The sequence below is a fragment of the Psychrobacter sp. Pi2-52 genome (assembly GCF_904846705.1).
In the GTDB taxonomy this organism is placed as follows: domain Bacteria; phylum Pseudomonadota; class Gammaproteobacteria; order Pseudomonadales; family Moraxellaceae; genus Psychrobacter.
Genome location: NZ_CAJHBS010000018.1, coordinates 1 through 57,671 on the forward strand (window position 1 = coordinate 1; position 57,671 = coordinate 57,671).

Below are 57,671 nucleotides of genomic sequence, written 5' to 3' on the forward strand. Positions count from 1 at the left end.
AGTTAACTGGGTTATCAATGTGTAATCTACACACTAGCTACTTCCAGCTCGTCTTGATGAGGTGCGTATTATAGACGGTTTAACTTTTGTGTCAACCCGTTTTATTAATGTTTTTGAACTTATTTTAGTAAGATAAAGAAATCTGTATTTCTTTCAATGGGTTATGATTTAATCAATTTTAATAGGTGTAGAAACTGATTATAAATGTGCTATTTACTGTACTTTCTAACATTAAAAACGCTTATCTTTGTTAGATAAATACCTTCTACTATCTTTGAGCTTTATCTTCAATTAGTGCAACCATTTCTCTATTTCCATTTTATAACTTACCCATTTTTTCGAAAAATGCTTTATACGCAGCGACTTTCTTATCCAACGATAGTGGATAAGCACGTGAGGTTGACGGCAATCTGTATAAGGTTAGATTATTCACATCAGCTTTCTGGTCGTCTGTACTCTGCCATTGATAAGGATAATCCATACTTTGATTGGTTTTTGGATGCTTTGATTTGGCAATTGGCTCGTCTAATAACCCAAGCAGTACTTCGGTCGCTTTGCCTCCTGTCGTAAACAATGACTTTACCTTCGGCACTTGTGGCAAGATAACATCTAAATCAACAGGTGTGACTACCGTTAGATTTTTATCCGAAGCATTACCCGTCTCACGGATGGCCTGCTTTACTGTCGGACAAGACGCAATGCCACGTTCAAACATAAAATCTCGAATGCGCTCAGGGTCAAAGCGCTTCTCATCGCCTATTCTAAAGTAGTCAGCATCATCAAAAAATACTCGACCATATATCCGCCACATATCATTATAAAAATTAGGATAATGAAAGCTCATCGCCCATTTATCAGCAGTCGGTGGAAACGTACCCATCATCATGACCGTTGCATTGGGTGGTAAGACAGGCTCAAAAGGATGGGTTTCGAGCTCTGTGGCTTTGTCATTAGACAATTTCGATTCAGTATCAGTGGTTTTTTGAGTGCTTGGTGTTTTTATAGTCATGATATTCTTCATCAGAAAAGCGGTTTTTTTGGTATCATAGCAAGTCTAAACACTACCTCACTTATAATCACGCTATATAGCCAAACTTAGTCGGTTCAATCAGTTGACTTAAATAGCGCGATATCTTTTTACTTGGCCTGAATTGCTTAGGCTTTGATGGCAGCTGTGAACGCAAATATTGTCATTGCGATAAATGAGCACTGTCGTAAAGTAGTTAATTAGCTTGATTGTGAAGGATTTAACTTTACTATTTATGAGCTAAAGATATGGTTAAAGTGCGGTAAGTGTTTGTATCTTTTATACTAATAGCAACCGCAGTAACTGCGCAAGCATCAGACAAGAAACCAAGAGAGTACTTATGAGTGACTTAAACAGCGATTTAAAAATTACGGTAATCGATCATCCACTAGTCCGTCATAAACTCAGCCTTATGCGCGAAAAAGACTGTAGTACTTATAAATTTCGTACATTGACCAAAGAGCTTGCGCGCTTGATGGCTTATGAAGCGAGCCGTGATTTTGAAATTGAAACTTTTCCAATGGAAGGCTGGTGTGGCGAGATCACTGGTGAGCAAATCATCGGTAAGACGGCGACGATCGTACCGATTTTGCGCGCAGGTATTGGCATGCTTGATGGTGTGCTCGATCTAATCCCTACCGCTAAGATTTCTGTGGTCGGTCTACAACGTGATGAAGAAACGTTGCAGCCAGTCCCTTTCTTTGAAAAATTTGTGAGCCACATGGACAAGCGTCCTGCGCTAATCATTGATCCAATGCTAGCCACGGGCGGCTCAATGGTTGCGACCATCGAGATGCTAAAGAAAAATGGCTGTACTAATATTAAAGCATTGGTATTAGTGGCTGCACCTGAAGGCGTACGTTTGGTAAATGAAGCGCATCCTGACGTGACTATCTACACTGCTGCGCTAGACAGCCATTTAGATGAGCACGGTTACATTATCCCAGGTCTAGGCGATGCTGGTGATAAGATTTTTGGTAAGCAGTTATCGAATAGATAATTCGCATTAGGGTAAATAAAGCCATCATCAAAGTTATGATAAAAGCAGACAACATCAATAATAAGGATAGATCATGAACGTATTGATTACAGGAGCGAGCGCGGGTTTTGGTAAAGCGTTGGCAGAGCGTTTGGTTGCTAACGGCCATCGCGTGATTGGTTGCGCCAGACGCCTTGATAAACTGAATGCTTTGGCAGAGACTTTAGGTGAGACTTTTTTACCCGTAGTTATGGATGTGAGTGATACAGCTTCTATCCCGAAAATCATTGCTGACTTGCCTGATGATTTGAAACAAATCGATGTCTTAGTCAATAATGCAGGATTGGCACTGGGTACAGAGCCTGCTCACAAAGCCAGTCTTGATGACTGGATGCGTATGACTGATACTAATATTAAAGGCTTGATGGCGTTGACTCATGCGGTCTTGCCAGCGATGGTTGAGCGTGACAGTGGCTATGTCATCAATGTCGGTTCGATTGCTGGTAGCTGGCCTTACTTCGGTGGTAATGTTTACGGCGCAACTAAAGCGTTCGTAAAACAGTTCAGCTTAAACTTGCGAGCGGATCTGATTGGTACCCAAGTACGTGTGACCAATCTTGAACCTGGTAATGTGGCTGGCACTGAGTTTTCAAACGTGCGCTATCATGGTGACAATGACAAAGCTGCCAAGGTGTATGATGGCTTTAAAACCATGACAGGTGAAGATATTGGCGATATTTTGTTATGGCTAATTGAGTCACCTGCTCATATTAACGTCAACCGCCTAGAAGTAATGCCAGTCGCCCAGACCTATAATGGACTGACGATTACCAAGCAAGATTGATATTAACTGCTCGGCTAGTTATAGTATCAATGCTGATTATCAATATATCACTTATCAATACCGAACCTGTTAGCGTATCTCATAAGATCGAAGCAATATAGAGTCATCTATATTGCTTTTTTTTATGTCTTCAATAGCTTGCTCATTGACCAAACGCAAATCCTGAAAGTCCAAAATCAGCACTTCGTTACGCAGACGTTCGCTAGTGCGTTTATTATGACGTATCGCAAACCCTAAAACTTGCTTACCAGTGATAGTTATCTGATTAATAATTAACTTTGAAGTATTCACGGTCAGCTTTTGTGCCAGATTCTCAGACATTGTCTGAGCATTTATTATTGCCGTTGCCGGATTCACCGTAGTGGTTAACGTCTTAGTCTGTCGTACACTTTTGGGCATATCTCCTGCAAAAAACAATACCTGATTGAGCGGTAAATACTGCGCATGCCGTACTAATTCTTGACGGAACAATGCAGGCATATCTGTATTAAAACTGTCTTCTGTCTGCTGATAAAATGCGGTAAAGTTACGATGAAGATAACGCCCAAACACCGTGGTATTAATCCATTCTTGATAAACATCGTCTGCCAATAACTGCTTGGTGAAAACACTGGCATCAATTGTTACCTCCCTACTCAAAGTAGCAGACAACATCGATAGCAAAAGCGCCTTCGGACTGGTAAATGTCTGCTGCTGCCATACTTGTGGATATAGACTACTATCGAGTAACGGCAATGTTGATTTGCTCATGTGCTTATATCCTCAACGATCATTTTCAGCCCCTACATAGCACTGGTATAGTCTCACTGTTGACTTTTACCCTTAGCCAAATTCTATGCTATGGTCAGGCGACAGCTTTAATACAGCAGTCTTTTATTCGCGGTATAACTATTTTGTAGCGGTGTACTCTACCGCCATACTTTCTTAGCTAAATTGACCGAGAAAGCTTAAAAATCAAAGAGATATCATTCTATGAAAAAAGACCTCATACCCTTTCCTACTCCTTACCAGCTAAAAACCATTACTGTCCAAACAGCTGATGGAACTCTGCTGCCCGTCTCTGTCATTGGCAAAGGTAAACCTGTCCTATTAATGCACGCTTTTGGTATGGATGCGAGGCAATTTTTGCCATTTATTTTACCGCTCATTCAGGATTACTGTTTTTACTTGCCGCATTTTAGAGGGTTTGGTTTGGCCAGTCATCTAACGTTGCCAACGTTTGATTTTATTGAGCAATATGCACAAAATACCCAAGATGTGTTTGAATACGTGAGCAAAGAAACTGGCTTTGAGGCTTTCCCTGTTGCCGCGATATCGATGGGAGCATTGGTCATGTGGGCATATTTTCAGCGCTTTGGTACTCAGCGCGTGAGCCATTATCTGAACATTGATCAAGCACCGATTATTCATAATCAGCCAGACTGGCAAGGTGGCGGTGTATTTGGCACACGACAAACCGAATTGTTTGCGCAATTTACACAGCTAATTACCGACACTACTCCTTATCTACAAGCCGAGCAAATGGTTGACTTCCGTCACCTGCCCTATCGATTAAAAGTAAATTTATTAGACATGGAGCGCTCTTTTTCTCTGCTCTCTGTCAGTAGCAAACCTTCTCAATTATTGGTAAAAGCCCTCAGTTATCGGGCACCGCACAAAATCTCATTAATGGAACACGCGACTTGGCAACATAAACTGCGCTGCCTATCAGCTTATGTTGCGCTGCCCTACGATTACCGCGAGGTTTTGCCCACTATCAATATTCCGACTACTTTACTAATTGGCGCGCGCTCGCAATTATATAGTGCAGAGTGGCAACAGCGTTTGACCACTCTGCTGCCCAATGCGCACAGTATTATTTTGCCAACATCGGGCCATGCTGTACCGATGGATGCACCAGTTAGTTTTTATAAAGTATTGAAAGAGTTTCTGAGCGCTTAATTGTAAGTTTGCGCTAAATTCAATCTAAATTATTGGCTAAGTATTAATCATTTAATGGTTTAATCAATTCAAATCGCGGAATTTCTTTACCATTAACCGTGACCGTCTCAGCGAACATCGCAAGCGGGCGTACCCACACGCCATACTCACCGTAAAGACAGCGATAGACTACTAGTGACTCTTCGGTCTCTGAATGCTGTGCGGTATGCATCACTTGATAAAGACTGCCTTTGTAATGGCGGTAAATGCCTTGGGCTACCGTGTTTTGACTTTGTTGAGACATAAACCACTCATTTATATTAATAGTTAAAAGATTAATAAATGCTTTGTACTTTCGCTACAAGCTTGGGTTTTATATCTACCCATTCAGAGCTAACGACGCTGTACATGACTGTATCTGAAATAACGCCGTCACGGCGTACTCGATTGCCACGAATCACACCGTCTTTTTTAGCACCTAAGCGCTCGATGGCTTGTTGCGAGCGATGATTGTCAATATCTGTACGCCATCCTACGGTCTGATATTCTAGCGTTTCAAATATATAAGTGAGCAGCATCAGTTTACAAGTCGTGTTGACGTGCGTGCGCCAGTAAGATTTGGCATACCAAGTATAGCCAATCTCTAATCTTTTGGTAGTCGGCAAAATGTCATGGAAGCTTGTTGACCCAATCGCTTTGCCAGTATGCTCATCAATGACGGCAAAAGCTTGTCTATCAAGCATTGAATCTGCGACATTGATATAGTCAATGACCTTGTCTGGCTCAGGTACAGATGTCACGTTTATTTTCCACAATTCACCATTTTGGCAAGCTTTAATCAAGTCAGTGGCATGAGCGAGCGTTAATGGCTCAAGGGTAATATCATTACTCGATAAGGTAACCTGTTCTAGCATTTATCTCTCCTCAAGCCATTATTGATGTGAGCAAGCGCTTAAGCAACCGTCACTTTCGCATAAGCCTTTTTGCCTGCTTGAATTACGACCGTTTGACCTGAGTTTAGACTAAAACCACCATCAACGACTTCGCCATCTACTTTGACCGCGCCACGTTTTACCATGTCTTTGGCAGCTGAGTTGTTTTTAGCGAGCTTAGCTTGGTTCAAGATCTGGGTGATAAATAACGCATCTTGCCCTTCTAGATCCAACATGATTTCTGGCAAGTCAACCGGTAGCTCGCCATCTGCTAAGACGTTACCAGCAGATTTGTGCGCATTAGCAGCGGCATCAGCATCATGGAAGCGCTCGATTAACTCTTCGGCTAAGATACGTTTGATTTCTTGTGGGTTACGGCCACCTTCCATGTCTGCCATCAAGCTTTCCACTTCTTCCATTGGCTTAAAGCTTAAAAACTCAAAGTAGCGATGGATCAGTGTGTCCGGCATCGACAGGATTTTTTGATACATGGTGCCCGGCGCATCATAGATAGCGACATAGTTACCCAGTGATTTGGACATTTTATTGACACCATCTAGCCCTTCTAAGATTGGCACAGTGATACAAACTTGCGGCTCTTGACCATAGCGTCCTTGCAACGTGCGACCCATTAGCAAGTTAAAAGTTTGATCGGTACCACCAAGCTCAACGTCTGCTTTTAGGGCGATAGAGTCGTAGCCTTGTACTAACGGATAAAGAAACTCATGGATCGAGATGGGCGTTTGTGATGCATAGCGTTTTGAGAAGTCATCACGCTCTAGCATACGCGAGACGGTTTGCTGACTGGCTAGCTGAATCATATCAGCGGCGCTCATGTCGTTGAACCACTCAGAGTTGAAGACCACGCGGGTTTTTTCTTTGTCCAATATTTTGAATACTTGCTCAGCATAAGTCGTTGCGTTGGCTTTGATTTGCTCATCAGTCAACGGTGGACGCGTGCTGTTTTTGCCAGAAGGGTCACCAATCTTGGCGGTATAATCGCCGATTAGAAAATAAATCTCATGACCCAAATCTTGAAAATGCTTAAGCTTATTAATCAGCACGGTATGACCTAAATGCAGGTCAGGTGCGGTAGGATCAAAGCCTGCCTTGATACGTAATGGGCGACTGAGCTTTAGCTTAGCCACTAAGTCATCTTCAGATAGTATCTCTTGCGTACCGCGCTGAATAAGGGCCAGTTGTTCTTCTAGGGTGTAAGTTTGATTGGTCATGATGCTCTCTATATATCACTTTAATTGGGATTTTTATGAATGACGGTTACTGGCTCAACACCTTAGGAAGTTTAGAACCTCAAAAGGTCAGAAAAAATGCTAGAATTTGACGGATATACTAGCGTTTTTTAAGGTAAATTGCCATGACCAACCCCGCATCGATTGCTGATACTGACCATAATGCCCTCGCAGACTTGATTATGAATAATGGTTTGGATAACAGTACAGACGATATTGATGATTTGACCTCTGATAATTCGAACTATGCCACCCTAACGGATGCACTTGAGCAAACGGTGTTTGAAAGCTTCGATGATGGCTTATATATCGGCATGATGTCTGGCACCAGTTTGGATGGTATGGATGCGGCCCTCTGTCAGTTTAATCCTGAGATAAGCAACGAAGGTGGCACCCAACCGCCAATGCGACTGCTTGCGACCTATAGCCAAGACTTTCCGCCACGTCTGCGTGAGGTGTTATTGGCACTGTGTCAGCCGAATGGTGTAAAAAACCTCAAACCCGCAGCTGAAAAATCAAAAACCGAACCGAATAGCGAACTATATAGTGAGCTGGACTGGTTCGGTTGGGCAAGTCGCACGTATGCTGAGTTCGCGAGTGAAGTGGTCAATACTTTATTGCAGCAATCAAATACCGATCCTGAGTCAGTGCTAGCGATTGGCTGTCATGGACAAACCGTACGCCATCGCCCGCAGATGGGATTCACGTTGCAACTGGTCGATGCCAATATCATCGCTGAGCGCACAGGCATCAGCGTGGTCAATGATTTCCGACGTCGTGATATGGCCGTTGGTGGTCAAGGCGCGCCTTTAGTACCTGCATTTCATCAGGCATTATTTGCCAATCCTGATAGTACCCGTGTGCTATTAAACTTAGGTGGTATTGCCAATATAACCGTCTTGCCAGCCAATGAAAAAGACCAAGTTGTTGGCTACGATACGGGTCCTGCCAACTTATTATTGGATGCGTGGATATCTTTGCATACCGACAATGCTTATGATGCAGGTGGCGCTTGGGCGCAGTCTGGAACCCTCATTGAGCCATTATTACAGCAACTTTTGGCACATCCGTTTTTTGCTCAGTCTCATCCAAAAAGTACAGGCCGTGAGGACTTTAACTTAACTTGGTTGCAAAATGAGCTACAGGCTTTTGAGCAAGCCAATGCTAATATCAGTTATTCAGCAGCCGATGTGCAAGCAACCTTGACTGAGCTAACGGCCATCAGTGCCAGTACGCAAATCAATATGTTTGTCAGCCCGGCCAAAAACAGCTCGGTTTATGTTTGCGGCGGCGGCGCTTTGAATGACTATTTAATGACACGCTTGCAAGCACATCTACCCCATTGCACAGTAAAAACCACTGAATATTTAGGACTTGCGCCAACGTGGGTCGAGGCCGTTGCTTTTGCATGGTTGGCTAGACAAACATTGATGGGTGAAACTGGTAATTTACCAGCGGTAACTGGTGCAAATAAAGGCGTGGTATTGGGTCAAGTATGTTTTTCCTGACCAGTTAAATTTTAGTTTACATACGTGCACCTATGTGTTTTATAATGACTTTTGAAACGCCATTCTCTTAGGACCTGTAAGTATAGGATATATCGCATGAGCCAGAATAGTAGTTCACCTATCGACCAAGCCACCACTGATGACACAAATAATATGACTGCAGCACCTGTACATAAATCGCGTCAAAAACCACCTCACTACGAGCGTTCTGATGATACGCGTGTGGTAGTCACAGGTATGGGCGCCATTACGCCGCTCGGTCTAGACGTCGATAGCTCATGGACCAAATTGCTCAATGGCGAGAGTGGTATCTCACCGATTACGCATTTCGATGCCACCGGCTACCGTGCGCAAATCGCAGGCGTGATCAAAGACTTCGATGCCAAGCAATATATGAATGCCAAAGATGCGCGTCGCTATGATGAGTTTATGCATTATGGGGTTGCCGCTTCTGCCATGGCCCTAAAGCACGCTGGTTTTATCGAGGAAGTCAGTGCTGCTGATGCGCCTGTGCAAGGCGTTGACCAAGATCGCTTTGGTATTATTTTAGGTTCAGGTATTGGCGGTATCCAAACGATTGAAAACAGCCGTGATACCTTACACGAAAAAGGCGCAGGCAAAGTCTCACCTTTTATTATCCCAGGCTCTATCGTTAATATGGCCGCTGGACTAGTAGCAATTAAGCATAAGTTAAAAGGCCCAAACCTTGCGACATCGACGGCTTGTACCACGGCGACTCATGCTATGGGTCTTGCTGCTCGTTTGATTGCTTATGGTGATGCTGACGTTATGTTGGCAGGCGGTAGTGAAAAAGGCTCTAGTCCACTTGGTATAGCTGGCTTCAGTGCTATGCATGCACTCTCTACGCGCAACGATGAACCAACCAAAGCCTCACGTCCGTTTGATAAAGGTCGTGACGGATTTGTCCTTGGTGATGGTGCTGGCGTGGTGGTATTAGAAAGCCTTGCCCATGCCAAAGCGCGCGGTGCAACGATATTGGCAGAGCTAGTCGGTTTTGGTATGAGCGATGACGCCAGTCATATTACTGCGCCACCAGAAGACGGTAGCGGTGCAGCAAGAGCGATGCAAAATGCACTAAACGATGCTGGTATCGAGTCATCAAGCGTCGGTTATGTCAACGCTCATGGTACTAGTACCCCTGCGGGTGATGTGGCTGAGTCTATTGCTATCGAAACTGTTTTTTCTCCTGTAAAAGACAGCATCTTAGTTAGCTCAACCAAATCGATGACTGGTCATTTACTTGGTGCTGCTGGCGGAGTTGAAGCTATCTTTACAGTATTAGCGCTACAGCATCAGCATGTGCCGCCTACGATCAATCTAGATGATGTCGAGGACAACTGTAACCTTGATTATGTGGCTAATCAATCACGCAAAGTTGATAACTTGCAGTATGCAGTATCCAACAGCTTTGGCTTTGGTGGTACCAATGGCTCATTGGTATTTGCTCGCTGGCCTATCAGTCAATAATAGCTACCCATCTACATCACAGCGCATGGTAATGAGTGCGTTGTAACGTTGGTGTCAGATTTGCTACGTTTGTCCACTTGCAGCCCCTTGTCGTACTTGCGTATGATAAGGGGTAATTTTTGGAACATTTATGGAAGATACCATGTCAAGCTACTCATTTTCCCATCAGTTTTATCAACGCTGGACGTGTGCACCTGAGCCAGTACGCGCAGCGATTACCCAAGAACTAAAAGACATCACTACCCTGCTGCAATCTGACACCTCATTTGAAGACTTTACTTTTAATACTCATGATTTAGATGCGCATGTAGACGAGCAATACGACAACTACAATGCAGAGCAAGCCATTGCTAAAGCAATCACGGACAAACAAGAGCAAGAAGACGCGGCCGCTGCAAAACAAAAACTAGAAGACGAGCAGAAGAAAAAAGAAACAGAAGAAGCGACTCGAAAAGAACAAGAAAAAAATACGCAGTCAGCGTTAAAGACAGACAAAGACAAAGACAAAGACAAAGAACAGGCTGCTACCGACGTAGCTAAATCAAACACAGATAAAGTCGTGACAGATAGCGCCGTTACTGACGATTTTGTTACTGAAAATTCTAACGCAAAGATTGAAAAAGTGGCATCAGAAGTCGTAAATACTGAAAGCAATGCTAGCGATAATAAAAATGCTGATGACAAAACCATTGGCGAACAGGCACATACGCTTAGCGATAACCACATTAAAAATATTAATAATAAAGCCAGTGTAGCGATTAATTTGGCATTAAAAGACGCGAAGCTAGATGCAACACATCAACAGCTAATCCGCGAGCTAGAAACACAGGTCGATGACTATTTAAGCGAGCAAATGATGCTAATGTCTGAAAACCTAAAGTCTTGGCTCCGTGCTGAGGTAACCCAACACTTCAGTGAACAGAATGACTCAACTACTAATAATGAAGCTGCTAAGAAAAGCATCCACTAACAGTGCGTATTTTTCAGTGTTAGACGTATATTTAGCAACAGTCGCTTAGTAGTAATTATTAGATAACAAACACTAAAAAGCCCCGTAAATAATTTACGGGGCTTTTTAGTACTTTTAGTTAATGTTTTGAGCTTGGTATTAAATGGCTTTGGTACGTTCAGTCAACCATTCAAGCGCTGACCCTTCAACACGATCTTTTAGCTCTGCGAAGACTTGGCTATGATAGTCATTTAGCCAATCAATCTCGGTTTGATCCAACAGTGACGGCTCAATCAAACGCGTGTCAATTGGGCAGTAAGTGATGGTCTCAAAGTTCAAGAAATCACCAAACTCTGTCTCAGTAGGCTTAGCAACTGGCGTATTTACTACCAAGTTCTCGATACGAATACCCCATTTGCCTTCGCGGTATAGACCTGGCTCATTACTTGAAATCATACCGACTTTCATCGCACGCTCTTTTGGTGTGCTAGCGCTATAGGCGATGACTTGTGGGCCTTCATGTACGTTTAAGAAATAACCAACGCCGTGACCCGTACCATGACCATAGTCCATCTGTGCTTGCCACAATGGCGCACGGCAAATAGCATCGATCAACGGTGAGGCGATACCATCAGGGAAATGAGCGCGAGCTAGCGCAATGTGGGCTTTTAACACAATAGTAAAGTCACGTTTATGCTCAGCAGTGACTTGTCCAATACCGACTACGCGGGTGATATCAGTCGTACCATTTTGATATTGTGCGCCTGAGTCAATCAGTAGCAATCCGCCTTCGCCCTCGGCCACATCAAGGTAGCTGAATTTTTCTGGCGTTGCGCGGTAATGTGGCAACGCGCCATTTTCGTTAAAGCCTGCGATGGTAGGGAAGCTTGGCGAGACATAATGCGGCTGACGACTGCGCACATCTATCAGCATGCTATCAACATCTAGTTCACTTAAACGCTCGCCTGCTGCTAGACGCTGCTCGAACGTAGCAAAAAATTCAGCCAAAGCAGCGCCATCTTGACGCATCGCTTCACGCACATGATCGATATCTGCATCTGACTTTACAGATTTAAGTAATGTGCTAGGTGCCATTTGCTCAATAAAGCCAACATCATCTGCCATTTTTGAGAGTGTACCTACTGCGACTTTGCTCGGATCTAACAGTAATAAATCGTCTGGCGTTAATGCACTCAAAGCCTCTTGCACAGCAGAATAGTCAGCCAATGTGATACCACTGTCTTTTAGACTCTGTGCAATATCTTCATTTACTTTATCAGTATCAACAAACAACGTTGCTTTGTCTGCATCAATCAACATGTGCGACAAGAATACCGGATTATAATCAACATCAGCGCCGCGCAAGTTCGTCAACCAAGCGATATCGTCTAAGCTTGAAAGTAAATGATGGGTCGCACCTGCTTCTGCCATGCCTTCGCGTACTGCTGCAAGCTTTGAGGTGGCAGACTGAGCAAGGAACTGCTCATCATGAGTATATAATTTGGCCGCTGGTAGTGCTGGGCGATCTGTCCAAATCTCTGTCAGCACATCACGCTCAGTAATCAAAGTAATGTCATTGGCATCAAAAGCATTTAGCAGGCGATCTTGCTCGGCGATAGATAGTACGTTGCCGTCTACTGCTACGCTATCCCCTTCTTGCAAATGATCGGCTAGCCAGTCGATATGATTTGGCTGACCTGGCGCAAGCTTTTCTAAAGTAATACCTGTGCCTTCTAACTGGTCGGCAGCATGTACCCAATAACGGCTATCCGTCCATAGACCTGCAAAGTCAGCAGTCACTACCAGCGTACCGACAGAACCGGTAAATCCTGACAGCCATAAGCGTGCTTGCCAGTACTCTGGTAGATATTCAGATAAATGGGGATCAGCAGAGGGTACGATGATTGCGGTGAGATCTTGCGCGGCTAAGGTGCTACGTAAGTTAGCAATACGTTCGTGAATGGCTTGTTTATTCATTGAATGTGTCCTTATAGAAATTATAAAAATATGATGATGGAGCGATTATTTAGAATCGTCTTGTTCTAATAGTCATCTTGTTTGAGTTGTTAATACCGCTTTAGTTTTAATAAGACATTTATTATCGATAGCAATTATTCAAGCAAACAGTCTACTTATTTAGCTATCTAACTGTGTTTTCGTTGATAACTGCATCCGCTTATTGAGAGTAGAAAATTGAAATTAATATTGCGTCACCGGGGTTTACGGTGCCCTATCATTAGATGTTTGGGCGGATAATAAGCTTTCAATAGCTTGTGCTAAATATCCCACCAACTAAAACAATAAAACGTGCTACCAGTAATGGTAACACGTCTCATCATGTGTCACTTGTGCTGTTGTTAATCACAAATGTACATCAGATTATCTTATTGCTTGGCCAATTGTTTCTCATGCTCGCTTTCTTTAAGCATCTTATTAATAGGTTTTGCTAGTATCAATAGTAGTACAGCGGTAACTACCAAGAAGATGGTCATGGTGGTAAATAGACCTGGTAAGCCTTCGATTTTATCAGCAGATACGTGCCCACCAAAGAAAGCAGCAACCAAGTTACCCATAGCGATAGAAGCAAAAAACAGGCCCATCATTTGACCTTGCATACCTTCTGGCGCCAGCTTAGTCATGGCAGACAAACCAACTGGGCTTAATGCTAACTCACCTAGCGTCAATAATAATAAACTACCAACCAACCATAGTGGCGATGCCAAGCCAGCACCAGGCGCTAAAATACTTTTTGAGGCAAAAATCATCAAGGCGAAACCTGCGGCTGCCAGTAGCATACCGAGTGCAAACTTAGCCATACTGCTAGGCTCAAGACCGCGGTTACCAAGCTTGACCCAGATAATACTAACGATAGGTGCCAATATTAAAATAAATAGCGGGTTCAATGACTGGAACCAAATACTTGGTATCTCAAACCCTAAAACGTTCAGGTCGGTATAACGATCGGCAAATAAGTTAAAAGACGTTGGCTGCTGCTCAAAACTTGACCAAAACAGCGTCGAGCCAATGATTAAGACAAAACAAATTAATAAGCGTAGTTTGTCCGTCTTATCCAATCGCGGTGAGATAAACATAATAGCGAAATATAAGATAACCACCGCAGCAATGATGTACGTCATATACTCTGCAACCATCTCAGGATTAAACGATATCATGCCAGTAGACACTAGTAGCACTGCGGCTACTAGCAACGCAACGAAACCACCAACCCAGCGACCGATGTTTTTGTAATGGTCGTTAGATTTTTCCCACTCAGCAGAAATACCTTTGACGCGTGCATAACGCGTTAAGTTCTTTTGCGCGACAAAACGATAAATCAGTAATGAGACCAACATACCCAAACCACCAACGCCAAAGCCGACATGCCACATGCCTTTTTCTTTGAATACGCCGACGATAAGTGCCGCTAATAACGCACCGATATTGATCCCCATATAAAATAAGGTGAAACCGCCATCACGGCGAGAGTCGCCTTTCGGGTACAAGGCACCAACCATCACTGAGATACAGGTCTTAAATAACCCTGAGCCCAAGACAATACAGATTAAACCAACGAAGAAAAGCGTCATACCAAACATCGCTGAAAGCGCGATACACAAGTGACCAAGGGCAATAATGATACTACCCCACCACAGCGCACGCTCTTGACCTAGCCAGTTATCTGCTAACCAGCCACCTGGTACTGCTGCTAAGTATAACGAACCAGCGAAAATACCATAAATAGCAGAAGCGGTGACTTCACTAAAGCCAAAACCGCCACTGCTCACTGTTGCCACCATAAATAAAACCAATAGTGGACGAATACTATAATAGGAGAACCGCTCCCACATTTCGGTAAAAAACAATGAGCGTAAGGGCGCAGGATGTCCCATAAAGCCATTGTCTAGAGCTTCTAACTCTGCTGCACTAGCCCCCGAATTTGTTTCTGTGCCCATAACTTTATTCCTTTAAAGATCATATTTGTAATGACCAAACCCCTGATTATCCAGATGGACGGTCATATAGGCGGAACATTGTTTCACTTGGTTATAATCAAGTAAAGAAAAAGTTGGTCAAAAATTACACAAATACTCATAAAAAAAGCCCGCTCTCAATGGTTGAGAACGGGCTCTTTTTATGACTATTTAGAACTGTATCATTATGCTTATAGCACTATTGATAGAGACTTCATAATAAGACTCATTTTATAATTAAGTAGCACTATTTTAGATCATTTACACAGTCATACTACAGCTTACTGTGCTGCGGTCTCTTCAGTAGCGTCGCCAGCATTCCCAGCCTCTAAGTCACCATCCGCTTGCTCAGCTGTCAAATCAGCATCAGCAACAGCGGCTTGGTTTACAGTGCCAGAGGCAGTCGCTGTACCTGCTTCCGCAGTAACGACTGCACTATCTGCATCTGCCGCTGGTGTTACGGTTGCATCTGCTGCAGTATCAGGCGCTGTAGCATCTGACGCTTCTTCTGTTGTTGCAGCTTCTGCATCGGCTGGAGCCGCCTCTTCTTCAGTAGCAGTAGCTTCTGCTTCATCTGCCGCAGCTGATGCTTCAGTTGTCTCAGCAGTGATATGCTCGCCTGCTGGACGCAAAAATGCAGAAACACCAATAAGTAAGACAATACCTAGGAACATGGCAATGCCACCTAAAGCGAATAACAGCTCTTTTTTTGGATTGTTATTGACGATACCTTCTGACATACCTTATCCACCTTGCACAAAATATTTGAAATATTGACCTATTATATCGCAATTTATACTGATTTGTGAAAACCCTTAAGTATTTAAAGGGTTTATTATCCACAATTTTAACATCTGTTTTTGGCACTTGTGACAGCTAACCACTTAATCAGTTATCTATTATTCGCTATCGACACATCTTACTTAATAATACTACTTAACCAAACGTACTGGAGACTTAGTACGTTTACCCAAATAGCTGAGTATCAGCAACAGTGCCATGATAAACAACATAGGATATTGACCAAAACGCATGAATGGCGTGTTGCCAACTCGTGCCTGAATATCGCCGCGCAATACAGTACGCTCAAACTGCGGTGCACGCTCTACGATACGACCTTTATGGTCGATAATAGCTGTCACACCTGTGTTGGTCGCACGCATAAACCAGCGACCATTTTCTAACGCACGCATCTGTACCATTTGTAGATGCTGTAGCGGGCCTGCCGACGTACCAAACCACGCATCGTTTGAAATGGTTAATAGGAAATCTGTGCCAATCGCGTTTTTACGCGTGGTATCTGGGTACGCTACTTCGTAGCAGATGGCTGCACCTAGGTTGTGCCCTCGAACACGCAGCGGCGACTGCTGATCACTGCCGCGACTATAGCTCATGATATCTTGGCTACCTGCTAGATTTGGCAGAATATCAAGCACGCCTTGGAATGGAATATATTCCCCAAATGGCACCAGACGTTGCTTTTTATAAAGCCCTTCTGCCTGTGCTCCTAGCGCTACCACACTATTGTAGAACGGAGGATATTTATCTGTACTGGCATCAAACGCCGCTTCATCCTTATAGGGAATACCTGTCACCCATGTCGTGTCAGTCTCTTTGGCCATCGCAACCATTTCACTGATAAAACCCACAGCCTCTGTCTGAAACATAGGAATCGACGATTCAGGCCACAGCACGATGTCACGCCCCCACTCGTCACGGGTCAACGTTGCATAGATTTTTAGCGTCTCAATCTGATACTCGGTGAGCCATTTTAGATCTTGCGGGATATTACCCTGAATCAAAGATACTGATAAATCAGGGGTTCCTTTTGGTTTGGTCCATTGCGGATTGATCAACCATAGCGTGCTACTAATAATTAGCAAGGCTATCGATGGAATCATATAGCCACCGCGGCGACGCAATAGCTCAACGATACTGGCAGCCAGTAGTACCGCCACGAAAGAAACCGCAAAGACACCAGCCACAGGCGCGAGCGACGACAACCAGTACTGCTCAGTAAACGCATAACCAACGAATAGCCAAGGAAAGCCAGTAAATAGCCACGTTTTCATCCACTCTTGGAGTATCCACAGGGCAGCAAAAGATAAAGGCTGCTTGCCAACTACACGATTAAAGATTAGCGCCAAAAAGCCATGGAACAAGCCCATGCCTAGACCCATGAGCGCAATCATAATCAAAGCAAGCCATGCGGGTGTATCACCATAAACGTGTATCGAGGTGTATAGCCAAAATGCGCCAACACACCACAGCCCTGTACCGTACGCTTGACCAATTAGAAAGGCGCGGCGACCTGTCATCGCTGGTACCAATAACGCATATAAGATGGCAGGTGATACTAAGGCAACTGGCCAAATACCATAAGGCGCGAGCGCGAGTATAAAAGCTGCCCCTGCCAGCCAAGCTATTAGTACCGTCAACCCCATATGTAAACCTTTTGGCTTATCGGGGTTCAGACGTTTTTGCAAATCAACAGTAGACAGACGCATAGCAGTTATCCAAAACCATATTTACTAAAATTTCTCAGCTAAGCGATGAGATAACACTCACGCAAAACCTGACTGCACAATGCTTTATGCAGGGCCACAAATAAAACCCACCCATGATACCAGTCAAAACCTACAAATGGGTAAATTTGCGTAGCCAAAACCTCATTCTAGAGTTCAAAAGGCAGAAAGCAAAAAACACGATTTTTCATCGTGTTTTTTATTGATTTTGCTGACAAGTTTTATTCATTGACCAATTATCGTGACACTATAATCAAGCTAGTGGCTGCCTATTAATATCTGTTGCTCGGCATTGGTTTTGGTCAGCTCTAGATTTTGGATAAATCGACCTTCTACATCGGTAATGGTAATTTTCCAATCATCTATCACGACGCTCTCGCCTTCTAGATCACCAACGAAGCCAAGTGCTTGCATGACCAGACCGCCCATCGTATCGACATCAGTATCGTCAAAACGGCTACCCAGCTCATCATTACAGTCTTCAATCACCGTAGACGCTTGGACACGCCATGTGTTTGGCTTTTCTGGATCAGGAACGATGTTGTTGATATCGCTGTCTTCATCAAAGTCATCATGCTCATCGACGATGTCGCCAACGATCTCTTCCAACAAATCTTCCATGGTGACCACACCACCGAAGTTACCAAACTCATCAACGACAATCGCCATATGTACTTGGGTACGCTGCAATGAGCGTAGCAAGGTATCAGAACGAGCCGTCTCACTGATATATAACGGCTGACGCACCAAGTCTCTAAGACGTTTACTGTCAATTTTGTCTTCTTGGTTGCGAACCATATGTACCAAAATCGGAATTAAGTCTTTTGCCAATAAGATACCGATGACGGCATCATCATCTTGACTGTCAAAAACAGGATAGCGCGAGTGAGTGGTCTCAAGAATGATGTCCATCACTTCGGCAAGACTGGTGCTCTCGTGCAGGCCAATCACTTGCGGACGCGGTGTCATGATTTCGCGGACTTGTGTCGCAGGCAAATCTAGCACGCCTTCTAACATATCGACCGTATCAGGCTCTAAAAACTGGCGCGAGTCTTGTACCAGACGAATCAATTCATCACGGGTTTCGGGGGCGGTCGATAGCCAGCGTTTTAAGCCGCGCATCGACCAACTACTCGGGCTGGGAGTGTCGTCAGACATGGTGGTGTGATTTAACCTCTTTAGTTAATAAAAATTAGAATAGTATTCAATAGAAAAACGAACAATACTCAATAAAAAAACAAGTAGAGCCTAGATGGGGATAAAAGTAGCAAATAAAACAGCTAGTTTGTTATTAATTACTGGATGAATAACAAATTTGCTAGTACAAATTAGCTTCACTTTATCGCAAGGCTCACCGACATTCAACGACAAATTCACTCAAATTGTATTGTCAGCGTGTTATAAACTTTGCTATGGTCAAAGCCTTTATTTATCAAAGCAAACCCTATGTCGCTACGTTCCGTTTTTTCTCGCTTACTCTCGTCGCGTTCACGCAGTCGACTGTCAGACAGTCGTGGCTTAGAGAGCCGTGGTTTAGAGAGTCTTGACTTAAAACGCGAAACATCAAAAAACAGCCCATCAGATAGCAATCAGCCAAAGCCTACATGGCACCAGCGTCTTGTGACTTTTTTAATTGCCGTTACGTTATTGTTATCAGCGCTATGGTTGTTACTCGCGATTTGGTATCAGTATGGCGTCAGCTCAGTATTGACTTGGCTTGCGACAATAGTGATTGTAGGCATATTAGCTGCGCTGCTAAGTACGCGTTATTGGGATACTGTCACAAAAATATTGCAAAGTGACTCATTGTCTAATAAAAAATCAATCAGCAAAAATACAGCAACCAAACTACTTATCGGCATATATGGCACTGTTTGGCTTGTAGGTTTAGGTTGGTTTTTTTCTATCGAACCGAAACAAGATCGAGAATGGATGGCTGAAGTCGACCAGCGAGTCTCCTATGAGCGCGATGCGACTAACCCTGACTTGATTACTTTAACCAATGTTCGTAACTTTGATTGGCAAACTGAAGAAGACGCCTTTGAACACTGGGATACCCGTACGATTGATTTGTCTAAACTCTCTGGCGTTGATGTGACTAACTCTTATTGGATGGGGCCGCTAATAGCTCATACCTTGGTTAGCTTTCGATTCGAAGATGATAGACCACTTGCCTTTTCATTTGAGATACGTAAAGAAGATGGCGAGTCTTTTTCAGCGCTGGCTGGGTTTTTTCGACGTTATGAGCTGAGCCTGATTGCCGCAGAAGAGCGCGATATTATCTACACTCGCAGCAATGCGCGCGGCGAGCAGGTTTATCTGTTTCCTATTAGCAATTTGCAACAGCATGAAGTGAGGTCACTGTTTGAGTCTTATCTGACTGCGGCTGATGATTTGAACGATAAACCTGCTTGGTACAATACATTGATCAGCAACTGTACCAATATTATCTTTTATATGGCGCGTATCGTTAGTGGCGATCGTTTGCCATGGGATTATCGGATTTGGGTCTCTGGTTGGTTACCGAACTATCTATACGATGTAGGCATGTTGGATGCGGCGCCAGAAAAGGACAACCAGCCTTGGTCGATGAACACGTGGTATGAGCGCACTCATATCAACCCAAAAGCAAAAGGCTTTGATAATCAGAATAACCTAAAGTCTAGCGTTAGTAGAGATGAGAACAGCCGTAAATTCTCACAGCAGATTCGTCAAGATATTCCGATACCAGCATTGGCTAACTCGCAAGCCAGTGCTGAAGCAAAGGCCAAGTCTACTGCTCAGGCATCTAACTAACTGTAGATTAAGGATTAACCCAGTTAACCACCCGCGTTTCCATTTCTTCATCAGACATACCGATTTCCGTGACACAGCGACCAGCGACGCCTACGTTGGCCGCTCGCATTTGTTGTTGTGTCACCACCGCATCTCCAGTCAATAATAAATGCCAACTTGGTAAGCCCTGTCCTTTATATAAACGCTTATAAGCGCAGTGCGATGGTAGCCACATCATCTTGGGCAAGTTGTCCATAGTCAGCTGAATACAGTCTGGCACATGCTCTTGACGCGTTGCATAGTGACTGCAATATCCTGTCGCACAGTCCATCAACTGGCAGGTGACATCGGTATATTCGACCAGCTCCTCATCCACATTGCCGCTTTCATCTTCATCGATATACTTAATCAAGCAGCAACTGCCGCAACCATCGCACAGCGCTTCCCACTCGCTATGGTTTAGTTCTGTTAACGCAAATCGCGACCAAAACTGCGGACGTAGTGACTCAGACTTAGAACTAGTATTAGAATCGACATCGGTACTATCAGGGAACAAACTCACCGATTGCGCAGGCTTGGCCGCCGCATCGAGACCTGAGTTCAAGTCTGATTGGTCATTATTTTTATTTAACAAATTTATAGTCATAAAGTCGCAGTAGCATTTTGATAAAGAGCGTTACAGTATTATAGCTGTTTTTGCTAGACATGGGCGTTAAGGTAGTACGAGTTAGAAAAACGAACCATCACAATGACGAATAATTAAAACTCACAACATAAAAAAGGACAATAATATGTCAATTAAGACTTTCGAATTAATCAGTACTACCGAAAACGGTGTAGAGCTTATCAGTTATGTAGCACTCCCAGAAAACGCTTCAGATGAAAATCCAGCAGCAGGTATCTTGGTTGCACCAGAATGGTGGGGCGTGGTCGATCATCCAAAATCAGTGGCTGAGCGTTTGGCAGAAGCGGGCTATGCAGCAGTTGCTATGGACGTTTACGGTGAAGGCAAACTAACCACCGATGCAGCAATGGCAAACATGTGGATGGAGCAAGTACTGGCCGATCAAGACATGCTAATGGCACGCTGCCGCTTAATCCTTAATGACTTCAGCGATCAGTTATCAGTCGATGGTGACAATTTAGGCGCAATCGGTTACTGCTTCGGCGGTAAAGTCGTCCTAGATATGGCTCGCGAAGGCATGCCACTAAAAGCGGTTGCTACGTTCCATGGTAACCCATCGCCAAAACAGCCAGCAGACAAAAACTTTGCAGCAAAAGTGTTGGTCGCTCATGGCCGTGATGACTCAATGGTATCAATGGATGCTATCGAAGGTCTAAAATCAGAGCTAGACGCAGCCGATGTTGATTACACTATCGACGTTTATGACAACGCTAAGCATGGCTTTACCAATCCGCATGCTGATGAGCGCGCAGCCAAAAATGAAGTAGATCTTGGCTATAACGAAGCCGCTGCTAAGCAAAGCTGGGAAAATATGCTTGAGTTTATGAAAGCCAATCTAGCATAAGAAACGATTTGATATAAAGATCATCAAAAAGGGTAGCTTAATTATTAAGCTACCCTTTTATTTTGAGTGTCATTTTAGCATTTGTCTTTTAGATGAGTAATCAGAGTAGTCTTGTACTTCTTATCAAATCACGTCATTATCACTTTACTATAAACTGGATTGAGTGACGAAGATGTTGTATCTAATGGTGACCCAGTTGGGCTGGCTGGCTTTTACGATTTTATTGATCGTGGTGGTCGCGTTGTATACTAGGATAGCTCGAAAAATCGAGCATCTACGCCGTGATGTGACGAAACTGCAAGCTGAGCTTGAGCAGCAAAGACAGCGTAGTATGACGTCTCCGTCTGCACCTTTCGTCGATGGAAGCAATTACGCACGCAATACTACTACTGACGATCATGATCTTAAAAACAATGTTCCTAAAGACAGTGACGCTAAAGACCATAATGATAAAGAAATAGCTTTTGACTCACAACACTCTTCTCCAGATAATCAGCTGCCTGTATCACCACCACCGCTTCCTACCGTTGCTTCAAACTCAACCATACATGCAGCATCAAATATCTATGACGATAAATCTATAGACAATAATGCCTCGATAAATACGCAAAACACAGTGCCTACCGCACCGATTGAGCCAGATGAACGCTCACTACCTATCGTTACCTCGCTCATTCATTCAATCAAAAACTGGTTTTTCGGTGGAAATTTAGTCGTGCGAGTCGGCGTACTGGTGCTGTTGGTAGGTGTAGTGCTCTTGCTTCGCTTATTAAGCGAATATATCGAGATTTCGATTGCCACGAAGTTGATAGCAGTTGGCGTTACAGGGTTAGCATTGGCAGCACTTGGGTTAAAGCTGACGGCAAAACGATTTTCATATGGGATCACGCTACAAGGTGCAGGTTTAGCAATTGCGTATCTAAGTACCTTTTTTGCTTACAGTGTTTATGAAATCATTTCTAGTATCCCAAGCTTTATTGGGCTTGGGTTATTGTCTGCCATTACTATTGCTCTCGCCGTCCGTCAGAACGCCTTCCCTTTGGCATTACTGGCATTATCGGGTGGATTTTTTGCACCGATTTTGACCAGTGAAGATACTGGCAACTTGGTTACCTTATTCAGCTACTACCTACTATTAAACGTCACCATTGCCGTCATTGCTCACTATCGACCGTGGAAAATATTGAATCTATTCGGTGTGACTGTGACATTTGGCTTGGCATACTATTGGGGTATCAGCGAAAACCTGAGCGCCGTCATTGAAACGCAGCGCTGGGCATTGGTAGCATTAGTAACCTTACACTGGCTGCTTTACTTGTTTGTCGTCATTCGTTATGCCCAGCAAATCATCACCTATAATGCGCTAAACGAGAAAAAACTCAGTCATGCTGATAATACAGATGATACAAAGCACTTAGACAAAGCCCATATAGGCAGCTCCTATGTATTCCCTATTGATACGGGTTTACTGTTTTCAGTACCACTACTGGCCTTTGGCTTATTTTCTGCCTTATTAAACGACATCTCTAACGCCCTTACGATTACCAGTGCCATTTTGGCTGCGGTTTATCTTGGGGTGGGTTGGCTGTTCATCCAGCGCAGTAGACGCTATGCTTTAATCACCGAAGGGATGCTGGCGTTGGGATTAGGATTTTTTGCGCTCGTTATTCCGCTAGCGCTAGATGCTAAATGGATTGCTTTTGGTTGGTCCGTACAAGGGTTGGCGCTAGTATGGTTTGGCAGGCGTTCGCTGCGGTCTTGGTCGGTGTTATTCGGATTACTATTACAGCTCGTCAGTATTGGTATGCTAGTGATGACAGCGATATTCTCTATCGAAGACTATCCCGTTTTAGCCTTTAGTATTTCAGCGCTCAGTTATCTAGCTACCGTCTTTATATTACGCGCTAGCAACTCCCCTGCTGCGCTGATTAATAGCTTAGATAGCAGTAACAACCTCAATAACCTTAACAATAAAAGCGCTACAAAATCCTCGGTCATACAATCTCAATCCTCAGTCATACAATCACAAACATTGGACGGTACATCAGATACATTGACCAGCTATGCGCGTGCGCTGGGAGTCAGTACGCAAGCTGCACAGCAATGGCTGACATCTATCAATAGTCAGAGCCGCGTATTCAAATTCGTTTGGCATAGCCCTAGATTCATCAAATTTTTGACATTGACCGCGATAGCTTGGATGCTACAAGTACTGATGCTTGATTTGCATCATTGGTTTGATATCTGGCAATCAAGCACGACGGTAATTGCACTAGCAGCACTCATCAGCTTGATCGCTTATTGGGTCATCAATCGCTATCGTCCGTGGGCGGAAATTAGACAGCTTAGTCATGGGTTATTAGCCTTGTTCTACTTCATGCTAATACTGCAACTGCCACAAAAGTTTGAGCAGAATTTAACATGGGCAACAGCGGAATGGTTGGTGTTTGTAGGCTTAATAATCGGATGGTTGGTCATGGGTCAGCTATGGCTAAAAACATGGTCTGATACATGGTCTGATAATAACAATCCATCACGCCACACTGATGCAAGCTGGCTAGGTACGGGTATCTTACTTATTGCTGCTGCAGCGCATTACGGCCTACCAGACTCTGATGGCGTGATGGCTTTCTTGTTTTCAGCAGTACTCATATTATTTGGGTTATGGTTCAATCATCGTTATCTCAGACAAAATGCAGAAAATACATCAACCAATCCAGTTTCAAAACAAGGTCTGCTGTACTGGTTTGATTGGCAACAAGCATTATTAGGATGCGCTGCCATTTTTGCTCCCATTGCTTTACTGTGGGTTGTTCTTACCAATTGGTCTTATGACGGTATGATTTGGGGAATGTCTTATTTTCCATTATTCAACCTATACGACATCACATCGTGGCTGACACTATCGGTTGGTTTTAGTCTGTATTACATCAGCCAACGTCGCCACAATGAAACCGTTATAGAATCGGGTGCAACTGCCAAATCTAAGCACGTATTCAACGCTGAAAGTCTGTTAATTGTATTGGGGCTGATCAGCTTTTGGTTAATCTCCAGCATGTTGGTCAGAACGCTACACGCCTTTATTGGCACGCCACTTTGGAATGACTATCAAGGCGGTGCATGGCAGAGCGAACAAGTACAAACTGGACTGACAATTTTATGGACGCTCTTAGCCTTGGTCGCCACTATCCTTGCCAGCCGCTATTGGCAGCGCGCGCTTTGGTTTATGGGTATTGGATTATTAGGTATTGTCGTTCTCAAGCTGGTCTTGGTAGATTTGTCACAGACTGAGGCAATTTGGCGAGTGATATCCTTCCTTGGCGCAGGCAGTTTAATACTATTAATTGGCTATCTCGCCCCATTACCACCAGCGCACGAGGAAACAGAAAACCAAAATCAAGCATAGCGATAGATTTGGTCGAGTGAAATTGTCCCGTGAGCAAGGTGGTTCTGTAGTAAACTGGACACCATTAGAAAGTAAACGTTGATTGTTTTACTTTTAGCATTTTTTATAAAAGGTTATGAAAGCAGATGGATAAGAGAGCAAGTATTCAGTGGTTCCCTGGGCATATGAACAAAGCCCGTAACGAAATCAAAGAAGTCATGCCGCAGATGGATTTGGTCATCGAGGTCATCGATGCGCGGATTCCATATAGTAGTGAAAACCCAATGGTCGCAGCACTGCGCGGCGAAAAACCTGTTATCAAAATCCTGAACAAAGCTGACCTTGCCGATCCCGAATTAACTCAAGCATGGATGGATTATCTCGAGCAGCAAGATGGGGTCAAAGCCATTGCGTGCGATACTGAAAAAGCCAATGATGTAAAACGTATTATCGCTATCTGTAAGCATCTCGTACCCAATAAAGTCGGGACTGGTCGCCAAATCAAAGCGATGATTATGGGTATTCCAAACGTTGGTAAATCAACGCTGATCAATACGCTAGCAGGACGCGCTGTGGCGAAGACAGGCGATGAGCCAGCCGTGACCAAGTCACAACAACTGATTAAGCTCGACGATGACATCATGCTTTATGACACACCTGGTATGCTATGGCCAAAAGTTGAAAACGAAAACTCTGGTTATCGTTTGGCAGCGACAGGCGGTATTCGTGATACGGCTTTTGATTTCGCTGATGTGGCAAGCTATACCGCTGAGTACTTGATGCAAGCCTATCCTGAGCTGCTAAAAACTCGCTACAAAATTGAAGAGCTACCGAGGACTGACTGGGAGTTTTTTGAAGTGGCTGGACGTAATCGCGGCTGTGTACGCGCGGGCAATAAAGTCGATACTTACCGCATGTCTGAGATTCTCGTGAATGAATTACGTAGCGCTAAAATTGGGCGTATTACGCTTGAGACGCCAGCTATGACTGAGGCTGAAGAAGTCGTCGTCGCTGAGCAACGTCTGGCTGCTGAAGAGAAAAGAATTGCTAAAGAAGAAGAAAAGCGCTTACGTCGATTAAAAGCGCGGAAGAATCGTAAATAAATTGCATAAAGAATATTGGCTACTATGAATCCGTTAATACCCTCTGCTAAAACCATTCAGATTTATCTGCCAAAAGGTAACCCTCGTGGGTTGCGTTTGGCAGAGATGACTACGCGCACAGTAAGATTGATTGAAATCCCCCGTATCCACATTGACGATTTTTTTGCGATGCCCGATGCCAATCAAGTTGGTTTGTATTTTTTGATTGGTGATACCGATAGTGTAGAGAAGCCGTTACTTTATGTTGGACAAACTGGCGATCTTAAAAGACGTCTTAACCAACACGATGACAAAGACTTCTGGACACGGGCTTTTGTCATGCTTTCGACCAATAACTCTATGACACAAACCCATGCGCTATATATGGAACATAAGGCTATCGCAACTGCCATTGAGGTGGGACGTTACGAACTAAAAAATGGAAATAATGGTAATAAACCGCATACACCTGACCCATTAAAGGCTGATTGCGAGGAATTATTCCACACTCTTGATGTTTTACTATCCACTTTAGGACAGCCTATTTTCGAGTCCTTGGCTATTCATGATAGCCTTTATAGCAACGAGACTTATAAAAGCAAATCGACTGATTCCACCATTGCTAAAGTTACTCAAATAATCGATGAAGCTCCAACGAAAACTATTCCAGCTCTGTTTTACTATAAGGTAAAAGATGGTGATGCTAAAGGATACTATGACGACGATGGCTTTGTAATATTAGCAGGCTCTTTAATACGCCAAACACAAACGTCATCAGCTCCACCATTCGTGACTAAATTAAAAGAGAGTCTGCTCAGTAGCGGCAAACTCGTAGCCGTAAACGATAAAAGCTATAAACTCATTGAAAACCATTTATTTAAGACACCCAGTGGAGCTAGCGCACTAGTATCAGGACGTTCGACCAACGGATGGATTGAGTGGAAAAATGAATTGGGTGAGACTTTAGACAGTGTCTATCGATAAACTCTTACTTCTCTATAGTGATACTATCTATCCCCTTTATTTATAAACAATTAAGCCTCATATATTGTTAAATAGTTTTATCTATTTACCTTTTTGCCTAACAACTACAAACTCTATATATCCCTGTTCAACTTACAAGGAATGCTTTTGCCTACTCAATTCTCTCAATCACCTACTGCTATAAACTCCTTTGCCCCGCGCCTTCTCGATTGGTTTTCCGAAAATGGTCGTCATGACTTACCTTGGCAACAGCACCAAACCGATACGCCCAACCCTTATATTGTTTGGTTATCAGAAGTCATGCTTCAGCAAACACAAGTGACTACCGTACTGCCCTACTTTGCACGCTTTATGGCGTCGTTTCCAACCGTGCAGGACTTGGCCGCAGCAGAATGGGATACCGTAGCAGAGCATTGGGCAGGGCTTGGTTACTATGCGCGCGCACGTAATTTACATAAAGGCGCGAAGCAGTTGGTTGAGGTAATCGATAAAACGGGCGAGTTTCCGCAGACACTAGCAGGATGGGAAGCGATTTCGGGCGTTGGGCCATCGACTGCTGGGGCGATTATGGCGATGGGATTGCATCATTATGGTGTCATCTGCGATGGTAATGTCAAACGAGTACTGACACGTTGGGCGGCAATTGACGGCGATATCACCAAATCTGCTACCACCAAAGATTTATGGGCATTGGCAGAACGCCTAACACCGACAGAGAACTCAGGATTATTTGCGCAAGCTATGATGGATATGGGTGCGACATTATGTACCCGTAGCAAGCCTGCCTGCCTATTATGTCCATTAAAAGAAGACTGCCTAGCCCATGCGCAAGGGCGCGAGACTGATTATCCCGTCAAAGCAAAAAAGCAGCCCAAACCTAGTAAATTCAGTGATGCCCTGCTAATCGAAAGTGAAGATGGTGAGATATTGTGGCTACAGCGCCCTGACAATGGTATCTGGGGTGGATTATGGAGTTTGCCATTACAGTTTGTGGAAAAAGTTGATGGTAAAGCGAACACTAAGGCTACTGTTAAAAAGACGCTAGCTAGCGCTGATAAGCCATCAAACACAGTAAACGATGTTCGTAGTAATGAAAAAGTATACGAAGCAGAGTTTACTACTGCTGAGCAAATCATAAATGAGTGGCTCATAAAAAATGAACTGGTCGCAAAATCAGTTAGCAATACCTTGCTCGATGACGCCCCTATTAAGCATTCGCTGACGCATTTTCACTGGTATTTGACCCCACGTAAATTAACGATTGACGCAACGCAGGTAGCTGAGCTAAATCAAAAATTAGCAGCGGCTGAAATTGACTTTAAATGGTTAACCGAACAAAAAGCGCAAGACAGCCTAGGACTACCTCGCGCGATGGTTAAAATCTTAGAATAAAAATTGGAATAAAAAAAGCGACTCACTATTAATAATGAGTCGCTTTTTTATGATGATAATATAAAGATAACTAAGCCTACAGTACTCTAAGACTTTGGCACACGTAAACGCATGAGGCCTTCCTGTTGCACGGTAGCGACCAGTTTGCCATCTTGCCAAAACTGACCATGATTCAACCCTTTCGCATTAGACGTGGTATCGCTCCACATGTCGTACAGCATCCATTTATTTAGGTCGAAGTCACGATGGAAATGCATCGAGTGATCGATACTGGCAGCCTGTAGACCACTGGTCATAAAGCTAACACCATGTGACATCAGCCCTGTACCAACTAAATAAAAGTCTGACGAAAATGCCAATAGTGCTTGCTGAATAGCCACTGGCTGATTGCCCAATTCACGAATGCGTAGCCAGTTTGCTTGCTTAGGTTTCATTGGTTCTGGGCTAATCGGATTACGCGGCTTAACTGGCTTAATCTCGACATGACGGCGGCGCATAAATCTTGCTTTTAGCGCTTCTGGCACTTTTCCGACATTCTCTTCTTTTAAATCTTGCTCTGTTAGCAAGTCCTCTGGCGGTGGATAGACAGGCATGTCTTCTTGATACTCAAGCCCATCTTCCATCGGTGAAAACGAGGCAATCATTGAAAATATTACTTGTTCAACAGGCGGCTTACCACGTACTTCTTTGTACTGAATAGCCGTGACTTCACGTGCAGATAGACTACGACCATCACGCAATCGACGGACTTGGTATATCACCGGTTGATTGATATCGCCACCACGCAAAAAATACCCATGCAGTGAATGACAAGGTTTGTCTTTATCTAATGTATGCGCCGCTGCCATAATTGCTTGAGCGAGCACTTGCCCACCAAATATACGACTGCCCACATAGTCATGGCTTTTACCCTCAAACACATCAGGGGTAACTTCAATAAGCGCGATAGTAGCCAGCAGCTCATCAATCAGTTGTAGATTATCGGACATGACGATATGTTTCCTTATTTTTATCAAAAACGCTCAGCATCTGATGATATTGATGCCATATAGCCATCATATTTGAATGTAAAATAATGCGAGATCACTTGTTAAGATCTGTCGAAGGAGACCTTAAAATAAACATACAGACATCGTTAGCGATGTTATCACCGAATATTTATTTTTTATAGAAAAGGTAAACATCTTACCCAATATTGGTGGCTTTGACTAGTTACTGTCAGCTTACTCATAAGTATTGCTTGTCAGTTTTTGCCAGACAAATCGCAACTAAAGAGCAAAGCAAGCAATCTCAACCATAAAAAAACGAGATGTATAATAACACCTCGTTTTTGACAAATACGCCGATGTTTATGGCTTAACTGCTACGAGTACGCGAATAGAGTCCGGTACTAATGACAAGTTACCAAGTGCTTGCTCACCTTGAGCTTTAAGCTGCTCTAGACGCTCAATCTCTTCAGGGCGTACGTTTGGATTGATCGTCTGTAGGTGTTTTAGACGCTTGATTTCACGTGACCACTGCTGGCTAAAGCGGCTACTTGCTTGCTCCCCAATATCAGCAATCTGCTGACGAGCAATGTCTTCAGCTTCGTAATAACGCTGCTCAATCACATCGCCGCGTACTTTAATGACTTGGCGGGCACGGTTTTTGTCTAATCGCTCGACATGCGGCATAATCATCTCAGCACTGATACGAGCCGATAAATCACTACCCTGCTCACTGATAAAGACACGGATATTTTGCGTGGACAAAGTCGCTGGCAGATTGAGCACTTTTGGCGCGATTGCTTCAACACGGAAGTTCACCTCTAGCAGTACCATACCTTGCGGAACGGCGGCACTTTTTAGCATGGCAACTGTCGTATTACCAAAGGTGCTGGTGCTCGCTAGCTCATAAATCGCACGCATCAATGGATGCTCATGAGTGATAAACTCGATGTCTTCACGTTGAAGCGCTTGCTCGCGCTCAAAGGTCAGGGTCATACCGTCTTCATCACCAAGTGGCAAGCCATCAATATAATCACTAATCTCAGTGCTATCGATAGGCGCGATCACCCACGAGCCATCACGCTGGATGTTATGATCGATATTGGCAGACGCAAAGAAACGCTCAATAAAGTGCGGCAGCAAATTATTACCATCAAAGTCACGCATAGCATCAGCGATACGACCTGCGACACGCGGACGACATGAGTTGTACTCTAACAGGCGATCACGACCAGCTTGTAGCTGTGCCTCTAGTCCCAAACGTGTCTGTAGCGCCTCGTCAATGATGTTTTGCAAGATGACATTATTTTCAGCGGTATCAGCACCCTCAAGCATTGGCTTAAGCTCTTGGATATATTGCTCTTGTACGCTTTGTGCCGTTGGCGATATCTGATTGAACATGTTCAGCGCATCGTTGTACCACTGATACAGACGCTCTTGCGCTGTACCTTGTACATAAGGCACATGTAGCATGATTTGCTGCGTCTGACCGATACGATCTAGACGGCCGATACGCTGCTCTAACGTATCTGGATTAGCAGGCAGATCCCATAGTATTAACTGGCTTGCAAACTGGAAGTTACGACCTTCTGAACCAATTTCTGAACACAGTAGTATCTGAGCACCTTCACTATCTGCAAAGAATGCGGCCGCTTGGTCACGCTCAAGCAAAGTCATCTGCTCAGTAAAGATAGCTGTCTTAATGCCTGCATGCAGACGCAATACCGCCTCTAAACTCTCTACCGTCGCACCACTACGAGCGATTAATAGGACTTTTTGATGCTTAAGCTCACCGCGCAAAATATCAATCAACCAAGCAACACGTGGATCATCTTCTAGCCAGCCACCGTCTGGTTGGTTTTCTTCGCCCCATAGCTGCTCACGCAACTTGCCATTGGTTTGATAGCTATCTTTCCATGCTTCAGGAAGTGGCAATGGATATGGCTGACTACTACGGCCATAGAATCCTTTGACACTCTCACGAGTATTACGGAACAAAATACGACCTGTACCATGACGATCTAACAGCTCATTTAGTGCATGCGTTCGTAGTTTTTCATCTTCATTGATTGAGGATAGCTCTTCAATACTAATGTCTAGTAGGCTACTTAAAGCAGCGATTTGACCTTCATTCAATGGCTTTTCTTCTATTAAGACGCCAGCAACTGCTGCTGTTTCTGCAAAAGCTTCTTGACCATCGATAAACTCATCCAAATCATCAAAACGATCTGGATCAAGTAGACGCAAACGGGCAAAGTGACTTTGCGCCCCAAGCTGCTCTGGCGTTGCTGTCAATAGCATCACGCCTGGCGTTTCTTCTGCGAAATCCGCAATCAAGTCATACTTATCATTGCCGCCCTGTGCTTCATCCCAATGCAGATGATGCGCTTCATCAACAACCAATAAATCAAACCCTGCATCCATCGCTTGGTCGTATAAGTCTGGGTGATCGAGCAATAAATCCATACCACCAATGATACATTGCTCAGTGGCGAAGACGTTTTGTTCAGGATCGTGTTCTTTGATAGCCGCAGTACGTACTAGATCAAACAATGCAAAGTTTAGGTTAAAGCGACGACGCAGCTCAATCATCCATTGATACTGCAAACTATCGGGTACTAAAATCAATACACGCTCAGCTTTGCCTGTTAGCAACTGCTGATGAATAATCATGCCCGCTTCGATGGTTTTACCAAGGCCAACTTCATCAGCCAATAGTACACGCGGCGCGATACGCTTGCCAACTTCATGTGCGATATATAGCTGATGCTCGATGATATCGACACGTGCACCCATTAGGCCTTTTAGTGGATGGCCTGCTAGCGCTGACTGCATGCGCAAGATGTCTTGGCGCAGCTCATACCAGTCACCACGTTCAATACGGCCAGCAAGCAAGCGCTCAAGCGGCTTGGCCAACGTGATATTGGCAGCAAGGCGGGTTTCCATGATGCCGCGCTCGTGCTCATCGACACCATATTTAAGTACGCCCATCACCTCATCAACAGCATTGACCGTATAGCTTTTGCCATCTTGATCGTAGATGCTATCGCCCACTTTAAACACCACGCGCGATAATGGCGCAGAGTTTTTTGCGTAGACGCGTGTCTCTTCACTTTGCGGAAATAAAATATGCACACATCGGTCGTCAACATCGATGACCACACCTAAGCCAAGCTCAGACTCCGTATCAGATAAATAACGTTGACCAACGGCGAATTCAGTACTGTGCAATGAAGCAATAGAGGTAGTCATAAGGCGATGTCTTTTGTACTCAGATAATGAAATTTAGATAGCAATGGTAGATTGTGATAGCGGTAAGATTACAAAGAACATAAATCGTCAATAGACGCAAAATAAATGTCGTAATCTTAGTAGAGCCAGCAGCTCAGTCACACCATTATATAACGTTAGCGGGTAGATGAGTGCGTTAAGTTGAATTTTCAAGAGGCAGCTTGCGATAGCTATGATTTTATAAGTTATTTGATCGATACTATGTCAGACCAATACACGATTGTTAAATAATACAGATTATCCTATTTTATCAGCAGCTTATATCTATTTAATCGATATTTAGTTGATTCGTTTTTGACTAAAAATACCAACGTGCTACATTAAGCCGATAAGAAATCATGCGATAACCATTTATTCGCTAACTATTTATAAGACAACAATAAGTAAGGACTAGCTATGCAAGCCGTTTTTTTAGATAAAGGTACTTTTTCTGAAGGTATTGACCTGCCAGCGCCAATAGGTGTGAGCGATTACATCACTTATAACGACACGCCAAAAGACACGGCTGTCATCATTGAGCGCTGCAAAAATGCTGACATTATTATCACCAACAAAGTACAAATTGGTGCTGAGGTTATAGAGCAATTACCGAAGCTTAAGCTTATTCAACTGACTGCCACTGGCATGAATAACGTCGATCAAGATGCTTGCGATAAGCACGGTGTTGCGCTGTTCAATGTCGCTGGCTATGCGGTCAAAAGCGTGCCCGAACACACATTTATGCTCATGTTGACAGCTATGCGTGCTGGTATTCATTATCATCAAAAAGTCGCTGATGGCACGTGGCTGGCAAACGGTAATTTTTGCCTGCTAGATATTCCGCTGATTGATTTGGAAGATAAGACGTTAGGTATTATTGGTATTGGCACTATCGGCAAGCGCGTGACCGAGATTGCTCGTGCCTTTGGTATGACCGTACTGTGGGCAGAGCACCAAGGACGTGAACCACGCAGCGACGACTATACCGCGTTTGATGAAGTGCTGGCACGTGCGGATGTGATCAGTCTGCACTGCCCATTGAACGAACAAACTGAGCATCTTATTAATAAAGATACTCTGGCAAAAATGGTTAAACAACCGCTCATTGTCAACGTCGCCCGTGGCGGCATCGTTGATAGCCAAGCATTAACTGACGCGGTTAATAATGAGCAAATCATCGGCTATGCTAGCGATGTGTTTGAACAAGAACCGATCGCCGATAATGACCCTTTGCTCAGTATCAGCGACCATCCGCGTGTTATCTTTAGTCCGCATAATGCATGGGGCAGCAAAAGCGCTCAAGAGACCTTGTGGCAGATGTTAAGCAAGCAAGTGGCCGATTTCATCGACAATCATCATCAATAATTACCAAGATACTAACGACTGAACCGTAACCAGTCGTCTTTTACCTTACGATACTTAAGCATGATTCGATCGCTTAAATAGTTGTTGGTCACGAACCAAGGATAGCGATCGCCTTGCTTAGGTAGCTCGTCTTTGCCGCGTCTGACATAACCAGACGATAGCGAACCCATCACGGTATCTGCTTGAGCACAGGCTGTCATATCGTCAGTCTGTGCTTGTGGCATGGCGACCTGATAGCGGTTTTTATGCATATACCCCAGCAGCCTCACTACATATTGACAGGCCAAGTCGATTTTTAGTGTCCACGAGGCATTGGTATAGCCAAACAGTGCAGCCAGATTAGGTATGCCTTCTATCATGACTGCCTTATAAGTCATACGCGTGCCGATATCGACGGCCTGACCGTCGATATATACCGCTGCCCCGCCCAGCATCTGTAGCTTTAAGCCAGTCGCGGTAACGATGATATCAGCGTCGAGATGCTGACCAGATTGCAGCATAATTCCCGTTGCAGTAAAGTGACTGATTTGATCGGTCACTACTGTTGCACGTTTGTCCTGTAAAGCTTTGAATAAATCACCGTCAGGTACCGCACATACTCGTTGATCCCATGGATTGTAGTCAGGCATAAAATGCTTGCTATCAATGCCGCTACCTTTTAACTCTTTTTTCACCCCATTTTTTAAGACTGCCTTCATCACCTTGGGTGCATGAGTCGCAACTTTATACAGGCCTTGTTGCCGTAACACGTTGCGCGCGCGTAATACCGTATAGGCCTGCTCTTTTGATAATGGTGAAAACTTGCCAGATAGCCAGTCAATAGCATGGTCATCACCCGGCACGCTTGCCACATAGGTCGGCGTACGCTGCAGCATCGTGACATGACGCGCACACTGACCACTGTCTTTATCTACTAGCGCAGGTAGCAACGTCATCGCCGTGGCACCACTACCAATAACGACAACTTTTTTATCATCATAGTCTAGATTATTCCAGTGCTGTGGATGAATGATTTGACCGTGGAAATTCTCTTCTCCATCAAAATGTGGGCGATAGCCTTGCTCATAATCATAATAACCAGTGGCCCCTACGATAAACTTAGCAGTCTTAACAAACCTCTCACCGCTTGCATGGTTTTTAATAGTTGCTGACCACCGTTGATCCTCACTAGACCATGATATCTGCTGAACTTCATGCTGATAGTGGATATGTTCGCTCACCCCAAACTCGCGTGCCGTATCGGCGATATAGCGCTTGATATCATCGCCTGCTGCAAGCATTCTATAATCAAGCCACGGCCTAAAGTTATAACCAAAGGTCAGGGCGTCAGAGTCAGAGCGAATCCCGGGATAGGTAAATAAATCCCATGTACCACCCAAATCAGCACGCTTTTCTAAAATAGCAAAGCGCTGTGGAGGTTTTTGCTTATTAGTCGGTTTTGCCTGCTTTTGCTTTTTAGAAGCTTTATGACCAAATAGGCCTTTATGCTGCTGTTGCTGTAAACGGCAAGCCATGCCAATACCTGCAATACCCGCACCGATGATCAATACTTCATAGTCGGCTACTTTACCCGTCTTTGATTTTCTACCTTTAAAGCGGTTTTTGATAGCCTGTTTGGTAGTGGTGATATCAAGCATACTTCCATCCTTGTATTTGCATGACTGGCATTTTATAGCTGGCTTTAGAGCCGTTTATCGCATCTATTAACAGCAAGCGGCAAAATCTAACGATTTAAAATGGGCAGGGACTTTCCCAGTCCATCCAAGCACCCAGTACTGGATGCTTTAAACGCAATTGCTGTGCATGTAAGTTGAGCCTTGGGGCTATCCCTAGTGCGGCACCTTCAGCATAAATCGGATCGCCAATCATCACATGATCGACATGGACCATATGTACGCGTAGCTGATGACTGCGACCCGTGACTGGCTTTAGCATGACCCGAGTGACTGCCTCGCCATTACAGGTTTCATGAGCCACAACTTCATACAACGTCAGTGCATGCTTCGACCAGTCGTGATCGACGATATGGCGCGGTTTGGTACTTGGCTCATAGCGTACTGGCACTGATATCTCACCAGTTGCACCGACCTGCTCCCATTTACCAAAGACACGTGCTTGATATTTCTTTTGCGGTAGACGCTCGATGAATTGCTTACTGATATTGGTTTGCGCTGCTGCATTTTTTGCAAAAATAAGCAGTCCCGACGTGTCCATATCTAAGCGGTGAATCAATTTGACGGCTGGATTGGCACGCTCAAGACGAGCAAGAAGACTGACTTTGAGTGTTTTACCATCAACGCTCAATAGGCCTGCAGGTTTATCAACCACCCAAATGTCATCGTCTTCATAAACCGTAATCTCTTGTGCAAAATTTTTAAAGAACTCAAGCGGATAAGCGCTTTCTTGGGCATTGAGGGCATTAACTTCTTCATCGGTAAAAGGCATAAATTTAACTACTTATGTAAATTGGTTTTAAGATAAGGATTTTTGGCGGCTAATACTACAGACACGACAGCCATTTCAGGAACAACGGTTATTCGGATAAAAGGGCAAAAATTTGGCTGATTTTTAACGTTATTAATATCACTAGCTGCTAATCACTAGCTACTACGCAAACGAGGTATAAAATACGACTTATATCGCACTGAGATACATACTTTGATAAGGATAATCGTATTAAATAACAGATTAGACACGCTTGTGCTGCACCGTTTCGATTTATTGTGCTAATACTAGTTGTTAAACAATTTAACCAGCCTGTATCTGTCAAATTAGGGCAAACATGTTAATATAATGGCACATTTTCACCCCTTCTAAACAATTCTTTGACCACCAACTGATTTATTATTAAACCAATATATAGGTTGATGAGTGGTGATAGAAGTAATAAAACAAGAGAGATAAAATTATGTCAGACCTTATTGTACATACTACCGACACAGACTTTGATCAAGACGTTCTACAATCAGACGTACCTGTACTAGTAGACTTCTGGGCGCCATGGTGTGGTCCTTGTAAAGCCATTGCTCCTATTTTAGAAGATCTAGCGACTGAGTACCAAGGTAAAGTTAAAATCGTCAAAGTAGACGTAGACAACAACCCACAAGCGGCCAGCCGTTTTGGTATTCGTAACATCCCAACGCTATTTGTATTCAAAGATGGCGAAAAAGTTGACTCAGTAATGGGCCTACAGCCAAAAGCTGAATTGGCTAAAGTATTAGACAAGCATTTATAAGTTACATTTGCCAGCTCTAGACTATCTTGAGCGGGTAAAATAGAATAACCGAGAAAGCCATTATCTAACCAAGATAGTGGCTTTTTTGCTTGTTTTTTGTGCAAAAAACTCGATAATGTGACTTTTTTGGCAAAATTTATTGACAACGCTATTGTGAAGACCGTATAGTCTGCTGACAAGAGAAAACCAACTGTTTTCCTAAGTATCTTGTCGCTATTCTCCTCGTGTTTATCAACAAAAACACAATCGTCATTATAAACACCATTGCTGAACAAAATGACTAAACGCAATTACTGATATTGAGTTTTTGACGCAGACTCTTATGTAGCCTTTTTTATCCTTATTTCTTATTACCTTGCCTCCAATGATGGCAATGCGTACATAAGCAGACATATAAAACCAAAACTACATAAACTACAGCGCTGTGCACACCCATATCATCATATTACCGTTATTTTAATCACTGTCGTGACTTGTGCTGCTAATGGCATCTCTCATCTGATCAATTGCTAATGACCTATCTATGAATCTTACTGAATTAAAGAAAAAATCAATCGCTGAGCTATTGGCTATCGCCAAAGAAATGGGTCTTGATAATATGGCGCGTAGCCGTAAACAGGACATTATCTTTGCTATTCTAAAAACCCATGCGCGTAACGGCGAAGCCATTTATGGTGACGGCGTACTTGAGGTTCTTCCTGATGGTTTTGGATTTTTGCGCTCATCAGAAGGCTCATATTTAGCCGGTCCTGATGATATTTATGTCAGCCCTAGCCAAATTCGCCGTTTCAGTCTAAAAACTGGTGACAGTATCGCTGGTACGATTCGTCCACCAAAAGATTCTGAGCGTTATTTTGCATTATTGAAAGTCGGCGAGATTAACTTTGATACGCCAGATCGCTCACGTCATAAGCTTATCTTTGAGAACCTGACACCCCTATTCCCAACTGAGCATTTAAAACTTGAGCTTGGTAACGGAACCACTGAAGATTTGACTGGTCGTATCATCGATCTAATCGCTCCGATTGGTAAAGGTCAGCGTTCTATCATCGTCGCACCGCCAAAAGCGGGTAAAACGATGTTGCTACAGACCATCGCGCAATCAATCACTCGTAATAATCCTGAATGTTACCTCATCGTACTATTGATTGATGAGCGTCCAGAAGAAGTCACCGAGATGGTGCGTACAGTACGCGGTGAAGTGGTTGCTTCTACTTTTGATGAGCCGCCACAGCGTCACGTACAAGTGGCTGAAATGGTCATCGAAAAGGCCAAACGTTTGGTCGAGCATAAGCAAGACGTGGTAATTTTACTTGATTCGATTACGCGTCTAGCACGTGCTTATAACACGGTTATCCCATCATCAGGTAAAGTATTGACGGGTGGTCTAGATGCCAATGCTCTAGAACGTCCAAAACGTTTCTTTGGTGCTGCGCGTAACGTGGAAGAAGGTGGTAGTTTGACCATTATTGCCAGTGCATTGATTGATACTGGCAGTAAGATGGATAGCGTCATTTTTGAAGAGTTTAAGGGAACGGGTAACCAAGAGATTACGCTTGAGCGTGACTTGGCTGAAAAACGTGTATTCCCTGCGATTAATATCAAAAAATCTGGTACACGCCGCGAAGAGCGTCTATTGGACGAAGACAAACTACGTAAAGTATGGATTTTACGCAAATTGCTTCAACCGATGGATGGCGTACAAGCCACTGAGTTTTTGTTGGATCGCCTAAAAGAAGCGAAAACCAACGATGAATTTTTTGAGCAAATGAAGCGTAAATCGCAAAACTAATTTTTAGTTAGCTTGCTAGACATATTCAGCTTCGATTTGATATTAAGACTACCTATAGGTAGTCTTTTTTATGGCAGCATCAAAATATTAATAGTTAAGCCGATTAAACTATGCTGCTCTGTCGTTCACAGCCATTGCCGATGATACAGTACGGCAACATCGCTTACATCTCATTTGCAAAGTTTAGCGTTTTTACTACGACTATATTATTAGTAACGGATTATTATGACAGACAGTAGGAATGTACTTGAAAATATCATGGACACAGTATTTTGAAGGTATTGTATTTTAAACTTGATGACTTAATAGGTGATAATATGAAATTTGCTAAAACGATCGCAATGACTGCAATTACTAGCTCAGCACTAATCATGACTGGTTGTAACTCTTATAGTGGTATGAGCAACACCGCTAAAGGTGCTACTGCTGGCGCAGCAGCTGGTGCTCTTATTAGAAGCAAAGGCGACAGCAAAGATATCGCACGCGGCGCATTGGCTGGTGCAGCGATTGGCGGTGCTGGTGGTTATGTTCTTGACAACAACTAAATCTCTCTACGCTGATATTATTTGACAATTGATTGAGTAATATCAGATAAAAGATGATAAAAAAGCCTGCAATTCGTTGCAGGCTTTTTTATGTCTTAATTTTTACTATAAATCTATGCACTAGACTTATAATCAAAAACATCAGTATTAGAAATACATCGTTAGTCAAATACATGACTACTAATATGTATGGCCGTTAAAGTGCACCACTGAACGTATCGCAAGATTGTACATTACCGCTTTCTAGACCACGGGTGAACCATTCGACACGTTGTTGACTGGTACCATGAGTAAAGTTATCAGGCACTACTGCACCACCACTCGCTTTCGCTAGACGATCATCACCGATTTGACCAGCTGCATTCACCGCTTCATCAATATCACCAGCCTCTAAAAACTGTACACGCTCTTGATTGCGCTGTGCCCATACACCAGCAAAACAATCCGCTTGCAACTCTTGCAATACTGATAGCTTATTGGACTGTGCTTGGGTCACTTGCTGACGAGCTTCATTGACCTGTTGGCTAATGCCCAATAGCGTCTGAACATGATGACCTACCTCATGCGCTATCACATAGGCCTGTGCGAAATCGCCAGCCTTACCTTGGTTCTCTTCACCACCAGAGCCTTGCTGATCGCCTGAAATACCAAGATTCTGACGCATCTCTACGAAGAATGACGTATCCAAATAAACAGTCTGATCCCCTGGACAATAAAATGGACCTGTTGCAGAGCTAGCACTACCACATGCAGAGCTAACCTGACCATTAAACAAAATCAATGACGGTTCTTGATAAGTGCTACCAGCTTCGTTAAAGATTTGATGCCAGACTTCTTCTGTATCTGCTAGTACAACTTTCACAAACTGCGTGTCTCGGTCTGTGCTGGTTGCAAGCTCGGTAGATGACTCACTACCACCGCCTGTGACCGCTTGTCCTGTCTGTAATGCGGTCATTGGGTTTACCCCAAATACCAACCACAAAATACCTGCGATGATAATGCCACCAATACCACCGCCGATCATCTTACCGCCACCTGTGCTAGAGCGCACATTCGAGCTACCTCGTCTACCTTGCCATTTCATAACTCTATTCCTCAAATATAGATTGATTCATTATTTCTATTAACCACTATCTCTATTAACCACTACTTCTATTAATCTTTACTTATGTTATATGTTATTTGGCTGGTTAATCCACGCTATGACCTAGTCTACTATCCTAAAAGCAAGTAGAAACTTATAAAATTGCTAACTTAACTATGATTTATGTAATACAGGACGATAATCGGACTACTTAACTTCATTTTTACCCATAAAAATGGGATTGATATCGACAATTCGGGACAATAAATAAGAACTAAAAAAACGCTCAATCCTTCTGATGTCATTGATTATACGTCGATTAATTTGGCTTCTTGTATTAAAAAGTATATCGGATAGAGAAAGTAAAATATTATTTTAAATTTTATTGTTACTTAATTGTACAGGCTATTTCTATTTACTTAGAAAACCTATAGAATGCGTGGAAGCTGAGTAGCTGCGACTAAGACTAGTTGAATTCTGAAAAATCTCGGATTTCGACCTTTGTTGCTGCTACTGCTCATTTCATTTTTCCGGAGAAAACCATATGAAACTTAAATTACTTGCTCTAGCTGGTATCATGACTGCAACTATGGGCCTTACTGCCTGTGACAGCAACAAAGAAAACGCTGCTGAAGATTTATCTGACGCACAAGAAGAAGTGCAAGACGCTTCTGAAGAGCTAAACGAAGCTGCTGCTGAAGGCGAAGTAACTGCTGATGCTGACGCTGCTGTTGCTGAAGCTGAAGCTGACATCGCTGATGCTCAAGTTGCTACTGCTACTGACGAAATGGACGCTGAAGTTCCTGTAGACGGCGACACCACTAGCGTAGACGTAGCTAGCGAAACTGATACTGCTGCTGTTGAAGCTTCTGACGAAGTAGTAGTTGAAGAAGCTCAGTAATTTATTGTTCATACAATAGATAAACTGTAGTAAAAAAAGAGAGCTTACGCTCTCTTTTTTTATGCCTAAAATTTGTGTCATTTGAGATAACTGCTGAGATCAACTTTACGTTATCTTATGCAGACACCCATAAGCTAGAAAACAGCGATATGTAGATGTGTACTAGATATCTTATGAGTTTTATGTAAAAACCCATAAGACATCCATCTTATCACTATGCCAGCATAAATTAAGCCTCGAACAGACGCTCATCTACCTTTTGACGGAACTTCTGCCCCGTTTTAAAAGTTACTACTCTACGTGCAGATACTGCCACTGGTTCGCCCGTCTTTGGGTTACGGCCTGGACGGCTGTTTTTATCTTTAAGCTCAAAGTTGCCAAAGCCTGAAAGCTTGACCTCTTTGCCATCAATCAAACTCTCTGACAGCTCATCAAAAAAGTTCTCCACCAGACAGCGACCTTCTTGGCGTGTTAGGTTTAGGTGACTCATCAAATGCTCAATCATGTCAGATTTGGTTAAGGTGCTCACAGTACGACTCCTATGCTATGTCGTGATGTCGAATATCATGGTTTAGCGGTATGAGGGTTAAGGCTAGCTATTATAAAGGTTTTTTGACCATTTTTTAACAAAGTCTTTATTAAAATCCTTTATTAATAACCACTTAACTTATGCTATGAATAGCAATGCTCCGTAGCCTCATGGTAAAAAGACTACAGAGCATTGGGGATAATATTTACTAAATGTTAGCTGTCGCGCAGCTGTACAGAATGCTGGTCAGTTAGCGCTTGTACCACTTTATCTGTGGCAGTCTTGACGGCTTCATCAGACAGCGTTTGCGTACTGTCTTGCCATATCAGTGCAAATGCTAGCGAGCGCTGGCCTGCTGGTACTTTATCACCTTGATAGACATCAAATAACCAGAGATCAGTCAATAGATTACCTGCCGCAGTTCGCACGGTTGTCTCTAGCGTCTGCAAACTGATGTCACTGTCTACCAAGATAGCAATATCGCGGCGTACTTGCGGGAACTTGCTTGGTGTCGTGATAGCATGCTGCTCACGTGCAATCGTCAATAGCGGTGCCAGTGACAATTGAGCGACCCATGTAGTAGGCAGATCTAACTGCTTAGCAGTATTTGGGTGCAACTGACCCAACCAACCAACGTATATATCATCGATATATAACTTAGCGCTTTGTCCTGGATGCAGGAAGCTCAGCGTACTACGCTCATAGCGGATACGTGCGCTATCGATTTGCGCTGGTAATAGCTGCTCAATGTCATGCTTTAGGTCATAAAAATCTAAAGCACGGTTTTGATAAGCTTGCTCGCTCCATATATCACCAACTGCGACTAAAGCAATACTTGGCGTTTGTACTAAGTCACTAATGCTTTGTCCAACAAAGCTAAGACCTGTCTCAAAGAAACGTACACGTGGCTGCTGACGATTTAAGTTATATTGCACGCAAGGCAGTAGGCTCGATAGCAAGGTACGACGCATAACGGCTAGGTCACTAGAGATAGGGTTTGCCAGTGCCAACACCTCCCCTAGCGCTTCGTCATCAAGCAAGGCTTCTAGTTTTGCATCACTAAAGCTAAAGCTAATCGCTTCCATATAGCCGTTGTCGACCAATGCGAGCTTCATCTCATGGGTCAAATCCGCAGTATCATCATAATCCATACTGACTTGCAAATGTGGCAGGACGCTTGGAATATTGTCATAGCCATAGATACGAGCAATCTCTTCGATTAAGTCCTCGCGGATACTCATATCAAAACGATAAGATGGCGGCTTGCAAATCAGTGAATCGCTCTGCTGCTCTACGTCAAAACCCAACTGAGTCAAGATACGTACCATCTCAGTTGGTTCAATATCAATCCCAATGACATCACGAACTTTCGCGATTGGCAATGTAATCGGTGCGCGTGCTGGCAAATGCTCAAGGTTTTCGGCCGTGACTATTTGACCTGCTTCCCCGCCAGTAATACTGGTGATTAAATCACAAGCTCGTGCCAACGCTAATGCTGGCAATTCAAAGTCGACGCCGCGCTCAAAACGCTGAGATGCGTCGGTATGTAGTCCAAAACGACGTGCGCGTGCAGCAATAGCTAGCTGATTAAAGAAAGCACTTTCCACAACGATATTGGTCGTACTATCAGTGACACTGCTACGCTGACCACCCATGATACCAGCCAGTGCCAAGGCACCTTTATCATCAGCAATCACAAGCTCATCACCCGTCAAGGTAACGGTTTGCTCATTTAGCAAAGTAATGGTTTCATCAGGCTGTGCCAAACGTACAACGATATCACCTTCGATCGTGTCTGCGTCAAACGCATGTAACGGTTGACCCAACTCCATCAGTACATAGTTGGTCACATCGACCAAGAAGTTGTGTGAACGTAGGCCCGACTGTACTAGCGCATCTTGCATCCATTTCGGAGTATCGATGCTACGGTCAATATTGCGAATTGATTGCAAAAGATAGCGAGGACACGCTTCCTTTGCATCGACTGTCACAGCTGGTGTTGCGGCAGTGCCAGCAGTATTGGCCGAGATTTCTGGCATTTGTACAGGTAAGTCGTTGATGACAGATATTTCACGAGCGATACCACGTACGCTAAAGCAATCACCACGGTTTGGGGTGATTGAGATATCCAATATTTGATTATCTAAACCTAGATATTCACGAATATCTGTACCAACTGGTGCATCTTCAGGCAGCTCAAGCAAGCCATCTATATCATCGACTAAATCAATTTCAGAAGCGCCGCATAGCATGCCATTTGAGGCCACACCGCGTAGTTTGCTCTTTTTGATTTTAAACCCTTTCTTATCATCGCTTGGCAATACCGCACCAACGGTAGCAACCGGTGCTTTCATACCGACGGTCACGTTAGGCGCGCCGCAGACAATTTGTAATGGCTCAGCGTCACCGATATTTACCTGCGTGACACGTAATTTATCTGCATCAGGATGCTGCTCAACGCTGATGACTTCACCGACAACCACACCGCTAAAAGCACGGGCAACTGCATAGCGATCATCAATCTCAAGACCTGCCATAGTCAACTGTTCGGCTAACTGTTCGCTAGTATTTGTAGGGTTTACCCACTGACGTAGCCACTGTTCGCTAATTTTCATAAATATCTCGGATCAGAATTTTATAATAAAGATGTTGGAGTAAAGCTTGGCGAATTCATTTGCTATAGTCAATCCTATATAAATTAGATACAGCGTCAGGCTCGCTCAGTCTACGATTTGTAGCACTTTCACTCACTTTCCTTGGATCTAAATTATCTTGAACTGACTATATAGCTATAAAAAAAACTCTAGCCAAATTGCTTTAAGAAGCGCACGTCATTTTGGAAAAACAAGCGCAAGTCATCAATACCGTAATACAGCATCGCAAAGCGTTCGATACCCATACCAAAAGCAAAGCCAGTGTATTTGTCGCTATCGATACCGCAATTGGTCAATACTTGTGGATGTACCATGCCGCAGCCCATCACTTCAAGCCACTTACCGTTATCATCTAAAATATCCACTTCTGCAGACGGCTCAGTGAATGGGAAAAATGAAGGACGGAAACGTACGGTCAGCTCTTTGGCAAAAAACGCTTCTAGAAACTCACTGATTAAGCCTTTTAGCTCAGCAAAAGTACTCGACTCGGTGACCATGAGACCTTCTAGCTGATGGAACATCGGCGAATGAGTTTGGTCTGAGTCGTTACGATAAACACGGCCTGGGCAAATGATGCGAATCGGCGGCTCATTTTTTTCCATGGTACGAATCTGAACAGGACTAGTGTGCGTACGCAGTAGATAATGCGCATCGAAATAAAAGGTGTCATGCATCGCGCGCGCAGGATGATGCGACGGGATATTCAACGCTTCAAAATTATAGTAGTCGCTCTCGACTTCAGGGCCAGTTGCGACATTGAAGCCCGCTTGAATAAAGTACTGCTGCATACGCTGAGTAATCATGGTTACTGGATGCAGATGACCTTTTTGACCACCGCGAGCAGGCAAGGTAATATCAATGCTCTCGGCCTCCAACTTGGCATTGAGCGCTGCGACTTCTAGTTGCTGCTGCTGGTCTGTCAGTGCTTGCTGAATGCGACTACGCACTTGATGCAACCAGCCGCCATAAGTTTTTTTATCATCAGCATCGAGCTTGCCCATCTGCTTTGACCAGCCCGTTAACGGACTCTTTTTACCAGTCAATTGCACACGCAAATCTTGCAGTGTACGCGCATCAGTTACTTGTAGGATTAGAGCTTCAGCAGCACTCGCAAATTCGGTAAGCTGAGCTTCGTTAAGCTCATTAAGCTCTGAAGACAAGGTCGGTAGCGCCGACAAGTCGTTGGTGGCAGCAGGGTTAGTCATAAGACGCATTATTCCTGATTTGAACGGACTATTAATTGTAGGGATTTGACCAAATATTGCAAACCATTTATCCAGCTATGTTTATATAAAAGATTAATATAAAGGCTGGTTATAAGAATGGCTTGAATATTTAGACGATGATAAGCGTGTTTTTACTCAATAAAGTTCAATATAAAGCACGCTTAAAATAATTTAATATAAAAAAAGCCACCGACCAGCGGTAGCTTTTATTAATATCATACTATTAATCAATATTAGTCCTATCCATTTAGACAATTGCTTATAAATAATTATTTAAAAGCATCATACCTAAAGGACGGTTAATATTTAGGCCAATTCCGCTTTTGCTTTTTCGACCAATGCTGTGAAAGTCGCTGCATCATGCATAGCGATGTCTGCTAGAACGCGACGATCGATTGCGATGTTTGCTTTTTTCATGCCATTGATGAAGCGGCTATAGCTTAAGCCGTTTAAGCGTGCACCAGCATTGATACGTGCGATCCAAAGACGACGGAAAGTACGTTTCTTGTTGCGACGGTCACGATAAGCATATTGACCAGCTTTGGTCACTGCCTGTACCGCTACGCGGTAAACACGTGAACGGGCACCGTAGTAGCCTTTTGCGCGCTTTAAGATTTTTTTGTGACGGCGATTTGCCTGTACACCACGTTTTACACGGGCCATAATTTACTCCAAGATTTTTTAATCACTGTTAAGCGAGTGATGATGCCGTTAAATAACAAACATCATTGTCAGATTGCAAAGTCAAATATCATTTCATCAGATAGTTTTCAATCAAAGATAGATGACAGTAGGCTATTAAATGTATGGGCACATACGACGAACTGCTGCTTCGTCAGATTTATGTACCAACTTAAGACCACGCAATTGGCGAATACGCTTAGCTGATTTCTTGGTCAAAATATGGCTTTTGAATGCTTGCTTACGCTTGAAGCCATTCGCTGTTTTTTTGAAGCGTTTAGCTGCGCCGCTTCTGGTTTTCATCTTAACTTTCATGATGATTTGCCTCTTTTTCTGTTTTAGAACCTGGTCGTCAAATAGTCATGCTGAATAATCGTTATATAAATAACCACTAAACCTCTATTTGCCTCGAGGTGGGAGGCGCTATTTTAGCAGATAGTGCCTTGTTTTGCCAAGTAAAGTTTTGGCGAGGTTTTAGTAGACAATATAGACAAGTAATCAGCATCAGATAAGCGATAGCAGCTCTCTTAAAAGCCTTAATAAAACGGCTGATTTTTATCCAAATAGATTGAATGTCAGCCTAAGCTGTGCTTAAGTAGAGACTGAGCTATATATTCATATAAACATCATTAAAACCCGTTTATTCACCATACGTATTTAAGCTGGAATGCATAGCTATAACGATAACGATAACAATGCTGCTAACCTACGGCATGATAAATAGAATAATCTTTGGCCATCACTCTAGGAGATAGTGTGTCAAAACAAGAGTTAGTATTCGACGACGACTTGTTTGTTTTTGAGACAGTGATGCGTGTGCGTCATACGGAAGCCGACGCAGGACAGCATATGACGGTAGAATCTCTGACAGCGCTATTGTCCGAAGCACGGCTAAGATTTCTATACGCTAAAGGGGTCAAAGAAATCAACGCAGACCATCAAGGCTTGATTATTGATAAATTGCAGCTAGATATTGTGAGCCGTATCCGCGTACGAGAAGAGCTATTATTTGAAGTGGGTGTCGAGCCTATATATGATAATGGCGGTAATATAATCCTAAAAGTCGCGCGGATGCACACGGGCGAGATAGTAGCAAAAGCGCGCCAGCATTTTCTAGGTTACGACTTTAACCTCAATAAAGTGACTAAGCTTGATAACTCAATCAAAGAAGCGCTATATCCGCATTTATTTAGACTGTAGAATCGCTTGTTATAAATAGTATGCTGTCATTTAGCATAATTGCACTCTATGGCGCATTTAGTTGACATGATGTTGCTAGCTGTCAGCATATTGTAGAGCATTTCAGATAATCTCCCCGCTTTAATCATAAGTAGTATAATTGCTTATCACTCTTTTTCACTTTCTACCTATAAGACGACAAATACATTATGACTTTACCTGCTTGGCTGACTGCCGTAACTTTTAATGATGATGGTTTGATTCCTGCAATTGCTCAAGATCATCAAACAGGTCGTATTTTGATGATGGCGTGGATGAATGCAGAAGCATTACAGCTCACTGCACAAACACAAACAGCGGTTTATTTTTCACGCTCGCGTGCCAAGCTGTGGCATAAAGGTGAGTCATCAGGTCATACGCAAACTGTGCATGATATTCGTCTAGACTGTGATGCAGATGTGATTGTGCTTAGCGTCACTCAGGCTGGTGGCATTGCTTGCCATACAGGACGTGAGTCTTGCTTTTATCAGCGGTTGGATTTATCAGGTCAAACGCCTGAATGGCAGACCGTCGATAAAGTATTAAAAGACCCTGCGGATATTTATCATTCTCATGAATCTACTAGCGACACTCATGAAACTGAAAACACTGGCGCGAATACTGACTCTGATACTATCCAAGCACAATCTAATATTGCTCAAGCACAAGTCGATAAAGCCTCTGTATTGCAGCAGCTTGATAACGTATTAGCAGAGCGCAAACAAGCCGATGCCGACAGCTCTTATGTCGCCAGTCTGTACGCCAAAGGATTAAATAAGATATTAGAAAAAGTTGGTGAAGAGAGCACAGAGAGTATCATCGCTGCCAAAGATTTTGCTAACTGTGATGAGGTTGCAGACAAAGCAAGCTATGATGAGGCGCGTCATGAGCTGATCTATGAAGTCGCCGATGTCTGGTTCCATACCTTGGTTGGGCTGGCATGGTTTGATATAGAGTCGGATGCCGTGTTAAACGAGCTAGGCAGACGTTTTGGGTTATCCGGTATCGATGAAAAAGCCGCTAGATAAGCCTAAATAAAAAATAAACGTCTATTTTATTTGATTATTGTTGCTTTCACCTATTTGTAATAAGTGCAGGTTATAATATAGCTCTGTTTTATCTCGCATTATATGTCGATGCTTTCTGTTTGCTAGATAGACCTTTTTGCAAACTAAAAGCAGGCGTATAAAGACTGAAAACCAAGTCACAAAACCAAGTCACAAGGATACCATTATGGGTAGTTTTTCTATTACACATTGGCTGATACTATTGGTCGTTGTCGTTGTCGTGTTTGGCACCTCAAAACTCAGAAATGCTGGTAAAGATTTGGGCGGTGCTGTTAAAGGCTTTAAAGAAGCTGTCAAAGATGAAAATACAGAGCATGCCAAAAAACACGCGGTTCTTGACCACGATACAACGGCACACACTGAAGAGCGCTCAACCACCAAGGTTGATGATAAGCATAACGTATAGCATCTAAACAGTGACATCGGACCATTATGTTTGATATCGGGTTTTCTGAACTACTCCTCTTTGGCGTTATCGCCCTAATCGTACTGGGCCCAGAAAAACTGCCGCAGGCAGCGCGCACGGCTGGGCAATGGTATGCCAAAATTCGCCGCACAGTCTCAACATTGCAGTCTGAAATAGAGGCTGAGCTTGACTTGGCTGAGACACGTCAGCAAATGCAAAAAGAGCTTGCCAAAATTCGCCAGACCGAAGCTGAAATGAGGCGAGAGATGGCTGAAATGCGCGGCAATATGAAAGCTTTTGAAAGCTCACATAGTCCTGCTTCGATAGCTTCTGAAACCGCTACGAATGCTGAAAATAGCAGAGGCGACGAAGCTCATGAAAATAACCGTACACAAAAGCAGCAACCAGCCACGCCAAAAGCATTCGACTATGCTTATGCCACTGAAGAGCAGCCAGATACATTAGAAAATGGCCGATTATCGAAGCGCGGTCACAGCGGTGACGATATAAATGATGCAAATGTGGGCGATAACGCCAAGGCAGCGCCAGTTGTTCAGACCATCACTACCCGTCCATGGGAAAACATGTGGTTTCGACTTGGCGCTTATGATAAAGCACGTCGGCTCCCAATGCCGCCATATGTGCCAAACTATAAAGCGGATGCCCTACTCAACAGTCCTGCCAACATGCAGACTTCTGACCATAAGCAGGAGACTGATTGATGTCATTATTCAAGCGCAAAAAAAGTCGTCAAGAGAAAATCGCTGTTTCTGCCATTACTGATCAAGATGTTATTGATCAAGAAGCTATTGATCAAGATACCTTTAATAAAGATACCCTTAATCAAGGTGCTGCAGCAACGACCAATACCACTCAAGATAAAAAATCAGAGGATGTGTTAAGCCCTTTGGCTGATATGCCTATTACCGAGCATTTGATTGAGCTGCGTCGGCATTTGATCAAAATATGTGTGGCGGTACTGATAATATTTTTAGGCTTGGTCGGTTATTCGCGCGAGCTATATAACTTGTTGTCTGACCCATTGGTGGCACAGTTACCCGCCAACTCGACCATGATTGCCACTGATATCACGTCAAACTTTATGGCGCCAATACGTCTGACCGTATTCGTAGCCGCGTTTTTGGCGATGCCCTACATTCTTTATCAAATTTGGTCATTTGTAGCACCCGGCCTGTATAAAAAAGAAAAGAAAATCGCTATTCCAGTACTGCTATCTTCTATATTTTTATTTTATGCTGGTGTGGCTTTTTCTTACTTTATTGTGCTCAAAGGGGTCTTAAAGTTCTTTATCATGTTTGCCCCGCAAAACGTACTACCCATGACGGATATCGACAGCTATCTCAGTTTTGCCTTAAAATTATTTATGGTATTTGGCTTAACGTTTGAGATTCCAGTCGTCACTTTGCTATTGATATTGGCAGGTATTGTCTCCATTCAGAGCTTAGAAGAAAAACGTCGTTATATCATTGTGGGCTGTTTTGCTGTGGCTGCCGTTGTCACGCCGCCAGATGGCGTATCGATGCTCATGCTAGCGATTCCGATGTGGTTGTTGTTTGAGCTTGGTTTGTTTTTGGCGAAGATTTTAATCAAAGAAGAGCCCAGTCCTACTCTCGTGTCGACAGACAAAGAATAAAACACTTATCAGTCTAATCCAGACTAAAATAAAGTTATTGATTACATATAGCTATGCGTTAAACTACCATTACACCGTTTTATTCTTGCCTCATTAGTAAGCTGATTGCTTATTATCACGTTTTAGCATCACCATCATCTATAAGCCATTGTTTACCCAGTGGCTTTTTTTGCCCCTTTTATTTTTAATCAATTTTTGTATTTAGGTAGCTTTATTATGTCCGCATCTATGCCAGCTTATATGAGCGATCCCACTGACGAGCAGCTGAGCGCGCTGAATATGGCGATGGATCACAAGTCGTTTAAAGTGGTCGCTTATGCGGGCGCCGGTAAGACAACGACGCTCAAGCTAATCGGTGAGCGCTTACGTGGCCGCGGACTGTATCTGGCTTTTAACAAAGCGATTGCCAATGATGCTCGTTCAAAGTTTCCGCCGCATGTAGAGTGTCGTACTTTTCACTCATTAGCTTATCGTCATGTTGCTCGTGATATTACCGCCAAGCTATCTTTGCCACGATTTTCACCTAAGCGCCTCGGTGATGATTTGGGACTACAGCCTGTGCAAGTACGTCGACAAATGGATGGGATTAATAAATATATTACGCTGACGCCAGCACGACTATCGCGTTTCGTCAGCGATGCAGTAAGTAATTTTTGTAGCACGCATGCCAGCTACCCTGCGCCAAGGCACATACTGTTCCCAAGCTGGCTCGATGGCTCAGATGCAGAACAGTTACGCGAGATGCTCTACCCTGCTGTTGAGCAGCGCTGGTTACAGTCGATTGATGCGCGTCACCCTGCTGGTATTGGCCATGATATTTATCTCAAGCTGTGGGCCTTATCTAAACCTAGTATTCCAGCGGACTTTATTTTATTTGACGAAGCACAGGATGCTGACCCATTGATGATGGGTATCTTGACCCAGCAGTCGAGACAAGTCATCTATGTGGGCGATGCGCATCAGCAGATTTATGAGTGGCGCGGCGCGGTCAATGCGATGAAAAAGCTGCCATTACCGCAGACATTATTGACGCAGTCTTTTCGCTTTGGTGAGCCGATTGCAGAAGTGGCCAATACCTTATTAAAAGCACTACAAGAGGACGTACCGCTAAAAGGCAATCCAAATAAACAGTCTTCTACCGATAAGGGCATGGTACATAGCAAAAAAGATGCTATTTTGTGCCGTACTAATGCTGCTGCCATGTCGCAGCTGTTGACAGGATTAAAGCACGGGCATCGCGTGGCGCTACAAGCGGATACCGACCGTATGCTCAAATTCTGTCAGGCAGCCGAAAACTTAAAAAACGGTAAATCGGCTTACGGTGTACCTGAGCTGGCTTATTTTTATAACTGGGGTGATGTGCAAGAGTACGCCGAAACCAATGAGGGTAGCGATCTCAAAACACTGGTCAAACTGGTCGATGACCACGGTACCAATGTCTTGAGTCAAGCGGTCAATAGTCTGACCAGCATTGAAAACGCTGACTATGTCATCTCCACCGCTCATAAAGCCAAAGGGCTAGAATGGGGCAAAGTACAACTAGATGATGATTTTTACTACGATGTGACCACCAATGCGATCAAGATTAGTCCAGAAGAGCTGCGTTTGCTCTATGTCGCCTGTACTCGCGCGCAAAGTAATCTAGATATTCATAATATTAAAGACTTGATATCGGGATTACAGACAGGCAAAAAAGTGATTTTTGGCAATACTTAATTACCCTAAACCTCTGTCAGCCTCAAGTTTTATTCAATCTCTCTTATAACGACCCTTTAGCAGTGAATCACTAGCATGAATAATAGCCAGCAACTTCAAACGCGTCAAAATACTATTAATCAGTTATTTGCAGCTCCCGTGCGTTTGCTCGCGCCTATGGAAGGCTTAACCGATCCATTAATGCGCCAAATCTTAACCCAAATTGCGTCTGACTTGGGTCGTCCTTATGATTGGTCAGTCAGTGAGTTTATTCGCATCACTCAGCATGTCTTACCTGCGCACGTGTTTTATAAATATGTGCCTGAGCTACATCATGATGCCAAAACGGCTTCTGGTACGCCCATTCATGTACAGATTTTGGGTAGCGAAGCGCAGCTGATGGCAGAAAATGCTGCGTACGCTTGTGAGCTTGGCGCGCCTGCTATCGATATCAACTTTGGCTGTCCTGCAAAAACGGTCAACAGCCATCGCGGGGGTTCTGTATTGTTAGATGAACCTGAAACCATGTATCAGATTATCAGTGCCGTACGCCAAGCCGTTCCCGCTCATATACCGGTATCAGCTAAGATTCGCTTGGGCTACACCGATACCAGTCGAATGGATGATATCCGAGGCGCAATTAACGACAGTGGTGCCGACTGGCTGACCATTCATGCACGAACTAAGACCCAAGGCTATAAGCCACCTGCCTATTGGGACAAAATTCAAAGTTTTAATGCGCTCGATATTCCAGTCATTGCCAATGGAGAAATTTGGAACTTTGAGCATGCGCAAAATTGTATGACACAAGCAGGTACACCGCATTTGATGTTAGGTCGCGGCGCAGTAACACGTCCTGATTTAGTGGCACAGGTTGATAATGATACTGAAAACAGTACTGATAGCGTAGAGAATACGGCTACACTGTTATGGCAAGATTTGATTGCCCATCAGATTAAGTTTTTGGAAGGTGAAGCAAAGAATGATGTGGTGTTAGTCGGCCGCTATAAGCAATGGCTAGGTATGCTTACCAAAGGCTATGTTGAGGCGCAAACAGTGTGGGAAGGTATCAAACGAGAAAAAAACAAAGCGGTGATTATTAGCGCCCTACAAGCAAGCATACAGGATTAATCACCTGCTTGTATTTGAGCGTTTTGGCAGTTACGGATATTTTTACTAGGGTGTGTCCTCATTTCAAAAATGGAGATAAAAATGAGATAAATTGCCGTCAAACGAGAAAAATAGCGTAGATAATATCGAGATACTAGCAAGCGATTTGACGCTGTTTGGCAAAATTTAGCCATTTTCAATCCGTTTAGATAACTGTCGTTTGAATTGAGGACATGCCCTAGACGCTGACTCGTATCGCTAAATAAAATAGCATTAGACAACATGCCATTGATAGTACCCAGAGGATAGAGCGGAACATTGCCAAATTAGTAATATACGCCACACAAAAACCAATTCGTATCATCACATAGAGCCAAGCCAATACGTTGATAATCGACTGCGGTACAAAGAACAGCATAGCTACCAATACTGCTGCCAAGAATACTGGCAAGGTTTCATAACTGTTTTGCTGTGCTGCATTAGCACGTGCTGCCATGCCTGTCGCATTTTGAAAAAATTCGCGAGGATGTGCATTATTTCTGATTCTAAAGCCACCAGATACTTTTGCAACGATTGACACCGCCCATGGCAGTAGGCTTGCTACCACCATGGCCAAAATGGCAGACGCCACTTTGTCAGTTACCAACTCAAAAAATGCACTTATCATTATATAAGTCCCTAGCCTGCAACCACTTCGAAATCATGGGTGATATTGACCCCACCTGCTACTAACATACGGCTGGCAGAACAGTATTTTTCTGCTGATAATTGGATGGCTTTTTCGACTTGTTTTTCTTTGACATCTTGACCAGTGACAACGAAATGCATATGAATATCGGTATAGACCGCTGGTACGGTTTCAGCGCGCTGGGCGGTTAGCTCACAACGTACATCCGTCACTGCTTGGCGTGATTTCTGCAAAATCTCTACGACATCATAACTGGCGCAACCACCTAGTCCTAACAAAATCAGCTCCATCGGGCTTGAGCCTTTTTCTTTATCAGCATCAATTTGTACATTATGTCCTGATGGTGACACACCCATAAAGGCTTTGTTCTCTTGCCATATGACGCTTGCTTTTGATTCTGACATTGTAGATGTTCCTTATTTTAAATGGCGTATTGCCTATTATTATTGTGTGAATGATATATTGCCCAGCTAGTGTAGCATAAGCCAAAGCAAGATTTTATAGGCTCATTGTTTTGCTGCTAGCTCACCAAGTGAAATCTATACTTTTATCACTTTATACATATCGAAATAGTGGAGTTCGATAGTTTACTGAATAATCGTATGTCCATACGGCTATTACTACTCTTCAACACTTGTCTAAAAATACTGTATAAAAACCCACAAAAGTCTGCTTATAAATAGTTGATTTTAAAAGGTAAAACTCGTGAAACATTTTATAGCAAAATACTGTTACACATTTTGCTTGTTTCTTGGTTTAATAACGGTAATGAATCTTGTTTTGAGCGAATATCGATAGTAATCACCTTATAATAATTACGATTGCTGTCACGGTTTCAAGTCAAAACAAGCTATTTTTAAACAAATTAAAAGGTTTAGTCATGATAGATGCAGACGGCTTTCGCGCCAACGTCGGCATCATCTTGGCAAATACACAAGGGCAGGTTCTGTGGGCAAAACGTATTGGTCACAACGCTTGGCAATTTCCGCAGGGTGGTATCGACCGCGGGGAGACGCCGATGGATGCAATGTATCGCGAGCTCTGGGAAGAGGTCGGCTTACATCCGCGTCACGTAGACTTATTGGCAGTCACGCAAGACTGGTTGCGCTATCGTTTGCCAAAACGTTATGTACGTCATGGTCAGCATCCCTTATGTATTGGGCAAAAACAAAAATGGTTTTTGCTACGCTTAGATGAGCCAAATACTCAACATATCCGCTTTGATGAAGGGAAACCTGAATTTGACCATTGGCAATGGGTCAGCTACTGGTATCCACTCGGACAAGTGATTCACTTTAAACGAGGCGTTTATCGTCGTGCCTTGCAAGAATTGGTACGCGAACTCCCGCTAAAGCAAGAGCTGATCATTCCTGAGCAAAATAATCACCTGCTGATGTAATGAGTCACTCAATAGTACAATGCAAAACACCCACGATAGTAGCTAGAATGTTAGCAATTACCGTGGGTGTTTTTTTATTATCTACTAACAGTCACTTTGAATGACTGTCAAATTCTCGGTTAATAATATTAGCTGTATAGTTTGCACCCTTAAGTTTCTCTTTGCGCAACGTTAAGATGCTTTGAGTGCGGGTACCATACGTAGGTTTGCTAGTTTCAGTATCGCCAAAAGCGACCGGTTCAATATAAACAGACGACAGCATCTGCTCTACCTCAATTGCCACGCCAGTAACAGGCAGTTTATCTTCTGGTGCTTTGGTACTATCTGACAAGACATTAAAAGCCGCCTCTTGCCAGTACGCAGGTGAGCTATCCTCCGCAATCAAGGGCAGCACCTCTTGACGTAGTCGTCCGCGCAAACGCTCTGTCTTAAACCAACTATCCTCTGGCTGACCGTTAGAAAACACATGCAATCCTGCATACAATGGCGTTGGCGCATGACCGCGATTATTGACGATCACAGCTTGCGCAGCGTCACCAATGATCAGATTAAAACCCCCATAACCTTGCAAATCAATCTGCCTTGCAAAATCCATTGGACTTAGAGTCCCTGTTAAAAACTCAGTGACCAGTGCACCACGTGAGCGCTCATTACTGCTTGCCTGCACCCCATCACGAAAGTTCAACACCGCAGCCCAACGACCATTTTGTTCATAATACTCTGGACTCTGCGCTGGCGAGGCTTGCTGATGAATGCCTAACCACGTGCCACCGCTTTGCTTATCGCGTCCAGCATAAATAGGTTGGTCAGACCACTGGTGAAGCGGCTCAGTTGGGCGCTGCAAAAACTCATCACGATTAGACAATAGTACCAGCGGTAGCTCATCAAATAATTGCCAAGCAATAGCGACAATACACATAGCTTTCCTTTTATAATAATTTTCGTTATGCGGGTAATTCTTAATAGAGGCAAAGATATTATTTCAGACTTTACTTATTAATAAGGTAGCACTTACAGGCAGTGCTCATTAATTGCCAGTTAACAATTTATTGGCAGGATAACTAATTTGGGAGGTTGAACGTATTACTTGTGATTGCTTACTTGGTAAGTCAAATTCCCACGCTACCATGCCTTGATTGTCATTCCAATCTCGCTCAGTTACAGGCGGCGTATGCGTCACCGCAACCTTTAAACTATCGTCACGACTGATAGGCTCACTGCCCAGTACTTGCAAACGTACGCTACGATTGTGCTGATTGGTAAATTGATAAGCCTTGGTGGTCGTCAGTGTTTGCATACGGTTTAGCACGCCTTTCTCACCTTGCTTATCTTCATTGGTCAGCTCTTTTACGAGCATATTTGAATCACGACCAAATCCAATCCCCTGCTCTTTTAGCACTTGATAATTATAACGCGACTGACCTACATAGTTGTCATCACGGTACAACTGTAGCGAACCATCGACCCAGTCCGGCGTCAAAAACGGCGCTGACGCATACCAGTAGGCAGCAGTCTCAACACTTGGCGTACTGCGAATCCAGAGCTTACTATTACCTGCCTGCTCCCCAATCACTGTTCGTACGCGTCTCCCGTCACTCGGAATACTGACCAACTGCGGTAAACGAT

Annotated in this window: 50 protein-coding genes (1 of these 50 running past the window's edge); 25 read left to right on the top strand and 25 right to left on the bottom strand. The window is 43.6% G+C overall.

From position 1 onward, the window contains the following. Positions 1–319: 319 nt before the first annotated feature. Positions 320–886 (bottom strand): DNA glycosylase, encoded by a 567-nt coding sequence (locus tag JMY00_RS09975; RefSeq protein WP_346765011.1) that lies wholly within the window; start codon positions 884–886, stop codon positions 320–322. Between the two features lie 481 nt (positions 887–1,367). Here JMY00_RS09975 and upp point away from each other — a divergent pair, with 481 nt between their 5' ends. Both upp and JMY00_RS09985 read left to right on the top strand, forming a co-directional pair. Further along, a complete protein-coding gene (gene upp / locus JMY00_RS09980; protein ID WP_057761878.1) occupies positions 1,368–2,027 on the top strand; it encodes a uracil phosphoribosyltransferase in 660 nt (219 codons plus the stop codon). A 73-nt stretch (positions 2,028–2,100) separates the two neighbouring features. Continuing rightward, entirely contained in the window at positions 2,101–2,850 is a 750-nt protein-coding gene (locus tag JMY00_RS09985; RefSeq protein ID WP_201580058.1) for an SDR family NAD(P)-dependent oxidoreductase, read from the top strand. A gap of 69 nt (positions 2,851–2,919) precedes the next feature. Here the strand turns inward: JMY00_RS09985 and JMY00_RS09990 are convergent, their stop codons facing one another. Beyond that, the gene (locus JMY00_RS09990; RefSeq protein ID WP_201580059.1) at positions 2,920–3,600 is read right to left on the bottom strand and encodes a hypothetical protein; all 681 of its coding nucleotides are present in this window, start codon (positions 3,598–3,600) and stop codon (positions 2,920–2,922) included. Positions 3,601–3,822: 222 nt separating this feature from the next. Here JMY00_RS09990 and JMY00_RS09995 point away from each other — a divergent pair, with 222 nt between their 5' ends. Further along, complete coding sequence (locus JMY00_RS09995; RefSeq protein WP_201580060.1) at positions 3,823–4,791, top strand: alpha/beta hydrolase; 969 nt, start codon at positions 3,823–3,825, stop codon at positions 4,789–4,791. 43 nt (positions 4,792–4,834) lie between these two features. On the opposite strand, the gene JMY00_RS10000 is transcribed toward JMY00_RS09995, so the two are convergent. Genes JMY00_RS10000 through tyrS form a run of 3 tightly spaced genes read right to left on the bottom strand, consistent with a single transcriptional unit; the run spans position 4,835 to position 6,934 of the window. Continuing rightward, a complete protein-coding gene (locus JMY00_RS10000; protein WP_201580061.1) occupies positions 4,835–5,074 on the bottom strand; it encodes a DUF1653 domain-containing protein in 240 nt (79 codons plus the stop codon). Positions 5,075–5,105: 31 nt separating this feature from the next. Beyond that, positions 5,106–5,684: a GNAT family N-acetyltransferase gene (locus JMY00_RS10005; RefSeq protein WP_201580062.1), complete on the bottom strand. Its 579-nt coding sequence runs from the start codon at positions 5,682–5,684 to the stop codon at positions 5,106–5,108. Between the two features lie 38 nt (positions 5,685–5,722). Beyond that, on the bottom strand, positions 5,723–6,934 hold the full coding sequence (gene tyrS / locus JMY00_RS10010) for a tyrosine--tRNA ligase (RefSeq protein ID WP_201580063.1): 1,212 nt from the start codon (positions 6,932–6,934) through the stop codon (positions 5,723–5,725). A gap of 143 nt (positions 6,935–7,077) precedes the next feature. Here tyrS and JMY00_RS10015 point away from each other — a divergent pair, with 143 nt between their 5' ends. The 3 genes from JMY00_RS10015 to JMY00_RS10025 all read left to right on the top strand — a co-directional run bounded on the left by JMY00_RS10015 (position 7,078) and on the right by JMY00_RS10025 (position 10,918). Next, positions 7,078–8,460, top strand: coding sequence for an anhydro-N-acetylmuramic acid kinase (locus tag JMY00_RS10015; protein WP_201580064.1), 1,383 nt, complete (start codon positions 7,078–7,080; stop codon positions 8,458–8,460). 153 nt (positions 8,461–8,613) lie between these two features. After that, entirely contained in the window at positions 8,614–9,948 is a 1,335-nt protein-coding gene (fabF, locus tag JMY00_RS10020) for a beta-ketoacyl-ACP synthase II (protein WP_201580099.1), read from the top strand. 130 nt (positions 9,949–10,078) lie between these two features. Next, positions 10,079–10,918: a hypothetical protein gene (locus JMY00_RS10025; protein WP_201580065.1), complete on the top strand. Its 840-nt coding sequence runs from the start codon at positions 10,079–10,081 to the stop codon at positions 10,916–10,918. A gap of 138 nt (positions 10,919–11,056) precedes the next feature. Here the strand turns inward: JMY00_RS10025 and JMY00_RS10030 are convergent, their stop codons facing one another. From JMY00_RS10030 to JMY00_RS10050, 5 genes are all read right to left on the bottom strand, one after another. Continuing rightward, positions 11,057–12,874, bottom strand: coding sequence for an aminopeptidase P family protein (locus tag JMY00_RS10030; RefSeq protein WP_201580066.1), 1,818 nt, complete (start codon positions 12,872–12,874; stop codon positions 11,057–11,059). A gap of 407 nt (positions 12,875–13,281) precedes the next feature. After that, positions 13,282–14,850 carry a peptide MFS transporter gene (locus JMY00_RS10035; RefSeq protein ID WP_201580067.1) on the bottom strand — a complete coding sequence of 523 codons (1,569 nt, stop codon included), beginning with the start codon at positions 14,848–14,850 and terminating at the stop codon, positions 13,282–13,284. Positions 14,851–15,149: 299 nt separating this feature from the next. Next, a complete protein-coding gene (locus JMY00_RS10040; protein WP_201580068.1) occupies positions 15,150–15,608 on the bottom strand; it encodes a hypothetical protein in 459 nt (152 codons plus the stop codon). Between the two features lie 192 nt (positions 15,609–15,800). After that, positions 15,801–17,375, bottom strand: a complete 1,575-nt coding sequence (gene lnt / locus JMY00_RS10045; RefSeq protein ID WP_201580069.1) for an apolipoprotein N-acyltransferase — start codon at positions 17,373–17,375, stop codon at positions 15,801–15,803. Between the two features lie 276 nt (positions 17,376–17,651). Further along, positions 17,652–18,551 carry a CBS domain-containing protein gene (locus JMY00_RS10050; RefSeq protein ID WP_057761902.1) on the bottom strand — a complete coding sequence of 300 codons (900 nt, stop codon included), beginning with the start codon at positions 18,549–18,551 and terminating at the stop codon, positions 17,652–17,654. A 288-nt stretch (positions 18,552–18,839) separates the two neighbouring features. Between JMY00_RS10050 and JMY00_RS10055 the strand changes: the two genes are divergently transcribed. Beyond that, a complete protein-coding gene (locus JMY00_RS10055; protein ID WP_201580070.1) occupies positions 18,840–20,189 on the top strand; it encodes a DUF4105 domain-containing protein in 1,350 nt (449 codons plus the stop codon). A 7-nt stretch (positions 20,190–20,196) separates the two neighbouring features. On the opposite strand, the gene JMY00_RS10060 is transcribed toward JMY00_RS10055, so the two are convergent. Beyond that, positions 20,197–20,724, bottom strand: a complete 528-nt coding sequence (locus JMY00_RS10060; RefSeq protein ID WP_240990726.1) for a YcgN family cysteine cluster protein — start codon at positions 20,722–20,724, stop codon at positions 20,197–20,199. 235 nt (positions 20,725–20,959) lie between these two features. Between JMY00_RS10060 and JMY00_RS10065 the strand changes: the two genes are divergently transcribed. From JMY00_RS10065 to mutY, 5 genes are all read left to right on the top strand, one after another. Next, the gene (locus tag JMY00_RS10065; RefSeq protein WP_201580072.1) at positions 20,960–21,697 is read left to right on the top strand and encodes a dienelactone hydrolase family protein; all 738 of its coding nucleotides are present in this window, start codon (positions 20,960–20,962) and stop codon (positions 21,695–21,697) included. A gap of 172 nt (positions 21,698–21,869) precedes the next feature. After that, on the top strand, positions 21,870–25,103 hold the full coding sequence (locus JMY00_RS10070) for a DUF2339 domain-containing protein (protein ID WP_201580073.1): 3,234 nt from the start codon (positions 21,870–21,872) through the stop codon (positions 25,101–25,103). Positions 25,104–25,228: 125 nt separating this feature from the next. Next, positions 25,229–26,185: a ribosome biogenesis GTPase YlqF gene (gene ylqF, locus JMY00_RS10075; RefSeq protein WP_201580074.1), complete on the top strand. Its 957-nt coding sequence runs from the start codon at positions 25,229–25,231 to the stop codon at positions 26,183–26,185. A 24-nt stretch (positions 26,186–26,209) separates the two neighbouring features. Beyond that, entirely contained in the window at positions 26,210–27,148 is a 939-nt protein-coding gene (locus JMY00_RS10080) for a GIY-YIG nuclease family protein (protein WP_201580075.1), read from the top strand. Positions 27,149–27,289: 141 nt separating this feature from the next. Continuing rightward, on the top strand, positions 27,290–28,540 hold the full coding sequence (gene mutY / locus JMY00_RS10085; protein WP_201580076.1) for an A/G-specific adenine glycosylase: 1,251 nt from the start codon (positions 27,290–27,292) through the stop codon (positions 28,538–28,540). 86 nt (positions 28,541–28,626) lie between these two features. Here the strand turns inward: mutY and JMY00_RS10090 are convergent, their stop codons facing one another. Beyond that, positions 28,627–29,529 carry an acyl-CoA thioesterase II gene (locus JMY00_RS10090; RefSeq protein ID WP_057761915.1) on the bottom strand — a complete coding sequence of 301 codons (903 nt, stop codon included), beginning with the start codon at positions 29,527–29,529 and terminating at the stop codon, positions 28,627–28,629. A 360-nt stretch (positions 29,530–29,889) separates the two neighbouring features. Further along, positions 29,890–32,778, bottom strand: a complete 2,889-nt coding sequence (gene rapA, locus JMY00_RS10095) for an RNA polymerase-associated protein RapA (RefSeq protein WP_201580077.1) — start codon at positions 32,776–32,778, stop codon at positions 29,890–29,892. A gap of 435 nt (positions 32,779–33,213) precedes the next feature. Here rapA and JMY00_RS10100 point away from each other — a divergent pair, with 435 nt between their 5' ends. Beyond that, positions 33,214–34,161: an NAD(P)-dependent oxidoreductase gene (locus JMY00_RS10100; RefSeq protein WP_201580078.1), complete on the top strand. Its 948-nt coding sequence runs from the start codon at positions 33,214–33,216 to the stop codon at positions 34,159–34,161. 11 nt (positions 34,162–34,172) lie between these two features. On the opposite strand, the gene JMY00_RS10105 is transcribed toward JMY00_RS10100, so the two are convergent. Continuing rightward, complete coding sequence (locus JMY00_RS10105; protein WP_201580079.1) at positions 34,173–35,798, bottom strand: NAD(P)/FAD-dependent oxidoreductase; 1,626 nt, start codon at positions 35,796–35,798, stop codon at positions 34,173–34,175. Positions 35,799–35,892: 94 nt separating this feature from the next. After that, positions 35,893–36,606: an RluA family pseudouridine synthase gene (locus tag JMY00_RS10110; protein ID WP_201580080.1), complete on the bottom strand. Its 714-nt coding sequence runs from the start codon at positions 36,604–36,606 to the stop codon at positions 35,893–35,895. A 463-nt stretch (positions 36,607–37,069) separates the two neighbouring features. On the opposite strand from JMY00_RS10110, the gene trxA reads away from it, so the two are divergent. The 3 genes from trxA to JMY00_RS10125 all read left to right on the top strand — a co-directional run bounded on the left by trxA (position 37,070) and on the right by JMY00_RS10125 (position 39,733). Then, positions 37,070–37,396 carry a thioredoxin gene (gene trxA / locus JMY00_RS10115; protein WP_057761928.1) on the top strand — a complete coding sequence of 109 codons (327 nt, stop codon included), beginning with the start codon at positions 37,070–37,072 and terminating at the stop codon, positions 37,394–37,396. 523 nt (positions 37,397–37,919) lie between these two features. Beyond that, positions 37,920–39,188: a transcription termination factor Rho gene (gene rho / locus JMY00_RS10120; protein WP_055125334.1), complete on the top strand. Its 1,269-nt coding sequence runs from the start codon at positions 37,920–37,922 to the stop codon at positions 39,186–39,188. 317 nt (positions 39,189–39,505) lie between these two features. Beyond that, entirely contained in the window at positions 39,506–39,733 is a 228-nt protein-coding gene (locus JMY00_RS10125) for a hypothetical protein (protein ID WP_101204904.1), read from the top strand. Between the two features lie 196 nt (positions 39,734–39,929). On the opposite strand, the gene JMY00_RS10130 is transcribed toward JMY00_RS10125, so the two are convergent. Further along, positions 39,930–40,817, bottom strand: a complete 888-nt coding sequence (locus tag JMY00_RS10130; protein ID WP_201580081.1) for a neutral zinc metallopeptidase — start codon at positions 40,815–40,817, stop codon at positions 39,930–39,932. A gap of 544 nt (positions 40,818–41,361) precedes the next feature. Here JMY00_RS10130 and JMY00_RS10135 point away from each other — a divergent pair. After that, positions 41,362–41,718 (top strand): hypothetical protein, encoded by a 357-nt coding sequence (locus JMY00_RS10135; protein ID WP_201580082.1) that lies wholly within the window; start codon positions 41,362–41,364, stop codon positions 41,716–41,718. 229 nt (positions 41,719–41,947) lie between these two features. Here JMY00_RS10135 and JMY00_RS10140 read toward each other — a convergent pair whose 3' ends face one another. The 5 genes from JMY00_RS10140 to rpmI all read right to left on the bottom strand — a co-directional run bounded on the left by JMY00_RS10140 (position 41,948) and on the right by rpmI (position 47,123). Next, positions 41,948–42,247 carry an integration host factor subunit alpha gene (locus JMY00_RS10140; RefSeq protein ID WP_194364982.1) on the bottom strand — a complete coding sequence of 100 codons (300 nt, stop codon included), beginning with the start codon at positions 42,245–42,247 and terminating at the stop codon, positions 41,948–41,950. 215 nt (positions 42,248–42,462) lie between these two features. Next, positions 42,463–44,862, bottom strand: a complete 2,400-nt coding sequence (gene pheT, locus JMY00_RS10145) for a phenylalanine--tRNA ligase subunit beta (RefSeq protein ID WP_201580083.1) — start codon at positions 44,860–44,862, stop codon at positions 42,463–42,465. A gap of 188 nt (positions 44,863–45,050) precedes the next feature. Then, positions 45,051–46,106, bottom strand: coding sequence for a phenylalanine--tRNA ligase subunit alpha (pheS, locus tag JMY00_RS10150; RefSeq protein WP_101204929.1), 1,056 nt, complete (start codon positions 46,104–46,106; stop codon positions 45,051–45,053). A 327-nt stretch (positions 46,107–46,433) separates the two neighbouring features. Continuing rightward, complete coding sequence (rplT, locus tag JMY00_RS10155) at positions 46,434–46,790, bottom strand: 50S ribosomal protein L20 (protein ID WP_011281252.1); 357 nt, start codon at positions 46,788–46,790, stop codon at positions 46,434–46,436. Between the two features lie 135 nt (positions 46,791–46,925). After that, complete coding sequence (gene rpmI, locus JMY00_RS10160; RefSeq protein WP_057761939.1) at positions 46,926–47,123, bottom strand: 50S ribosomal protein L35; 198 nt, start codon at positions 47,121–47,123, stop codon at positions 46,926–46,928. Positions 47,124–47,564: 441 nt separating this feature from the next. Between rpmI and JMY00_RS10165 the strand changes: the two genes are divergently transcribed. The 7 genes from JMY00_RS10165 (at position 47,565) to JMY00_RS10195 (ending at position 53,979) form a co-directional block, all read left to right on the top strand. Continuing rightward, on the top strand, positions 47,565–48,008 hold the full coding sequence (locus JMY00_RS10165) for a thioesterase family protein (protein WP_201580084.1): 444 nt from the start codon (positions 47,565–47,567) through the stop codon (positions 48,006–48,008). Positions 48,009–48,196: 188 nt separating this feature from the next. Continuing rightward, a complete protein-coding gene (gene hisIE / locus JMY00_RS10170) occupies positions 48,197–49,054 on the top strand; it encodes a bifunctional phosphoribosyl-AMP cyclohydrolase/phosphoribosyl-ATP diphosphatase HisIE (RefSeq protein ID WP_201580085.1) in 858 nt (285 codons plus the stop codon). A 205-nt stretch (positions 49,055–49,259) separates the two neighbouring features. Beyond that, positions 49,260–49,499 (top strand): Sec-independent protein translocase subunit TatA, encoded by a 240-nt coding sequence (tatA, locus tag JMY00_RS10175; protein WP_102093892.1) that lies wholly within the window; start codon positions 49,260–49,262, stop codon positions 49,497–49,499. Between the two features lie 26 nt (positions 49,500–49,525). After that, positions 49,526–50,221 carry a Sec-independent protein translocase protein TatB gene (gene tatB, locus JMY00_RS10180; RefSeq protein ID WP_201580086.1) on the top strand — a complete coding sequence of 232 codons (696 nt, stop codon included), beginning with the start codon at positions 49,526–49,528 and terminating at the stop codon, positions 50,219–50,221. After that, positions 50,221–51,153, top strand: coding sequence for a twin-arginine translocase subunit TatC (gene tatC / locus JMY00_RS10185; protein ID WP_201580087.1), 933 nt, complete (start codon positions 50,221–50,223; stop codon positions 51,151–51,153). The genes tatB and tatC overlap by 1 nt, the downstream gene beginning before the upstream one ends. Positions 51,154–51,369: 216 nt before the next feature. After that, complete coding sequence (locus JMY00_RS10190; RefSeq protein ID WP_201580088.1) at positions 51,370–52,869, top strand: UvrD-helicase domain-containing protein; 1,500 nt, start codon at positions 51,370–51,372, stop codon at positions 52,867–52,869. A gap of 75 nt (positions 52,870–52,944) precedes the next feature. Beyond that, entirely contained in the window at positions 52,945–53,979 is a 1,035-nt protein-coding gene (locus tag JMY00_RS10195; RefSeq protein WP_201580089.1) for a tRNA-dihydrouridine synthase, read from the top strand. 217 nt (positions 53,980–54,196) lie between these two features. Here the strand turns inward: JMY00_RS10195 and JMY00_RS10200 are convergent, their stop codons facing one another. Next, on the bottom strand, positions 54,197–54,622 hold the full coding sequence (locus JMY00_RS10200; protein WP_057762664.1) for an MAPEG family protein: 426 nt from the start codon (positions 54,620–54,622) through the stop codon (positions 54,197–54,199). A gap of 14 nt (positions 54,623–54,636) precedes the next feature. Further along, on the bottom strand, positions 54,637–55,050 hold the full coding sequence (locus JMY00_RS10205; protein ID WP_102093887.1) for an OsmC family protein: 414 nt from the start codon (positions 55,048–55,050) through the stop codon (positions 54,637–54,639). 476 nt (positions 55,051–55,526) lie between these two features. Here JMY00_RS10205 and JMY00_RS10210 point away from each other — a divergent pair, with 476 nt between their 5' ends. Continuing rightward, positions 55,527–56,045, top strand: coding sequence for an RNA pyrophosphohydrolase (locus JMY00_RS10210; protein ID WP_057761956.1), 519 nt, complete (start codon positions 55,527–55,529; stop codon positions 56,043–56,045). Between the two features lie 91 nt (positions 56,046–56,136). Here the strand turns inward: JMY00_RS10210 and JMY00_RS10215 are convergent, their stop codons facing one another. Together JMY00_RS10215 and JMY00_RS10220 are read right to left on the bottom strand one after the other, a co-directional pair. Beyond that, complete coding sequence (locus JMY00_RS10215) at positions 56,137–56,964, bottom strand: NRDE family protein (protein WP_201580090.1); 828 nt, start codon at positions 56,962–56,964, stop codon at positions 56,137–56,139. Positions 56,965–57,072: 108 nt separating this feature from the next. Further along, on the bottom strand, positions 57,073–57,671 hold the 3' end of the coding sequence (locus JMY00_RS10220; protein ID WP_201580091.1) for a DUF4139 domain-containing protein. The gene runs 1,054 nt beyond the window's last position; 599 of the gene's 1,653 nt are visible here — the last part of the coding sequence; its start codon lies off the right edge, out of view; the stop codon is at positions 57,073–57,075.

Bases quoted from the DNA above. Each gene is read 5' to 3' on its own strand.
- JMY00_RS09975 (WP_346765011.1), bottom strand. From the start codon at position 886: ATGATGATGGGTACGTTTCCACCGACTGCTGATAAATGGGCGATGAGC.
- upp (WP_057761878.1), top strand. From the start codon at position 1,368: ATGAGTGACTTAAACAGCGATTTAAAAATTACGGTAATCGATCATCCA.
- JMY00_RS09985 (WP_201580058.1), top strand. From the start codon at position 2,101: ATGAACGTATTGATTACAGGAGCGAGCGCGGGTTTTGGTAAAGCGTTG.
- JMY00_RS09990 (WP_201580059.1), bottom strand. From the start codon at position 3,600: ATGAGCAAATCAACATTGCCGTTACTCGATAGTAGTCTATATCCACAA.
- JMY00_RS09995 (WP_201580060.1), top strand. From the start codon at position 3,823: ATGAAAAAAGACCTCATACCCTTTCCTACTCCTTACCAGCTAAAAACC.
- JMY00_RS10000 (WP_201580061.1), bottom strand. From the start codon at position 5,074: ATGTCTCAACAAAGTCAAAACACGGTAGCCCAAGGCATTTACCGCCAT.
- JMY00_RS10005 (WP_201580062.1), bottom strand. From the start codon at position 5,684: ATGCTAGAACAGGTTACCTTATCGAGTAATGATATTACCCTTGAGCCA.
- tyrS (WP_201580063.1), bottom strand. From the start codon at position 6,934: ATGACCAATCAAACTTACACCCTAGAAGAACAACTGGCCCTTATTCAG.
- JMY00_RS10015 (WP_201580064.1), top strand. From the start codon at position 7,078: ATGACCAACCCCGCATCGATTGCTGATACTGACCATAATGCCCTCGCA.
- fabF (WP_201580099.1), top strand. From the start codon at position 8,614: ATGACTGCAGCACCTGTACATAAATCGCGTCAAAAACCACCTCACTAC.
- JMY00_RS10025 (WP_201580065.1), top strand. From the start codon at position 10,079: ATGGAAGATACCATGTCAAGCTACTCATTTTCCCATCAGTTTTATCAA.
- JMY00_RS10030 (WP_201580066.1), bottom strand. From the start codon at position 12,874: ATGAATAAACAAGCCATTCACGAACGTATTGCTAACTTACGTAGCACC.
- JMY00_RS10035 (WP_201580067.1), bottom strand. From the start codon at position 14,850: ATGGGCACAGAAACAAATTCGGGGGCTAGTGCAGCAGAGTTAGAAGCT.
- JMY00_RS10040 (WP_201580068.1), bottom strand. From the start codon at position 15,608: ATGTCAGAAGGTATCGTCAATAACAATCCAAAAAAAGAGCTGTTATTC.
- lnt (WP_201580069.1), bottom strand. From the start codon at position 17,375: ATGCGTCTGTCTACTGTTGATTTGCAAAAACGTCTGAACCCCGATAAG.
- JMY00_RS10050 (WP_057761902.1), bottom strand. From the start codon at position 18,551: ATGTCTGACGACACTCCCAGCCCGAGTAGTTGGTCGATGCGCGGCTTA.
- JMY00_RS10055 (WP_201580070.1), top strand. From the start codon at position 18,840: ATGTCGCTACGTTCCGTTTTTTCTCGCTTACTCTCGTCGCGTTCACGC.
- JMY00_RS10065 (WP_201580072.1), top strand. From the start codon at position 20,960: ATGTCAATTAAGACTTTCGAATTAATCAGTACTACCGAAAACGGTGTA.
- JMY00_RS10070 (WP_201580073.1), top strand. From the start codon at position 21,870: ATGTTGTATCTAATGGTGACCCAGTTGGGCTGGCTGGCTTTTACGATT.
- ylqF (WP_201580074.1), top strand. From the start codon at position 25,229: ATGGATAAGAGAGCAAGTATTCAGTGGTTCCCTGGGCATATGAACAAA.
- JMY00_RS10080 (WP_201580075.1), top strand. From the start codon at position 26,210: ATGAATCCGTTAATACCCTCTGCTAAAACCATTCAGATTTATCTGCCA.
- mutY (WP_201580076.1), top strand. From the start codon at position 27,290: ATGCTTTTGCCTACTCAATTCTCTCAATCACCTACTGCTATAAACTCC.
- JMY00_RS10090 (WP_057761915.1), bottom strand. From the start codon at position 29,529: ATGTCCGATAATCTACAACTGATTGATGAGCTGCTGGCTACTATCGCG.
- rapA (WP_201580077.1), bottom strand. From the start codon at position 32,778: ATGACTACCTCTATTGCTTCATTGCACAGTACTGAATTCGCCGTTGGT.
- JMY00_RS10100 (WP_201580078.1), top strand. From the start codon at position 33,214: ATGCAAGCCGTTTTTTTAGATAAAGGTACTTTTTCTGAAGGTATTGAC.
- JMY00_RS10105 (WP_201580079.1), bottom strand. From the start codon at position 35,798: ATGCTTGATATCACCACTACCAAACAGGCTATCAAAAACCGCTTTAAA.
- JMY00_RS10110 (WP_201580080.1), bottom strand. From the start codon at position 36,606: ATGCCTTTTACCGATGAAGAAGTTAATGCCCTCAATGCCCAAGAAAGC.
- trxA (WP_057761928.1), top strand. From the start codon at position 37,070: ATGTCAGACCTTATTGTACATACTACCGACACAGACTTTGATCAAGAC.
- rho (WP_055125334.1), top strand. From the start codon at position 37,920: ATGAATCTTACTGAATTAAAGAAAAAATCAATCGCTGAGCTATTGGCT.
- JMY00_RS10125 (WP_101204904.1), top strand. From the start codon at position 39,506: ATGAAATTTGCTAAAACGATCGCAATGACTGCAATTACTAGCTCAGCA.
- JMY00_RS10130 (WP_201580081.1), bottom strand. From the start codon at position 40,817: ATGAAATGGCAAGGTAGACGAGGTAGCTCGAATGTGCGCTCTAGCACA.
- JMY00_RS10135 (WP_201580082.1), top strand. From the start codon at position 41,362: ATGAAACTTAAATTACTTGCTCTAGCTGGTATCATGACTGCAACTATG.
- pheT (WP_201580083.1), bottom strand. From the start codon at position 44,862: ATGAAAATTAGCGAACAGTGGCTACGTCAGTGGGTAAACCCTACAAAT.
- pheS (WP_101204929.1), bottom strand. From the start codon at position 46,106: ATGACTAACCCTGCTGCCACCAACGACTTGTCGGCGCTACCGACCTTG.
- rplT (WP_011281252.1), bottom strand. From the start codon at position 46,790: ATGGCCCGTGTAAAACGTGGTGTACAGGCAAATCGCCGTCACAAAAAA.
- rpmI (WP_057761939.1), bottom strand. From the start codon at position 47,123: ATGAAAGTTAAGATGAAAACCAGAAGCGGCGCAGCTAAACGCTTCAAA.
- hisIE (WP_201580085.1), top strand. From the start codon at position 48,197: ATGACTTTACCTGCTTGGCTGACTGCCGTAACTTTTAATGATGATGGT.
- tatA (WP_102093892.1), top strand. From the start codon at position 49,260: ATGGGTAGTTTTTCTATTACACATTGGCTGATACTATTGGTCGTTGTC.
- tatB (WP_201580086.1), top strand. From the start codon at position 49,526: ATGTTTGATATCGGGTTTTCTGAACTACTCCTCTTTGGCGTTATCGCC.
- tatC (WP_201580087.1), top strand. From the start codon at position 50,221: ATGTCATTATTCAAGCGCAAAAAAAGTCGTCAAGAGAAAATCGCTGTT.
- JMY00_RS10190 (WP_201580088.1), top strand. From the start codon at position 51,370: ATGTCCGCATCTATGCCAGCTTATATGAGCGATCCCACTGACGAGCAG.
- JMY00_RS10195 (WP_201580089.1), top strand. From the start codon at position 52,945: ATGAATAATAGCCAGCAACTTCAAACGCGTCAAAATACTATTAATCAG.
- JMY00_RS10205 (WP_102093887.1), bottom strand. From the start codon at position 55,050: ATGTCAGAATCAAAAGCAAGCGTCATATGGCAAGAGAACAAAGCCTTT.
- JMY00_RS10210 (WP_057761956.1), top strand. From the start codon at position 55,527: ATGATAGATGCAGACGGCTTTCGCGCCAACGTCGGCATCATCTTGGCA.
- JMY00_RS10215 (WP_201580090.1), bottom strand. From the start codon at position 56,964: ATGTGTATTGTCGCTATTGCTTGGCAATTATTTGATGAGCTACCGCTG.